Below are 57,671 nucleotides of genomic sequence, written 5' to 3'. Positions count from 1 at the left end.
GCCATTCTGCGTATCAACAACCAACATTTGACCCGGACCAACACGGCCTTTTGCCACAACATCTTGTGGCTTGTAATCGTAAGTACCGATCTCAGATGCTAGGGTAATGAAACCATTTTTGGTAATTACCCAACGCGATGGACGCAAACCGTTACGGTCAAGCATACAGATAGCATGGCGACCATCCGTCATTACCAAACCTGCTGGGCCATCCCATGGTTCCATATGCATAGAGTTATATTCATAAAACGCTCTAAGATCTGGGTCCATGTTCTCAACATTTTGCCATGCCGGTGGAATGATCAGACGTGCTGCACGGAAAATATCCATACCGCCTGTCGCCAAAATTTCCAACATGTTATCCATGGAAGAAGAATCTGATCCTGTTAGGTTAACTAACGGCTGCAACTCTTGTAGTTCTGGAATTAGAGGAGAGCGTAACTTGCTAGCACGCGCCAAAGCCCAATTACGGTTACCTTCGATTGTGTTGATTTCACCATTGTGAGCCAACATACGGAATGGTTGTGCTAGAGGCCATCTAGGCAAGGTATTAGTAGAAAAACGTTGGTGGAAAACACAGATGGCTGTTTGTAACTTCTCATTACCTAAGTCTTTATAGAAAGAAGGCAGGTCCACAGGCATCATGAGACCTTTATAAGACAACACCTTGTCAGATAAAGAACAAACATAGAAGTTTTCATAATGCTTCATAGCAATTTCTGCTTGGCGACGAGCGACAAACAAACGTGTAGCAAAAGTACGAGCGTCCAAGCGGTTACTATCAACAAAAACTTGCTCAATACGAGGCAAGCATTCCACTGCGATTTGGCCAAGACAAGAAGGGTCTACCGGTACTTCACGCCAACCTACTACTTTTAAACCTTGGCCTTCCAGCTCTTTTGCTAATGCATCACGCTGCTCTGTTGCTAGAGTTTCATCTTGGTCAAAAAAGACCATACCAATAGCATATAGGTCTGACAACATAGCATTAAACAGAGCTTTCGCTTCTGCACGTAAAAATGCATCAGGTTTCTGTATCAAAAGACCACAACCGTCACCGGTTTTACCATCGGCGGCGATGCCTCCGCGGTGGGTCATACATGTCAAAGACTGAATGGCTGTTTTAAGCAATTCATGACTGGCATTGCCTTCCATATGAGCAATCAATCCAAATCCACAGTTGTCTTTGAACTCACCAGGACGATAAAGGCCTGTATTCATACACAAACTCCCAAAATAATAACTTCAATAATTAAAAAAACGTGTTGCATGATGCCTGAGCTAATTACAAAGAAGTGTTGCTATCGTCGCTTAAAATCGTTTAAAATAACGCGAACGATAACGATTATCACTCAAAAAACATCATTCAAATAGCTTCACATACTACCTCGCAACAGATAGCCACTCAAATTTGTACGACTAATCAGGACTCTAAATACGTCGTTTTAAAGGTATAAATTAAGGTCAAATGGAAGGAATTAGAGAATTATCTATGGCATGCGTTTTTACAAACAGAAAATTCCACTGTGGATTCATGTTTTTTAGATAATTAAAGTTATTTTTACTAAATTTGCTTCTATGCCTGATAAATACTCAAACTTTATGTTTCTGTATGATTTTTATCAGGTGTTTATTGAAAGCAATAACACAGCAATCAAAAAATTCTTTTCAATTACTGCGCTTTTCTAATGTCGTCTTGTATCCCACGAGCACTTCTTGCCCATGGATTAAGATCACGGAGGTCTTTAGGAAGGTTTTCAGAGGCTGCAATCGCTTCACTTCGATTCTGGTAAGAACCATACACGACAACATACCAATCTTTATTTTGGTGGGTCGACTTAAAATAGCCCAATGCATCCACACTACCCTGATCTCGGATAAAACTTTGCACTGTGCCTTTATTATGCGTCCCCAATAATTGCAGCGTATATCGATTAGGGTTTTGCGATAGCCACCATTGGCTTTTGTCAAAAGCATCTTGCTGTTCGACTGCTGGTGCTACTTCAATAGCTGGGGTAGTTACAGGAGCAACAGGAGCTGGTTCTAACAAAGGCGCTTCTGATCGAATAGGTGCTGTAGGTATTGTAGTAGGTTCTGGTGTTGGTGTGGCTACTGCCGAGGTACTAATAGGTGGCAGCACAGTTCCAGATTGTATTGGAGGTAAAACCAAAGGATCACTTTGACCGATTCGCTTTTGCATGGCATCAATACGAGCAATGGTTTCCTCTGAGGATTGACCTTGCCTAGGGCTCAAAGGAATAACATTAGCGGTTCGATCTGTCGCGGTAGGTGTCTCATCTGACTGACCAGAAAACAAAGCAACAACCAAGATGCCCAGCATGACAATAGATAAAAGTGCCATGTGAACGAGAGGGAAGCCCATTGCTAGGTTGAGTCGCATACCTTTTTTTGCAGGCTTACTCCCTATCCCCATCATAGCTTGAGCTGAAGTATTGATACGCCCCGGGTAACCACCAGATTCTTGATGTATCTTGGCGACCTGTTTATCCGTGAATGGCAGATTAATTTCACCACCAATAGCACGAACACGGTGAAGCAAATAAGCTCTTGTTTGTTCTAATGAATAGGGTGCCAACGTCAGAGCATGACTAAGTTGCTCGTAACGAGAGCTTTGATAAGCATCTAAATTCCGCGCAAGAGAATATTCACTGAATAGCACGACATGGGGCACTGTTTGGCTGTCTGTCGCTAACGACATCATGTCCAACAACATACTCACAGCATCTGTATTGAGCTCCTGAGCATTATCAATTAATACCAGAGCGGCTTGTCCCTGCTCATCCAATTCATGGGAAAATTTTAACAAAGGACCAAAAGTCGCTTCATTAGGGGGTTGTGAGAAATGGCCAGCAAAGCCTGCATATATTGCTTGTAACAGCTGACCCGCTGTCATCAACATGGTGCCTTTTACATGACTCACCACAGTAGTTTCATCTTGATGGCGAGAGAACTCCATCAAGAATCGGCTTTTACCGCTTCCCTGAGGACCTTGAACAACAGAAAGCAAATTGCTGTAACGACTTAAATGTTCAAGTAAAGCCAGCTGCTGGTTACCTTCTTCTGAAGCAAAGTAAACCGACACATCTTTTGAGCCAAAAGGGTCCCTCAGCGCTGCTTTTGAGGGCTGATCAAGGGCATCCTCTAGGTCAAACTGGAACTCTGGCTTAGGCATAATAGTCCTTCAACAAGGTCACAAAAGATTAACTCGAGCTAACACTTTTGCTAGCTTCAAGGGCATCAAGAATACAGTCATTAAAGCTTTCCATTGGAAAGTCTGAGGTCACTATCGCATCACCTAAAGAATCTAACAAGACTAACCTCAGGTTACCGTCCAGTACTTTTTTATCCAGCGCCATACGCTCAATAAAACTATCCAAAGTCATATTAACAGGTGGTAATACAGGTAGGTTGGCCGCTTCAAACAGATTGATAGAGCGTTCTACATCTTGATCCGTCAGATTTCCCATACGCCAAGATAAATCAACGGCTAAAACACTACCTGCAGCGACAGCTTCACCATGCAACCAATTTCCGTAACCCATTTCTGTCTCGATGGCATGACCAAATGTATGACCTAGATTTAAAATAGCTCGGATGCCGCCTTCTCTTTCATCTTGGGCAACGACGTTCGCTTTAGCAACACAAGAACGATAAATGGCGTCACTAATTTTGTCATTATCAAGTGACATAAGGTCAGGCATTTCCTGCTCTAACCAATCAAAGAAAGGCGCATCACAAATTAAACCATACTTAATCACTTCAGCCATGCCTGCAGACAACTCTCGCGAAGGCAGACTAGACAATGTTTCTGTATCAATTATGACCGCTTGAGGCTGGTAAAACGCCCCTATCATGTTTTTGCCTAATGGGTGATTAACGCCAGTTTTTCCACCAACAGAGGAGTCCACCTGTGACAATAGAGTGGTAGGTACTTGAATGAAGGGCACGCCGCGCTGATAAGTAGCAGCAGCATAACCCGCCATATCACCAACTACACCACCACCTAATGCGATAATGGTCGTTGTTCTGTTATGTTTAGCTTCCAATAACGCCGTCATAATGGAGCCGTAAGTTTCCAGTGTTTTATACACCTCTCCATCCGGCAAAATGCATGTGTCCACTTTATAGTCTACGGATAACATGGCAACCATAGCGTCAAGGTACAAAGGTGCAATGGTATCGTTAGTAACAATCATGACCTGTTTGCCATGTATCGCATCATCAAATAATTCTTTGTTTTGGCGAATGCCATTACCAATATAAATAGGGTAGCTACGATCACCCAAATCAACAGTTAACGTACGCATTAGGATATAGAAGTCTCCGTATTTAAATGACGTTTTATTGCGTCTAAAACTTTATTCGCAACCGATTTAGGATGACGCGCATCCGTCTCGACAACAAGCGTTGCAACTTCTCGGTATAAAGGGTCTCGTACTTCAAACAATTTACGCAAGGTGGCTTTTGGGTCACCTGTCTGCAATAGAGGGCGATGTGAGCTTTTTGATGTTCTGTAAAGCTGTTGAGATACAGAAGCATATAAATAGACAACGACAGAGCCATCATTCAGGATGCTTCTATTTTCATCTCGCATCACTATGCCGCCACCTGTCGCCAGTACGCAATTCTCTTTGTCTGATTGCACTAACGAAGAGAGTGCTTGAGTCTCACGTTTGCGGAAACCGTCCTCGCCTTCTCTTTCAAAAATCCAGGGGATATCTGCACCAGCATTATCTTCTATAACCTTATCCAGATCATAAAATTCTTTACCCATGGCTTGAGAAAGCAAACGGCCAATTGTCGTTTTTCCTGCGCCCATCGGGCCTACTAAAATAATATTGGGAGCTTTTTTCATTGTCTTCAATTAAGTTGATATAAAATAGATTTAGACTTATGCCTAATTATCTACCATTTGTAGCAGCTTTGGAGTAATAAATACAAGTAATTCAACCTTTTCTTGTTGTTCTGTACGCCTTTTAAACAAGCTGCCTAGTAATGGAATATCACTAAAGAAAGGAACATGGCTCTCAGACTCAAAAGTCTCTTCTCTAAAAATGCCACCTAACACTAAAGTGTCTTCATTCTTAACCAGCACCTGCGTGTTTAGCCTATTCGTCTCTAAACTGGGCACACCATTGACCAACTCGCCAACCGAGTCTTGATGGATACTTAACGATAGCAAAATATTCCCCCCATCTTTCACGAAAGGTGTTACCTCTAATACCAGAGCAGCTTGACGAAATTCGACACTGACAGTGTCATCACTGACGGTTTGGTATGGGATTTCTGTACCAGATTCAATTTTGGCAGTTTGCCCTTCTGACGTGACGATCCTTGGTTTAGAAATAATATTGGCAAAGCCTTCACTCTCCATTAGGTCTAGAGTCAAGCTCAATAAACCAGAACCGCCAAACACAGAGGAAGTTAAGCTTGACGTGGGAACTAATGCACCTAGATCCACGGCACCACCCAACGAAGATCTAACGCCATCCGATAGCGTCATTTGCCAATCTACTCCTAACTGGGATTGCACGCTTCGGCTTACTTGCGCAATTTGTGCGCTGATTTCTATTTGCTTTAATGGCGTGTCGAGCCAAGACAAGGTGCCTTGAATAAGCTTAGTGTCATCACAAGATATTGCGACAATAGAATTAGTCCTATCATCAACAACAAAAGAGAGATCAGGTTGTAATGTTTGTATATGCTTACCAACTGTTTCTGCCTTGGCATGCTTAAGAGTCCAATAATAATGTGGACATGAGCGTTTCTGCTCAACCTGTTCGACTAAATCTACTCGTTGAGGCATAAGTATTGCCACCCGCCCTTGCCACTCAAGATGAATATCTGGCTGCTGGGCAACGGCTTCAATCACCTCCTCCCAACTGGCATCCTTAATCGTTAAAGTTAAAACATTCTGAATTTCGGGGCTAATGATCAGGCTTTCACCCATTTCTGATGCCAACCAAGGAAGTACCTCTTGAATGGGCCGCGCCTCAACGTACACATCCATTGACCAACTAGGGCGCACTACCGAAGACAGTAAAACAAACAATAAAAGAGATGACCTACGCCTTCTCACTGATCTATTCATTTATCGCCTCCAGAACTTTGCCTATTAATCACTCGCTTCTGTCCATTCTTAGCAAGAATAGTGACTCTTTCTTCTGAAACCGAATGAACCTTGACGCCCAAGGAAGGCAACCAGTCTCCCTCTTTCACCCAATAACCATCATTTTGGTTCTGTAATAAAGCAGATACTTTTTTATCTACTCTGATAACCGAAACCAAACGCCATGGTGTATTTAGTGAAGAAGCGGAAGTCATTCGCACAGGCAGCCAATCGTAATATGGATGAGTTTTTTTAGGTGACCGAACATGAAACTCCAACTCTCCAAACCAGCCTTCCAAGCTCATGTACTGCCATTGCAATGAGGCTAAACTGACAGAAACCTCTTGCTGTATTGAATCCAACAATGCCTGCCACTCTTCTAAAGAAGCTTGCCCTTTAATAATGAAGCTCTTAGAGGGCGAAGACCTATCATCTGCAGAAAAGATCAACCAGCTAGGTTGATTGTATTGATAATTTTTTATGAGTTGAGACTGTCGAACAATGTCGTTCCATTCTTTTGCTTCACGGTATTTCTTATTTTCGTTCCGCTCTAGAGTTTGCTGTGATTGAAAAACCAGAACAACCCAGATACCTATCTGTAGAAGAAGACACAACAATACAATGATAGGAGTAACCTCAAAAAAGCGCTTAACATCAATCTTGATGATTTGAGATAGAGACATCCCATACCTCCGCTTTATTAATCGAATGAGAGAATATCTCTAACGAGGCTCTTGCTTCTTTATTATGAGGGGAAAGGTCAATACGCCAATCTGGATGCTGTTCTTGCCAATTCTTTTGCAGAGTAACTAGGTCATTTTCAGGAACCATGAGCTGCAGCATTGCGTCATTCCCATTGACCTTAATGACAAGGGGAAAAGCGGATGTAGACAAACCTTGGAACAAAGTTAAAGAAGTTGAAAGGAAGCGATTTTCTAGACTAGAACTCATCCAATCTGACGCTTTATGATGAAGGGTATGGCTCTCGAGCAAGGCGTCATCTGATAACTCAGTGAGCGCTTGCCAGTAGACATAACCTCCCAAATGAACAAAAGCACTGGATAGCAATAAGGTCAGCCATAGTGTTTTTGTTTTCTGGCGCTCTTTTTTACCAAACTGGTAATGAGACAAGCTCTTTTTGACTAACCAAGTCCAAGATTTCTCTCTCGCTTTTAAAGCTTGCCATTGCCCATATGTCATCAACAAACAGGCTTTATAGTGACTCAAAAAGGGGGATAGAAGGGATTGTGCTAACTCAGCGGAACAAGCAACAACCCTTAGCTCAAAACTATGCTGAGTCACTTTTTGATATTGAAAACCAAACCATACCGTTTCAGGAGCAGAAAATGTTACTTCGACGGCATGACTTAGTGAGGCCAAAGGCAATAACTTTGATGGTATAGGTTCATCTGAAAAATGACTTGAAACGGACAACCAACTATCAGGAACCAACACAAGCAAACGGGTATCTTTACCTGTACGAGGAGCTATCAATGAATCCTTTATGCTTTCTAATTCGTTCGCACAAGGAAGAACGTCAGACACATAGTTCAAACGACTAAGATTGTTATCAATCTCAAAAGGGCGGCAGTATTCGCAACCTTGCTGCGAGTAAATAGCCGCCAAGTAGGGCATAAACATAAGCTTAATCCTTCATCCATGAAATAATAAGCTAAATAGGTAAATGGCCGCTTCATACGGCCTCTATTAACAAGGATAATACACAAGATACAAAGTTAGCCGCCACACGCTAAATATCTTAGGTATAATCTTTTCTTTTTTGTATATATCGGTATCGGATTCACATGGCAAAGACATTCAAAATATTAGTATTTCTAGGACTGTTGGGTATTTTTTCTGCAATGGCAATCACCTATGGAATCTATCATCATGTTAAAGATAGCATCCCCACCGTGGATGAACTAAAAGATATTGAGCTTAGAATACCGCTACGCATATACACCTCTGACGAGAAACTCATTGGTGAGTATGGCGAGCAACGCCGAACACCTATCCGCTATGAAGATATTCCTAAAGCACTTGAACACGCCATATTAGCTGCAGAAGACAGCAATTTTTACCACCACCCCGGCGTCGATATAATGGGCTTAGGCCGCGCTGTTTTTCAACTAGTCACGACCGGACAAAAGCAAGGTGGTGGTAGTACTATTACCATGCAGGTTGCTCGAAACTACTTCCTTTCTTTCGAACAAACCTTCACTCGAAAATTTACCGAAATATTCATCTCTTTAAAAATGGAAAGAGAGCTCAGTAAACATGAAATTCTTGAGTTGTATTTCAATAAAATCTACCTAGGCAAACGCGCTTATGGCTTTGAAGCCGCTGCGCAAGTTTACTACGGCAAAACCCTTGCTGAGCTCGATCTAGCACAACTAGCCATGCTCGCAGGCTTACCGAAAGCACCTTCTCGCTTTAACCCTGTTGTTAACCCATCTCGTGCCGTTATACGCCGTAACTGGATACTTCAACGCATGTTATCCCTTGGTATGGTTGATAAAGAGGACTATCAGCTTGCCGTGGAAGCGCCAGTTACAGCAACAAATCATGGCGTTACTCCTGACATAGAAGCCAACTATGTCGCAGAAATGGTCCGTTCAGAGTTGTATGAAACGTTTGGTGATGACTTGTATAACACGGGCATGTCAGTTTACACCACAATACATTCAGGCCACCAAGAAGTTGCCAACGCTGCGATACTAGATAACGTATTAAATTACGACATGAGGCATGGTTACCGAGGCTCCCTCGAAACTCGCCCAGATCTTATTGAGGCGCCGCTTGAAGAACAAACAGCCGTTTTAAAAGAGATCAGTGGATTTAAAGACTGGCAAACCGCTTTAGTCATCAAAACAGATGATACGAGCGCTGATATACGTTTAGAAAATGGTGAACAAGCAACTCTAGTCTGGGATGCGTTAAAGTGGGCAAGACCTTACATTGATGAAAACTCTCGCGGAGAAGCTCCAAAAATCACTAGCGACATTCTCGTTCCTGGCGACATTATTCGTGTTCGCCCAAATACTGAGCTTGGTTGGTTATTAACTCAAAAGCCTAAAGTACAAAGCGCTCTAATCTCTCTGAACAGCAGTAATGGTGCTATTGAATCTCTTGTCGGTGGATTTAACTACTTTGAAAACAAGTTTAACCGCATAACTCAATCTAAGCGCCAACCCGGATCTAACTTCAAACCTTTTATCTATGCCAGCGCATTAAATGAAGGTTTTTCAGCGGCCAGCATTATCAATGATGCCCCTGTGGTATTTAACGACCCTAATTTATCTTCTGCTTGGCGCCCAACCAATGACGGCGGCAAGTTCTACGGCCCTACGCGATTACGACAGGCACTGTATCGCTCGCAAAACGTCGTTTCGGTTCGCTTATTAGACGGCTTAGGTGTACGCCCTACACTCAACTTCTTGCGCCGCTTTGGGTTTGATCCAGCAGAACTACCGAATAACCTTTCCTTATCCCTAGGTAGTGCCAATTTATCGCCTTTACAAATCGCCACTGGTTATGCGGTCTTTTCTAATGGCGGTTACCAAGTACAACCTTACTTAATTGATAAGGTAATTGATCGCGACCAAAACATCTTGTTTGAGGCCAGCCCCGTCACCGTATGTGAAAACTGCACTGTATTAGACAAGACTTCTGAAAGTGAAATTCAGATGGGACTATTTGAAACACCAAAAGGCATTCTGAGCTTACCTATTGCACCGAGAGTACTTGACCCAGAAGTCACCTATATCATTTATGACATTATGAGAGACGTAATAAAACGTGGTACAGGTCGACGCGCCCTCGTTTTAAAACGTGATGACATAGCAGGTAAAACCGGAACAACAAATGATGGCAGAGATGCTTGGTTCACTGGCTTTAACGGTAACACAGTGACCTCTGTATGGAGCGGCTTTGATAACTCTTCTCCTCTAGGTGCTGGAGAATGGGGTGGCTCTATGTCACTTCCGCCTTGGATAGACTATATGCGCTATGCCTTGCAAGGTAGTGATCCTGCCTATGTAGATAAACCGTCATCGCTTGTCACTGTGCGTATTGATCCAGAAACTGGTGAAAGAGCAGCACCGGGGCAGTCTAACGCCATTTTCGAGGTATTCAGAAAAGCCAATGTTCCTGCTCAGCGAATAGTCACAGAGCAAACGCCTAACATAGAACTGGACAGTTCGACGACTGAGGAAGAAGAGCAACAAGATAGTGCCCTAGAGAATCTATTTTGAAACGCTAAGCTGTATTAATCAGACATAATAAAAAGGCGATCCCAATGGGTATCGCCTTTTTTAGATTTAATTATCGACTCAACTAACCACCAAAGTGATCTAGATTCTCAAGCGGATAAAACTCAGGGTATGGAAGTTTGGCTACGCCCGAATCCACAGCTGCACGAGCAACGGCTGCAGAAACTACGTTCAACAAGCGAGAGTCCATTGGCTTAGGTAAAATATATTCTTTACCAAAGCTTAATGCAGCGCCTCCGTAGGCCTCTATTACATCGGCAGGAGCAGCCTCTTTCGCAAGATCTTTCAATGCATGCACTGCCGCAACTTTCATCTCTTCATTGATTTTCGTTGCACGTACATCTAGCGCACCACGGAAAATGAATGGGAAGCCCAACACATTATTAACCTGATTAGGGTAATCAGAACGGCCCGTTGCCATAATCAAATCATCACGAGTTTGATGAGCTAATTCTGGGCTAATTTCTGGGTCAGGGTTTGAACAAGCAAACACAACAGGCTTAGGCGCCATTTTACCTAGCTGTTCCGCTGAGAATAAATTCGGACCAGATACACCGATAAAGACATCCGCACCTTCGATAGCGTCATCTAAGGTACGCTTATCAGTATCGATGGCAAACATGGCTTTAAATTGGTTCAGGTCTTCGCGACCAGAGTGGATAACCCCTTTACGATCAAGAACGAAAATATTTTCACGCTGGGCGCCACAAGCAATGATTAGCTTCATACAAGCAGTTGCTGCTGCGCCTGCACCTAAACATACAATCTTAGCGGTTGTGATGTCTTTACCTTGAATTTCTAAGGCATTCAATAAACCTGCAGCTGTAACAATTGCCGTACCGTGTTGATCATCATGAAAAACTGGGATAGAACAGCGCTCAATTAACTGACGTTCAATTTCAAAACACTCTGGTGCTTTAATATCTTCTAAGTTAATGCCGCCATATGTGTTGGCAATACGCGCAACCGTATCAATGAAAGCTTGTGGACTTTCTGACTCTACTTCCACGTCAACTGAGTTGATGCCTGCAAAACGCTTAAACAATAAGCCTTTACCTTCCATCACTGGTTTACTTGCCAACGGCCCTAGATTACCTAAACCAAGAATGGCAGAACCATCAGAAATAACTGCAACCAGATTACCTTTACCCGTATAACGATAAGCCGCTTCAGGGTCCTTATCGATTTCACGACATGGCTCAGCGACACCTGGGCTATATGCCAAAGCAAGGTCTCGTGCTGTTGCTGTCTCAGTAGTAATAGAAATGCTTAGTTTGCCTGGAACTGGAAATTCATGGTAATCCAGTGCAGCTTGCTTAATATCTTCTGCCATTTTGAAAGCTTCCGTCTATTTGGTGTGGTGTGTCATTTTTATAATTCGGTTAGGCTCATTAAATAAGCGACAACAAAGAGAACCTTAATGCTTATTCGGTAACAACAGCCCATTTACGTCAAATGAGAATAATCTATCTACCCGTCACTTTAAAGCATAAAGCCGTAGTAATATTTTATTTATGTAAAAGTTGTAAATCATTTGGATGTTTCACTGACAAATACCAACTTTTATAATCTGGGTTTCGGCTCTTTCGAAAATGCTGCCAGCCTCGCGCTTCAACCGTTTTCCCTTCTAAATAATAAACCTTCTGTGCTGGCCAATATTCCGATAACTTAAAGGGAATATTTATCACCAAATCACGCTCCGTCTCCAACCACCAGCCACCTCGATTACGGGTCACTGATGTGATAGTAAAAGTAGATATAGTGAAGCCGCCTTTAGGCTGCCACTCAGGGACTTTGTCCCAAACGCCTTTTTTGGCCTGACGTGCTTGCCTTTCTGCATATTGAAAACACGTTTGGTACTTTAAGTTTGGCGGTATCGCGACTCGGTAACCTAAACCTAATGACAACAACTGACTGGAGATAGACACACCATTTTGATCAAACAAGTAATATAGGTGTCTACCATATCGATCACGGGAATCTCTTGCGGGCTGATAAAGAACCGCATCACCCGCTAATGACTCTAACGCTTTTGTTGCTGCGACGGCATAGGCATCATGCTGTCCATTCTGATGGTCTAGCTCTGGCGTATTAATACCAACCAAACGAACCTTTCTACCATCACTTAGATGCAGCGTATCACCATCAATAACGGTTTTAACTCGGCTTTGCTCAAATTCACCTTGAGCTTTACAAGCCTCGTGACTATAAACCCCACCCGACAAAAACAAAAAAAGCGCCACACTAAGTTGGCGCTTTTTTAAAAATTCCATATTCATGCCACTAAATTATTTAGTAGAACGACGAGCTCCGAAACGCTTGTTGAAGCGATCTACTCGGCCACCAGTGTCCATCATTTTTTGTTGACCAGTGTAGAATGGGTGACACTTACTGCATACATCGATGTGAACGTCTTTACCCATAGTAGAGTTAAGAGTCAAAGTGTTGCCACAAGTACATGTCGCGTTACAAGTAGTGTAATTTGGGTGGATATCAGCTTTCATTATATTTACCTTTAAGTTTGGTGTGCCGCCACTTGATCGGTGATGTTGCTAAAGCCGAAGCCTCGTCAAGTACCGCACGTTTCTTTGTACAGACATTGTACAGTGGATCCAAGAACCGCGTATTCTAGGGATCTATAGCAAAATCAGCAACCTTTTTATGCGGGATTTACTATAAAATTGCCGCTCGCACCTCTCTCGACTCTGACGTACACTTAAATATCAATTAGATAAGCAAAATTTTTTCTTTATTAAACAAGGTCTAATCTCGCCTATGCCAGAGGAATTATTAACACCTTACTCATTTATTAAGGTCGCATTACCTGTGCCTATGCGTACTTTATTTGATTATAAAGTACCTAAGGCCATTGCCTTACGCCATGAGTTAAAACCCGGCATGCGAGTAAAAGTACCCTTTGGTAAAAGTAGCCGCCTTGGGGTTATCGTCGCTTTAAGTAATGACTCTGATTGGGATGCCAATCAAGTTAAGCCTCTCACATCGCTAAAAGATGAACAGCCTGTTATTACACCTGAACTCATGGCGCTCTGTGAATGGGCTGCCCGCTATTATCACCACCCTATTGGCGATGTATTTTTTCATGCGTTACCTGTGCTTTTACGCAAAGGGGAAAATGCAGAATTCCGTACTGAAAACTGGTGGTTAACAACAGAACAAGGGCAGCATTGTGACCCTGAGTTACTCAATAGAGCCCCTCGCCAAAAAGACTTTTTAATTGCCGTACAACAGCATCCCAACGGATTGAGCCAACATGCGGTATCTGTGCTAGACCTCACACCAGCGGCTGGCAAAAGCTTAGAAGATAAAGGCTTATTACGAAAAGAAGCTAGATCCTTTAATAAAGCAGGGGAGCGTCACGCCCACCAAACTCAAGTACCGCCTTCTTTGAACCAAGAGCAAGCCTTAGCACTAGAAGAACTCATGGATTCTCGCCATCACTTTAATGTCGCATTATTAGATGGCATCACAGGCAGCGGTAAAACCGAGGTTTTTCTAAGATTAATCGAACAAAAGATACAGGAAGGAAAGCAAACTCTCGTGATGGTCCCCGAGATTGGGCTCACTCCTCAAACTCTGAAACGCTTTGAGATTCGCCTCAACACCGATATCATTTTAATGCACTCAAACATGAGTGATAGAGAACGCTTAGATGCTTGGCTACTGGCCGCTAGTGGTCACGCTAAAATCATCATAGGTACCCGCTCCGCCGCTTTTATTCCCGCACCAGACCTTGGTTTGATCGTGATTGATGAAGAGCATGATAACTCCTATAAGCAGCATGAAGGCTTTCGTTATCACGCCAGAGACCTTGCCGTAAAACGCGCCCAAAACTTAGACATTCCAGTGCTGCTGGCTTCCGCCACGCCTTCCTATGAAAGCCTCTCCAACGCGTTGCAAAAACGCTTTGCTTGGCTCAAATTGCGCAATCGTGCTGGCGACGCTTTTATTCCAAAAATGGAACGAGTAGACCTGAGAGGGAAATCCCTTATTCATGGTTTTAGCGAGCAAGCCTTAGCCAGCATGAAGCTCTGCTTAGAACGAAAGGAGCAGGTACTCGTCTTCCTGAATCGTAGGGGCTATGCACCGACCTTGATGTGTCACCAGTGTGGTTGGATTGCCGCTTGTGACCATTGTGACGTTAACCTTACCGTCCATAAGCGCTCCAATAAATTACACTGTCACCATTGTGATGCCCAAAAGTTTCTTGTCCACACCTGCCCCGAATGCGAATCAGAAGAACTCTTTACCGTAGGTGAAGGTACAGAACAAATTGAGACTCAACTTCATACTTTATTCAAAGAGACTCCGATTCTTAGAATTGATAGGGACAGTACTCAGCGTAAATCGGCAATGGAAAAGCTGACACAAAAGATTCTTGAACATGATCAGGCCATTCTGATCGGTACTCAAATGTTAGCCAAAGGGCACCATTTCCCTAACGTCACCCTTGTGGTGATTATGGATGCTGACGCTGGCTTATTCTCTTCGGACTTTAGAGGTATGGAGCGCACTGCACAGCTCATCACTCAAGTGGCTGGGCGTGCTGGTCGCGCGAAAAAGCCGGGGCATGTTCTATTACAAACCTATCATCCTGAGCACGCTGCCATTGAATGTCTATCAAACCTAGGCTACGAACATTTTGCGATAAATGGTTTAGCTGAGCGTAAGTCCCTATCCTTACCGCCCTTTTTCCATCAAGTGATCATTCGTGCAGAATCGGCCAATGAACAAGAAGCCATGCAATTATTAACAGCGATGAGAAATGACCTTGAACCTTATCTCGCCCAAGAGGTCTATCTGGTTGGCCCCTATGCTGCCATCATAGTGAGAAAGGCTGGACAACATAGAGCCTTGATATCCATTAAGTCTGCCCAACGTGGGCTATTACACCAAGCGACTCAAATGATGACGCAATGGCTAGAGCAAGCAACGAAGCAACATAAAATTCGTTTCGCAATTGATGTTGATCCACTGGAAACTTATTAGCTGAGCAAGCATAATGTGCGCACGTTTCGCACCCTCAATAAAAAGCCCAAATATATGTTTAACCCTATTCAAATTGCCAGTAAGAACAGTCGCCCCAGAAAAGGAGCAACTCGAAGATCGGCACCAGCGCCAAAACGCAAGACACCATGGTGGTTATGGCTGCTTGTTCCCGCTATTTTAGGCCTCTTTATTTATGGGCTAATGCAATTAAATAAGGTGACTCCCCCAGCCAACAGCCTGCCTGTTGAAAAGAAAAAAGAACAACCTAAACCTGAGCCTAAAAAAGCCAAGGTTGTACCTGTAGAAAAGAAAGACACGTTCGAGTTTTATCAAATTTTACAAGACAGTGAAGTGGATACTAGTCATGTGGATGCGTATCAATCGACTCCCCGTGGCGAACAGGACTTTTACTATATGCTACAAGCCGCTTCTTTCCGCAGTGCTGAAGATGCAGACCGTATGCGAGCCAAGCTGATTTTGTCTGGTCTTGTGGAAACCAGCATCAGGAAAACCATTGGTAAAAATGGTGCACCTTGGTACCGCGTCGTACTTGGCCCTTATGAATCTCGCTCAAAAATGAACCGCACTGAGGACAAACTAGTCTCCATGGATATTTCTTCCTACTCCTATCGAGTTGATAAAGAAGAGCAAACGCCTTAATCCATAATTACGGGTATGAGTTTTCTGCCCGTATTCTCTTCCCAACTTGAAATTTTTATGGCTGTCCCCATTTCGTTAGTATCGAAACTGGAGTTAACACCATGACAACTATTCTAACTGTACGTAAAGGTAACCAAGTCGTTGTTGGCGGCGACGGTCAAGTCTCTCTTGGCAACACTGTGATGAAAGGCAATGCACGTAAAGTACGTCGCCTATACCGCGGTGAAGTGATTGCAGGATTTGCTGGTGGAACAGCCGATGCCTTCACTTTATTTGAGCGCTTCGAAGGCCAATTAGAAAAACACCAAGGTCACCTAGTCCGTGCGGCCGTTGATCTAGCAAAAGATTGGCGCTCTGATCGTGCACTTCGCAAGTTAGAAGCCATGCTAATCGTTGCCAATGAAGAAAGTACCCTCATCATTACCGGTACAGGCGATGTGGTAGAGCCTCAGCATGGCGCCTTAGCTATTGGTTCAGGTGGCAACTTCGCCGAAGCCGCTGCACGTGCCCTGATCGATAACACAGAATTATCTGCCCTAGAAATTGTAGAGAAAAGCCTAAGCATTGCTGCCGATATCTGTGTATTCACCAATCACAGCTTAACGATTGAAGAAATCACTATAGACCCTAAGCTGGAAGACAAGTCGACAACATAAGCGACTAAGCCCCAACTAATTGCAATACTTAGCTAAATGCATAAAGAGATAAAAAATATGAGCAATATGACCCCAAGAGAGACGGTTAACGCCCTAGATAATCATATTATTGGCCAAGACAAAGCCAAAAGAGCCGTATCCATCGCACTGCGTAACCGCTGGCGCCGAATGCAACTGCCGGAAGAGATGCGCGGTGAAATCACTCCAAAAAATATCTTAATGATTGGACCAACAGGGGTAGGTAAAACCGAAATCGCCCGCCGCCTAGCGAAACTTGCCAACGCACCTTTCATCAAAATCGAAGCAACCAAATTTACCGAAGTGGGTTATGTGGGTCGTGATGTTGAATCCATCATTCGTGATTTGGTCGAAATGGCCATCAAAATGCTCCGTGAACAAGAAACAGAAAAGCTTGGCCATAAAGCAGAAGATGCGGCGGAAGATCGTATTTTAGATGCCCTTCTCCCCCCTGCTCGTGGCGGTGACCCTGAACTAGAAGAAAGCAGCACGCGCCAAACTTTCCGTAAAAAATTGCGCGAAGGTAAATTGGACGACAAAGAAATTGACATTGAGGTGGCCGACTCTCCTGTCGGCGTGGAAATCATGACACCGCCTGGCATGGAAGAAATGACCAGCCAGCTGCAAAACATGTTTTCTAGTTTCGGCCAAGATAAAACCAAGAAGCGCAAGCTGAAAGTGAAAGACGCTTTTCGCAAAATTCGTGATGAAGAAGCAGCAAAGCTGGTCAATGAAGAAGAGCTAAAAGCCCGCGCTTTACAAGCAGTTGAGCAAAACGGCATAGTCTTCTTAGATGAGATAGATAAAGTAGCCAAAAGCTCTGACCGCTCGGGTGGTGAAGTGTCCCGTGAAGGCGTACAGCGTGACCTACTGCCTCTTGTTGAAGGCTGTACGGTAAGTACTAAGTACGGCATGATTAAAACCGATCATATTTTGTTTATTGCCTCTGGTGCTTTCCATTTATCTAAACCCTCTGACCTTATTCCAGAGCTACAGGGCCGTTTACCAATTCGCGTTGAGTTAGACGCTTTGACCGTGAACGACTTCGAACGCATTTTGGTTGAACCAAATGCTTCTCTAACCAAGCAATATATTGCCTTGGCGAAAACGGAGAATATCGATCTAGAGTTCACCAAAGAAGGCATACACCGCATTGCTGAAGTAGCATTTCAAGTCAATGAACGCACTGAAAACATTGGAGCGCGTCGCTTACATACTGTTCTTGAACGCCTTTTGGAAGAAGTGTCTTATTCTGCCAGTGACATGCCAGATGGTCAGCTTGTTGAAGTGACCGCCGCTTATGTTGATGAGCAATTAGGTGAAATCGTTAAGAACGAAGACTTAAGCCAATACATTTTGTAATTCGCTAAGCAATATTGATCTAAAAGGTAACCGTCATGACAACACCAGCATCAACCAAAGTGCATTATCACAAGCAGTCTCGTGAGTTGGCGTTAGCGTTTAGTGACGGTCAGTCTTTTCGATTAAGCGCGGAATATCTACGAGTACACTCTCCTTCTGCTGAAGTGCGTGGACATGGTATGCAAATGCCTATTTTGCAATATGGAAAGAAAGACGTTGCTATCAATAACATTGAAGGCGCTGGCAATTACGCGTTAAAAATCACCTTTGATGACGGCCATGACTCTGGACTCTTTTCTTGGGACTACCTGTACAACATAGGAAAAAACCAAGCTGAACTCTGGCAGATGTATCTAGATCGCCTTGAAAAAGAAGGCAGGACGCGAGAAACTGCCACTATTCAAATCCACCAGCTTTAAGCTCTTCTTTCTTATGTGGAAAGCCCGAGCTAGGAAATAACATGAGTTCACTTAGCCTATCTGCCATCAGCATTATTGAAAAAGCCATCAACTTAGCTCTCGATCAGGATGCGCCCTCACAGGATCGCCTAGCGAAATTGACAGGTCAGCAAGTCTTTCTTTATATCGAAGATTTCTCTTTCATTTTACAAATTCACATCCTCGAAAAAGGTGTCATGCTATTCAAACCGGAGAGTTTAGATGAAGTCGATTTAGACCCTAAACTGGACACCTTAGTACAAGGTCCAAGTTCTGCTTTTCGAAAATTATTAGAAGGCGATGGTTTCTTTGATGGTGATTTACGTATTCAAGGTAACGCGCAAGCTTTAATGACATTACATAAAGTGATGGAAGGCTTTGAGTTCGATTGGGAAGGCTTGCTAGCGGATCACATTGGCGATTTACCTGCCTCAGCGGTAGCACGTTTATTGCGCATGAAATGGTCTTGGAGCAAAGAGTTTGCAACCGCAACTCGTATCCAACTGGTTCACCATTTACAAACAGATAGCCAGCTGCTACCTAGCAAAATAGAAGTCAACGCCCATCTAGAAAACCTTGAAGCATTTGGCACCCAGCTTGATCGCTTTGAAGCAAGACTCAAAAGGCTAGCAAGTAAATAAAGCTCTTCTTTTCTCCACAGATGCGAGCCATTCCTACTTAGATCTAGTCATTAAGACTCCATATAAATCATACTATAGTATCTTTAAGGGTGACATTTATCCCTCAGTTAAGATAATATCGAAATATTACTTAAAGGAAGAAATGGACTTTCAGCACCTTTTTATACTAATTATTGAGCATTTATAGACGTTTTGTGAATTTATGAAGTCCAATCTGCAACTTGTAAACCTTCAAGCTTTATCTGCCGATTAAACCTCCTACAAAACACATTACCTAATGCTCTTATAATGTATATAGGTGCTATCCAAATGGTTCTGAAGTTCAGACCGATTTGAAATCAGAAAATTAAATGAATCCTAATAATAACTATTTGATTGAGTACTCTTATGTTTAAAAATTTGAAATTAGGTTTGAAAATAGGTCTTGGATTTTTAGTCGTTTTACTATTACTTGCTATTGTACTATTCATGAGTATTTTATCTCTAAAACACTCAGAAAATGGTAACGACCAATACATATCATTGGTTAGCGATACCAACCTATCAAATCAACTTCAAGTCGATATGTTTAAGATAAGTGCCACTGTTAAAAACTTTCTTATTGATAAAGGTGAAGAGGATCTACAAGAGTATAAAGCTTCTCTCACAAACATATCAGACACATTAGACCAAGCTAAAGCTCAAATAACGGCCACTGAAAGGGCTACTCTTATCAGTGAAATAGATAACTCAATAAATAAATATGATCAGGGCTTTTCGAATATTACAAAATTAATCAATGCCCGCGACAATATTAACAGTCAAGAACTCATTCCCCTTGGGGATAATATGGGAAAACTTATCTCTAGTATTGTACAAAGAGTAGCCGATACTGAAGCAGCTTATTATGCAAGTTACGTACAAGAGCAAATGTATGTGGGCCGCTTATTTGTAATGAGATTTCTTGAATCTAACAGTGAAGCCGACTTTAACCAAGCCATTGAAAACATGGAAGACATATTAGGCGAAGGTATAGAAGAACTAGAAGAAAACCTTGAAGACGAAGGTGTCATTACATTATTAGATGAGTTTAAACAGGTCCATCAGAAATACATTAAAAGCTTCAATACAATTAATGAGCTAATTAAAGAAAAGAATCAAGTTATTGAAAATACGTTGGATATAGTTGAAAAGCAGATCGCTAAGAATATCGAAGACGTAAATTCAGCAATAGCCAAAGAGCAAAATTCATTAGGAATTGAAGTTAAAGAACGAATCGAAAGTAGCATTGAATTAATTCTATTACTCTCTATTGCAGCAATGCTTATTGGTACCGCTTCTGCGTATTTACTAACCGTTTCAATTACTAAGCCAATACACCAAGCCGTCGCCCTATCAAACCAGTTGTCCGAAGGTAACCTTTCTATAGAAGTTGGCGCCACTGGCAAAGATGAAACAGGGCTGTTATTAAGCTCTATTCAAAAGACTGCTAGTAACCTACGAAGTATGATTGCAACTATTTCAGGTGCCAGTAACGAGCTAGCTTCCGCCTCTGAAAAACTTGCAACGGTCACGAAGAAAACTGCTGATGGGATTGTGCAACAGGAAGCCCAGACAGAATTAGTAGCCAATGCAATGAACGAAATGGCACTAACCGTTCAGGATGTAGCAGATAGTGCACTAAGTGCAGAAGGGGCGGCAGCGGAAGCAGACAATGAAGCCAACTCAGGCAGTAAAGTCGTGGACCATACGATATCAGGCATTAACCTTTTAAATGAAAATGTAAATGAGTCCTCAGATAAACTCGCTAATGTTGAAAAAGAGGTCTTAAATATTAGTAATATTCTAGACGTTATTCGAGGTATTGCAGAACAAACAAATTTATTAGCACTCAATGCCGCGATTGAAGCCGCCCGTGCAGGTGAGTATGGCAGAGGGTTCTCTGTTGTTGCAGATGAAGTCCGCTCTCTTGCAAGCAGAACTCAAGAGTCCACTCAAGAAATACAAAGCATTATAGAGAAGCTCCAAGCAGGCACCAAAAGTACTGTGGATGTTATGAGTAGAGGCCGAGAACAAGCTGAGCAATGTGTTTCACAGGCAAATGATACCAGCACCGCATTACACACTATCACGAAAGTAATTAGTGTAATCAATGACATGAATAAACAGATTTCAAGCGCTGCGGAACAACAAAATACTGTCGCGTTAAATATTAATGAAAACGTACTAAATGTTAAAAAAATTGCACAAGAGAATGCCGCTGCTTCAGAAGAAACGAAGCAAGCCAGTACGGAAATAGCCAAATTAGCAACGCAGCTTAAAGACCTTACTGTTAAGTTTAAGGTATAACTGTATTTCTAATACAATGAGTAACACATAAACCAGAATTATAGAGCAATTGACTGGAGGAAAAATAAAAATGATAAAGCCATTACTAATAGCAACAGGTCTATTGGCTTCTAGCCTAGCGTTTTCAGCTACAAATTATGTTGTAGACCCTCAACTTACAGACTATCGAAGCAATAAAGGGAAAAGCCCAGTTTGGCTTTCTCACGAGGACTCAAATGGTGGTCTAGGTGACGTAGGGAGTTCAGGAGATACCGCTTTTGATGCAAAAGGCAGTGCTCGAATTCGTTTTAAAAGTAGTGTTCCAACTCATGACTTTTCATCTAAACCAGGCTTAACTCAAGTTATTTCAGGCCTACCTGCTAACACAGATATGTCTTACTCACTGTACTACTGCGATAAAAAAGGTGCTGAGTCCCCAAGTACTCTTTACTTTGGTGTTCGTGAAGTTGTAGAAGGCGCACCACTTACTGGTAATGTTATCGCTGAAAGTCGTGTACATACCAGAGATCTAGGTGATGCACCAATGGGAGAAGTAAAAGATTGCTTCCGCCAAGTAAGCCTTGACTTTAATTCTGGCGCATCAGGAAATGTTGAAATCTTCAGTCTAATGGAAGTCTATATTGGCGATGGAGAACCTAATATGACCAAAGATATGGAAGTTCGCATTGATGAATTTTCAGTGACAGCTAAGTAATTAGCTCCAACCCTACATATAAAAAGCCCCTAATAAACTCGAGTTATTAGGGGCTTTTTATACCCTGAACAATAATGAAGAAAGTAATCACATTCTTTCAAGGTAGAATTATTCAATTACTAGAAACTGCCCCATCATACCTAGATCCTCATGCTCCATAATATGGCAATGATACATATAAGGCACACTGTCACTAGCGTAGTCTGTAAACTTCATAATCACACGTACCGTTTCACCAACATCGACAAGAACCGTATCCTTCCAGCCTGATTCACCTAACTCAGCCGCTTTACCGTCCCTATCTAACAATAAAAACTGTACATCATGGATATGGAAAGGGTGCGATTGCCCCGTTAAATTCGTTACTTCCCAGATCTCTATATCACCTAATTTTACTACTTCATTGGCGTAATCCATTTTCATTAGGCTGCCATTAATGGGTACTCCTCGACCTCGAAGTTCAGGGCTACTCATATCCGTGTGATGGTCATGTGTTAATGATGGGATGGTACGGCCATTACTACTGCTAGGAGCAGAAACCCCTCCCCCCAAATTCATTATCCGCGTTTTCGCCACATCTGCTGTTGACCAACGCTCAATGGTATTAAGTTTATTAGGTAAAGGTGGAGAGAGCTTATCTGTCGCCTGTGGGCGAATCTTAAGGATGTCAAAGTGTGAATTACCTACTCCGCCCCATACAGACCCTGTGATCGTCAACAGGTCACTTTCCGGATAGCTTTTCAATAACACTTCTTTAGCGTCGCTCAAGTCAACAACAATTTCTGCTCGCTCACCCGGTGATAAACGTACTCTTTTGGTTTCAACTGGCGACTCTAGCAAACCACCATCCGTTGCTATTTGATGGAAAGAGCGATCATCAGAAAACCCAAAATAATAGATTCTTGCATTAGATCCATTTAATAGTCGTAAACGCACTTTTCTGGCAGGGAGATCTATTACAGGATTATAAGTCCCATTCACTAATATATTCTTTCCATAAAAAGCACCTGATGTCATTTCATATAACAAGGCACCATCATTATCAAAAATCCTATCCTGTATAGCCAAGGGAATATCATCAACACCATACTCATTAGGCAGTTCCAATGAAGAGCTATTTTCATCGTCAATTAAGAAGAAACCTGCTAAGCCGTTATAAGCTTGAGTCGCCGTACGACCGTGTGTATGGGGGTGATACCACATGGTAGAAGCTTCGTTCATGATAGGGTAATGGGCTTGCCATGATTCACCAGGCTGGATTGTCTGGTGAGGAGTACCATCCATTTCAGGGGGAACATGCATACCATGCCAATGGACTGTTGTTACCTCCTTTAGCTGATTGCTGATATTAAAATGAACATAGTCCCCTTTTGACACACGAACCGTCGGCCCTAAGTAGTCACCATTAAAGCCAAACGTGGCGGATTCTTGATTTGGCAAAAAGGTTTTTCGCCCCTCTTGAACAACTAATTCAAAATGCTTTCCTTGGTCATCTTCGGTATAGCTGAGTAAAGGGGGGACAAATACTGGGTTGGTAAAGCTTAAGTTACCATTCATGATATAAACGTAATTTGCATAATATTGGCCAGACAACAGTAAAGCCAGTAATACAAAAATTGATAAACACACTTTTTTAACAAGAGCTCGACTAAAAAAAGAGCTTAAAGCCTTCACATTATCTTCCTCATAGTAGTAACCAACACAAAGTCAGTAAATTTACATATAAAACTATTGAGAGAATCTAATTAGAAGTCCTTATAGAAAACATATTTTTTACACAGCTTTACGAAATTAGCTTGTACTGACATCAGTTGATTCAAACTTCTTCCACGCCAGCATTAGCCAGATACCACAACAAATAGCGCCAATCGCCGAAATACTCACTACCATAGCGCTTATCACCAAGTTGGATACTTGTGGTAGGTCAGTAGCAAATAAGTAGCCCATCAATGTATAAGCTGTTGTCCATAAAAAAGCACCTATTACAGAAGAAGAGGAGAAAACAGGCCAACTCATCCTTACAGCACCACTAACATAGGCGATGTAAGGACCGACAGGACTAAAGATGGTTCGACTTAATACAATCGCTAATGCACCGTGTTTATCTAACATACGTTCACTTTTAACAATCAATAATGATAGCCTGTTAATTTTTTGCATTCTTACTAATAGCGAAGGGCCAGCCCATCGAGCCACATTAAACGAAAGCTGATCACCAAGAGAGAAAGCGAAAAAGGTCACAGCAAAAACTTGCCAAATATTCAGATCCTCTGCAGCCGCTAAGCTACCAGATGTCAGCACTAATATAGCCGAAGGCAGCGGTATGCCTAGGCATGCGATCATGACCACGATAAAAATCAAATACAGACCATACTCTGGCACGAGTGCAAGAACATATTCAGTCATGTTTCATCCTTATTCTGCATTTCTTGGCTTTGTCGATAATTCGATGCAGCTAAACGAACTCTTTCTGTCAGCATTTCTAAGGATATTCCTTGTGAAGAAGCAATCTTTCCCATTCTTACCCTAGAATCTAGCTTCTCTGGTAGACCTAAAGCCTGAAGAACAACAGGTCTAGGAAGCTCATACGAAAGCTCAACGTATTTAGGAGTCATCCAGCCTTTTAGCTCATCATCCTGATGATCTGGATCATTAAAATAAATGGCATCGGCTAGAAAGGTGAAGCCAAACCATAGTGATATAATAAAGAAAGTAAAAAAGCCCGAAATAGGCAGCCAATTAGCTAAGGCAAAGCGCCTTAACTTGGGAGTGTTTACTTTATCAATAATATTTTTAATTATTTTCAAGTCCATATCTTTTAATTCGCACTACTCTCATTTTTCTTCTACTTAAACGATCAAAATAACAGCTTTCACAATACCTAACCCTTTACTTTACTAACATAAACTCCAAATATTGTGATCAAAGAGCCGATAATCTGAACAATTGTCATAGTCTCACTAAATAGAAAATAACTTTCTACAGCGGCTAAGGGCGGAGCGAGTAATAACAGAATCGACACCTTGGCTGCCGCCATTTTCCTTACTAAGAATATCATTAAGAACATACCGCCACATGACAATACCACGATCCCCCAAAGCAAAAGTAAGAAGGTTTCTAGCTGTAATTCAAGCAGGCTTTCTCCGAGAAAAAAAGCAAAGCCCATGGTCACAAAACAAGCAGACAGGTTTTGTATCACCATAGCACTCATGATATCAGACGAGTGAATAGACATTTTTTGGTAAGTCACACCAAAAGATAATGCCAATACCGACAAACAACCTAGGGTTAAGGTAAGGATAGTTAAACCACCAAACACCATATCAAAGTGCAAAGCAGGGCTAATCACCATCACTAGCCCCACAAACCCCACCAACATTCCTACAGCACCAACCAATGTTGTTTTCTCTTTGAGCAACAAGAAAGCCAAGAGAGTCACTAATACAGGTTGTAAGGCGCCGATCAAAGCCATAATTCCCGCAGGTAGTCCTTTCACTAGCGCGACATAAGACAACCCCATGTAAATGCTGTTCATAAATACCCCAGCTAATATGTGCTTGGGCATTTCAGCTAGTTTTGGATAAGAGCGTTTTTGGAAATATACGATGACAGCAAAAATTACAGCCGCGAAGAAAAAACGAATACCAAGATAGATATTCGGGTCAATTAAGCCAACAATAAACTTGCCAGTAATAAAACCTGTGGACCAGATCAACACCAGCAGTACAGACAAAAATACCATTCAAAATCCCTTTCCATGCAATCCGTTTTCTGGGGCAAGTTTAACTAAAAAGTATCACGTATCTCTTCCGAGTTGAGGCCTAAGCCTATTAGAAAGTGCAGTTTGGTAAAGGCAGCTTCGTAGGTCATATCTCTACCTGAAATAACACCAGCATTCACTAAAGCAGAACCCACTGCATAAGTACCTGCCGTTACACTTCCTGCACCGCATTGGCTAACATTCACAATAACCACGCCCTGATCTGTCGCAGTTTTAAGCAAAGTTAAGATAGCCTGATTTTGATCTGGTGCATGACCAGCACCATAACTCCACAATACGGCACCCTTAATTGTTGGGTTTAATAGGCCTTGCCAATGCTCTGCCTGAACTCCAGGAAAGACAGGTAATATGGTGACAGTGCCTTCGTCCATATCAGGTATTTGAACATGACTTTCTGCCACTGGAGCTGGTGCACTACCTACCTTGTCGCGCCATTGCCAATCTATGCCTAAAGTACCTTTTTCTGGATAGTTAGGAGAATAAAAAGCCTGCCAGTCGCTGGTATGGGCTTTGTGAGCTCTATCACCATCTATTAGGCGACCAGCAAAAAACAAGAAAACACCAGAAACATGTTCACAGGCTGAAATAGCCCCCAGAACATTATTCATAGCATCAGAACGAGCTTTATACAGAGGTACTTGAGAACCAGTAATAACAATAGGCTTATCCGCATTTAAGAACATATGAGATAAGGCAGCCGCTGAATAAGCCATGGTATCTGTACCATGGAGGACCACAAAGCCATCAAATTCTTGCCACTTTTTCTCAATATCATGGGCGATCATGACCCAATCTTTTGGTGTTGCATTAGAAGAGTCAATTAAGTTTTCATAACTTTCGATGACAAAGTCATGCTTTAACTCTTTAGCCAGATCTAACTGTTCAGCCAATTGCTGAGCAAAAGCACTATCTGGCACTAGCCCTACTTCTGAAGGCACCATACCAATCGTTCCACCAGTATAGGCTATGTATATTTTCACTAAACCATCCCTCGTTCTATGATTCATTTATATTAAACGGTAATAAAAAAGGCGCTTATCTGATGAGAAGCGCCTTTCGTTTTAATAACGGCTTGTAATCAAGGCTGCAGTACTCATTACATACGCTCTAGAGTTTCGATACCCAATAAGGATAAACCTAATTTCATGCTAGAAGCGGTATTAACCGCTAACTGAAGACGGCTATTTTTCACTTCTTCTTCAGCATTCAAAATAGGGCACGCTTCGTAGAAGGTCATAAATGTCCCTGCTAAATCGTACAAGTAAGCACATAAAAAATGCGGCATACCATCATTGGCTACTTGCTGAATAGCCTCTTCAAATTGGCAAAGTTTTACAGCTAATGCACGCTCTTGTGGCTCTAGAAGATTAATGTCTGTGGTTAATGCACTAACATCCATTCCTGAACGTTTCACTATGCTGGCAACACGGGAATAAGCGTATAGCAAGTAAGGTGCTGTGTTACCTTCAAAGCTCAACATGGTGTCCCAGTTGAACACATAATCACTAGTACGGTTCTTAGAAAGATCAGCGTATTTCACCGAAGCAATACCAACGACTCGGCCAATGTTACGCAGCTCTTCTTCTTCCATTTCTGGATTCTTCGCTGCTACTAGCTGATAAGCACGCTCTTTTGCCTCGTCTAATAACTCAGATAATTTCGCCACACCGCCGGAGCGTGTTTTGAATGGCTTACCGTCACTGCCCATCACAGTACCGAAAGGCATGTGTTCTAGCTGAGTGCTCTCTTTCACGAAGCCCGCTTTGCGAGAAAGCGTGAAGATTTGTTGGAAGTGCAATGCCTGACGCGCATCAACAAAATACAATACGCGATCTGCACTCAATGTATGCTGACGGAAACGTACCGCCGCTAAATCGGTCGTTGCGTACAAGAAACCACCGCCAGTCTTTTGCACAATAACAGGGGTAATCTCACCTTCTTTATTGGCAAACTCTTCCATGAAGACACACTGGGCACCATTAGACTCTTGCAATAAGCCTTGCTCTTGCAGCTCGTTCACAACGTTTTGTAGGTCATCATTGTAAGCGCTTTCTGGCATAACATGCTGACGCTCTAAAGAAACACCCAGCTCTTGGTAGGTTTCTTCACAATGGGTTAAAGATACGTTAATAAACTCATCCCATAGTGCTAAACATTCTTCATCTCCTGACTGTAAGGAAACCACCAATTCACGGGCGCGAGCTGCAAATGCTTCATCTTCATCAAAACAGGTTTTTGCAGAGCGGTAGAAAACTTCTAGGTCAGATAGCACCATGCTCACTTCAGTCGATTCGGCACGTAAGCGTTCCATATACGCCAACAACATACCAAATTGTGTTCCCCAATCACCCACATGGTTTTGACGAACGACCATATGCCCTAAGAACTCTAAAGTACGAACAACCGCATCACCGATCACGGTTGAACGTAAATGACCCACGTGCATTTCTTTGGCAAGGTTCGGGGAAGAGTAATCCACCACAACCGTCTCGGGTGCGTTAACTTCTTTGATATCAAGACGATCATCCTGACGAAACTGAGCAAGTTGTTGGCTCAGCCAGTCAGACTTCAAAAAGATGTTAATAAAACCAGGGCCTGCAATTTCGACCTTATCTGCAAGATCCGACAAATCCAACTTCTCTAACGTTGCCTGAGCAAAGTCACGGGGTTTCATTTTTAGCGCTTTAGCTGCGCCCATAATGCCATTGGCTTGGTAGTCACCAAATTGCACTTTAGCTGATTGACGAACAATCGCTGGGGCAGATTCTGCCGCACCAGCTGCAACCATAGCGGCTTGAATACGTTGATTTAAAAGAGTTTGAATATTCACAAAAAGAAGACCTTTAAATTATGTATGTACCATTCTCAATGGTGGTACATCAAAATCACACAACCCTCTGATCAGGTAACCAATCAGAGGGTTGATGTTAAAAAAATTATGACGTCAATAATAACCGATTTTAACGTCTTTAGCGAAAGAACAACTGGCAAGCTTGATTGTTGTTTTCGTCCTGATATGGATAACCCAAATCATCGAGATATTGTGTCACATCCGTTTCTTCACCTACCGCTTGCAGACCAACCAGAACTCGGCCATAAGCATCGCCATGGTTACGGTAATGGAACATGGAAATATTCCATTGGCCGCCTAGAGCGTTAAGGAACTTCAACAAAGCACCAGGACGTTCAGGGAATTCAAAGCTGTATAGCAACTCACCTTTATCACTACGCAGGTGACCGCCTATCATATGACGCACATGAACTTTGGCGGTTTCATCTTCCGTTAAGTCGACAATGGCATATTCTTTTAAGTCTTCTAACAGCTCTTCAAGGCTATGGGGGCTTCCACCTAAGCCAACACCCACAAAAATCACCGCTTCGTTGTCATCACTATATCGATAGTTAAACTCCGTAATGCTGCGACCTTCTAAGGCTTGGCAGAAGTGTCTAAAGCTACCCGGTGTTTCTGGAATTTTCACAGCAATGATGGCTTCGCGTTTTTCACCCAACTCTGCACGCTCGGAAACATGGCGTAAGCGGTCAAAGTTAACGTTAGCACCACTGTTTATTGCCACTAAAGTTTGTCCAGACACACCTTCGCGCTCAACATACTTTTTCAAACCCGCTAATGCACATGCACCGGCTGGTTCTGTAATAGCTCGAGTGTCATCGTAAACATCTTTGATCGCAGCACACATTTCATCCGTGGTGACAGTAATCACTTCATCCACTGTGTCTTTCGCAATGGCGAAGGTTTTTTCACCGATTTCAGCTACTGCCACCCCTTCCGCAAAAATACCCACTTGAGCTAAACGCGTTGGTTCGCCTTTTTCTAGGGCGACTTTTAGACACGCCGCATCTTCTGGCTCTACACCAATCACTTTAATGTCAGGACGTAAGTACTTCACATAAGCAGCAACACCAGCAATGAGGCCACCCCCGCCAACAGGAACAAAAATCGCATCGATATCCCCTTCATGCTGACGAAGAATTTCCATACCTATGGTGCCCTGACCAGCAATCGTGTCTAGGTCATCAAATGGGTGTACATAAACTTGACCCGTCTCGGCCATAATTTCGCGAGACTTGGCCGATGCTTCATCAAAAGCATCACCAAATAAAACAACCTCTGCTCCGTGGTTGCGTACTGCACTCACTTTTACTTCTGGTGTGGTCGCAGGCATCACAATAGTCGCTTGTATGCCCATTTTTTTAGCCGCTAGCGCGAGGCCTTGAGCATGATTCCCCGCCGAAGCCGCAATCACGCCTTTCGCTCTTTCTTCAGCTGTAAGCTGATTAATTTTGTTGTATGCCCCACGAATTTTGAACGAGAAAACAGGCTGTAAATCTTCTCGCTTCAAAATAATCTCATTGTCTAATCGTTTGGATAATTGATTAGCACGAGACAGTGGTGTTTCTACTGCAACGTCATAAACACGCGCTTGTAGAATTTTTTTTATGATGGTGTGAGGCATTAGAGTTCCTAAACATATTTAAACGAGTAAAAAAGCGGCTTTAGACAATCTCTAAAACAGTCTTTACTCAAAAAAAACAGAAGATGAAATATACTCTTTCACCCCTCTACAAGCAAAGTGGATTACAACAAAAAAGCGTTTAAAACCCTATAAATATCGCGATTTCCCATTATAGATAGGGTAACAATAGGCGAACGAAACATTTATAATGCCAGCACCCTAACCACAGCTAAGGTTATCTCTGCCAAACCCTAGCCCATAACTCTTAATCGTAGGCGATAAAATAATGACCCAAGATGAACTTAAACAAGCCGTTGCTGAAGCTGCAGTGGATTACATACTTCCGATGCTAGAAGAAAAGACTATTGTCGGTGTTGGTACAGGCTCAACAGCCAACTTGTTTATTGATGAATTGGCAAAGCATAAAATTAAATTTGATGGCACAGTGGCAAGCTCTGAAGCATCCGCTGAACGTTTAAAAAAGCACGGCATTCCTGTTTATGATTTGAATAGTGTTGATGGTATTCGCGTCTATGTAGACGGTGCGGACGAATCAAATGATCACCTACACCTAATCAAGGGCGGCGGAGCAGCATTAACTCGTGAGAAAATTGTTGCTGCTTGTAGCGATGAATTTGTTTGTATCGCGGACGAATCTAAATTAGTAAAAGTACTAGGTGATTTCCCTCTTCCTGTCGAAATCATCCCTATGGCTCGCGGTCACGTTGCTCGAGAGTTAGTCAAGCTTGGTGGAGACCCGGTATACCGCGAAGGTGTGGTAACGGATAACGGCAATCATATATTGGATGTCTATAACCTCAGTATTCTTGATCCTATCGCTCTAGAGAAAAGCATTAATGCTATCGTAGGTGTCGTTACTAACGGTTTATTTGCAGATCGCCCCGCTGATGTATTACTACTTGCGACCAAAGACGGCGTTAAAACACTCAAAAACAACTAAAGTGAGACCTAGCCAGTAAAGCACTCAGATAGAAAGTGCTTACTGGCTGACACTGACTCTTTTGAGTGGCATACTTTCATTCATCATACAAAAACAAAGGAAATGCCTGACTATGCAGAATCTTACTGATGTTTTAGCATCGAGCTCGACTCCTGAAACTTTACAAAGCGTTCTAACGGTGACAACGGACACCTGTATCGCCATCTCTGATGCGCTTAAACAAGGTTCACTTGCCGGCATTCTAGGCATGGCAGGCAATGAGAACGTACAAGGTGAAGAGCAGAAGAAGCTTGATGTCATTTCCAATGATATGCTCAAAGACGCCTTATCAGCATGCCCAGCAGTACGCGCCATTGCATCAGAAGAAGAAGACTACATAGTGCCTGCCAATACATCAGGTGAATACTTTATCGCTTTCGACCCTCTGGACGGTTCCTCTAATATTGATATCAATGCCATGGTGGGTACCATCTTCTCTATTTATCGTCAGACTGGTGACAGCCCTGCCGTTGAAGAAGACTTCCTTATTCCAGGTAAAGAGCAAGTAGCTGCAGGTTATGTCCTGTATGGTCCTTCTACTATGTTAGTTTTAACCACAGGGGAAGGTGTAAATATGTTCACTTATGACCCAACGAAAAAAGTCTTCACGCTGACCCATGAACAAGTGAAAGTAAGCCAAGAGACACAAGAGTTTGCCATTAACATGTCTAATCAGCGTTTCTGGTCAGACAATATGCAAAACTATGTGAATGATTTAGTTCAAGGCTCTGAAGGCCCCCGTGAAAAGAACTTTAACATGCGCTGGGTTGCCGCAATGGTTGGCGATGTACACCGCATTTTATGTCGTGGCGGCATCTTCATTTACCCATGGGATAACAAAGATCCATCTAAAGCTGGCAAATTGCGTTTGATGTATGAAGCAAACCCAATGGCTATGCTGCTTGAGCAAGCAGGCGGCAAAGCACATACCCACACGCAACGTATACTCGATATTCAGCCAGAAGCGATCCACCAACGCGTCGCTGTTATTTTAGGTGCAGCAAACGAAGTGGATAAGTGCCTAAGTTATTAACAGGCTTAGAAAATAAAACTACTTTCAGCAAAAGGCCTCAATATGAGGCCTTTTTATTATTCACTATTTGATTGCCGCGAGTTTTACTTAACAGGAATCATTTCAGTTATACTGACGACTTGACTTAATTAAGTGGAACGCATGTGATTTCTAAACATAAGAAGACGCAAGGTAAACGCACCAACAAGCTAGAACTTCATCCTCGTAATCCGCATAACAAGCGTTACGACTTTGATTTGCTGGCCGATTCATGTCCTGATCTTGCTAACTACATCAAGCTTAATCAATATGGCAATAATTCCATTGATTTCTCTAACCCTGATGCAGTCAAAGCGCTTAATAGAGCCTTACTGAACCATTTCTATGGTGTCGCTTTTTGGGATATCCCAAGCGGCTTTCTTTGCCCTCCTATTCCCGGTCGTGCCGATTACATTCACTATTTGGCTGATCTACTGGCTGACAGTAATGGAGGTAATATTCCCCGCGGTAAAGGCATTAAGGTGTTAGATATTGGCGTTGGTGCAAATTGTGTCTACCCCATTATTGGGCATCAAGAATATAGTTGGCAGTTTGTCGGTTCTGATGTGAACCCTGTTGCCATAGCCACATGCGACACCATAATAAAATCTAACAGCAGTTTAAAAGGCGCCATCGAAACTCGCCTACAAACTAATCAAAACAAAGTATTTGATGGTATCTGGAAAGAAAAAGACCGCTTCGACATTACCTTATGTAACCCCCCTTTCCATACTAGTGAAGCCGCCATGCAGAGTGAATCATCCCGTAAATGGCGTGGTGTGAAAGCTAAACAGAATCAATCCTCCCCTCCCAAATTAAATTTCGGTGGCTCAGCTGCTGAACTATGGTGTGAAGGAGGTGAAACTGGGTTCATCTGCCGTATGGTGAAAGAAAGTGAACAGTATGCAAACCAATGCTTCTGGTTTACTTCTTTGGTTTCTAGACAAGAAAATTTAGACAAAATTTATAAAGCATTAAAGGATATTGGCGCTAAGCAAGTAAAAACAGTCTCCATGGCTCAAGGTCAAAAAATCAGTCGCTTTGTTGCATGGAGTTTTCTAGATGATAGCCAGATAGATTACTGGAAGGGTTATTATTGGCAGAGTTAGGATAAGGTACAAACAAACCCACTGGCTTCAGCGTGTGGATAACGCTTTATGATTTGAGGCGAGTTTCGCCGTTCAACATTAAACACTTTGGCAAGAAGCGTAATTAAAGAATAAAAAGAGTTTAGACCACGCTCTTTACCTCTTTCAGAAAACTCAGAAGGCTTATGCGCACCTTCCCTAGCTATAAAATGTTTTTTATTGCGATATTTTGTTCATTATCGTAAACAACTCATCTAATATGATTTAAACAGTGTGATGGATTCATAAAATTTTACCTAATGGCATTTTTTGCCTTTTTATGAAACACGATAGATTAAGTTTGGATTAATTATAGAGGTTTAATAGTGTTTAAAAGTTTTCAAACACGATTGATAGTTTTCGTCTTAGCATTATTGGCCTTAATTCAACTCGGAACGGCATTCGCTGTTCTATCTTCCCTTAAAAAAGAAAATTACCGCCAAGGGATTGCTGCCATTGATGTATCTCGGAATGTGTTTGATCTATTTCTAGCCTCTCGGGCTGAGCAGCTTATTCAAGGAGTGGAGATTCTCGCCTCTGACTTCGGTTTTAGGCAGGCCGTTGCTACCAGAGAAACGCAAACACTCCGTTCTGCTCTCGAAAATAATAGTACTCGAATTCATGCCGACTTTTCGCTACTAGTCACTCCAACAGGTGAGATAATAACCGCCACCCGAGACTTTGAACTAGACGAAACTACCGCAAATCTACTACAAGCGGCACGTCGCTCAGGCAACGCTTCCATCAGTACAAAAACATCCTATGGACCAAATGCTTATCAATTAGTACTAGTGCCAGTCAAAGCACCTAATGTGGTAGCTTGGGTAGGCATGGCTTTTGTGCTCGATAAGGCACTCGCAGAAGAAATCAAAAGCGTTGCAGGCTTGGATATCAGTTTCATTTACAACACCACAAATACAGAGGAGTTTAGTGGCCAATCGACTTTACCCGAAGCGGATAAGAATTTACTGCTAAAAAGCTTAGGGGATATTGCCACTATTCTTAAAACACCTGTTTTCTCTGACAACGAAGAATACTTATCTTTAGGCGTCGACCTTAAGTTGCCTAACCATTGGGGAGTCATCAACTTACCTTATGGCCCTTGGCTTGAAAGTTATAAAGACACGCGAAACCAACTATTACTCGTCTTTTCTGGCACTTTAACACTGGCTATTTTATTGGGGTTAATCTTTGCAAGGAACATGACTAAGCCTATTAATCGATTAGTCAATTATGCCAGCCAAATAGGTCAAAGCATCAATAAGTCGAAATTAGAAGCCCCTAAGATGACAGGGGAATTTGGTGTTCTTTCGAAAACCATGGAACAGATGAAAACGGCTATTATCAGCCGAGAAAAAGAACTAACTTATCGAGCCTCCCATGACACCTTAACGGGCTTGTATAACCAGAGTGCTGTAGAACTACACTTAGCTGAAGTATTACCCAAAACACAAGGCGGTATGATACTCGTCAACATTAGGCACTTTAAAAACCTCAATAATATGCTCGGTGTAGATATTGGCAATTTGTTGCTTTCTAAGGTAGCTGAGAGGCTCAGCAACTGGAGCCAAGATGTTCATATGTTGGCGCGATTAAATTCTGATAAATTCTTACTCATCCTTGAACAAGACATTTCACTTCAAGATTGCGAAAGCATTAAATCTCTATTCAATCCAGAATTTGAAACAGAAAGTGCTTCGGGGGTCTCATCTTGCATGCGACTTGATGTCAGTATCGCGGTATTACCTTTTGTACATGCCACCAATAACGTTAATACGGCTCTGAGAAGACTAGATATCATTTCAGACAAGGCAAGAGCAGAAACAGGCTTATGCGAGTTTTATGAACAGGGACAAGATGAAGACCATCAACGCCAGCTCACTATTATTCGAGACTTAAGTGAGGCCTTAGCAAGCAATCAGCTGTTTGTGGTTTATCAACCAAAAGTCGGCCTAAAAAATAAAGACTGCCACGAAGCAGAAGCCCTTATTCGTTGGATACATCCAGACCTTGGTTTCCTACCTCCCGATGAGTTTATTACCCTATTAGAGCACGCTGGTAACATACAAGAACTCACCAAATGGATATTAAACTCGGTATTAGAGCAACTCAGTCAATGGTGGGCTCAGGGCCATCAGATACGGGTCGCGATTAACTTGTCTACTCATGACTTACTGGATGATGAGCTACCAAAAATGGTGGAACAAGCTTTAGAAGCTAACAACTTACCCCCTCAAGCACTGGCACTAGAAGTAACGGAAAGTGCGGTGATGAAAGACAGAGAGAAAGTGATCGCTATCTTACAATCACTTCGCGAAATGGGCGTTCATCTTGCCATCGATGACTTTGGTACAGGGCAGTCCTCTCTTGCCTATCTGCATGATTTGCCTGTCAACGAAGTAAAAATTGACCGCGCTTTTATCCAGTTTATGGATACCAACAAATGCGACGAATTTATTGCCAAAGCATCCATCGACCTTTCCCATGCATTAGGCTTCCAAGTGACCGCTGAAGGCGCTGAAAATACCGCTGGTGTGAGTTTACTTGAGAAATATAAATGTGAGAAAGTACAAGGATATGTCTTCTCTAAGCCTTTGGTAGCCGATGAGTTTTTCCAGTGGCGTGAAGATTTTCACAATACGGCTCATAGTACTGAAGATTAATAGGTTCAAAATACAGCAATGCTTCTATTCATCAGACTTTTATTACTTTCATTATTGGTGGTCTGCGTTACCTTTTTTGGCTTTATTTTATGTTTACTCACTCTATGGTCAAAAAACCGCGTTTACTATATTGCTAAGGTCTTTTCTGCTGTCGCCCCTTGCTTTGGTTTACAGGTAGAAAGCAGAATAGCACCTGCGGCTGCCCACAGCCCCCAAGCTGTCTATATTGCCAACCATCAAAATAACTTTGATCTATTTACAATAGCAAAGGTGCTACCTAAGAGAATGGTGGCGATTGGCAAATCCACTTTACTATTCATTCCCTTTTTCGGCCTACTCTATTGGGCCAGCGGCAATATTATTATTAACCGTAATAACTCGAAAAAAGCCATCGCTACTATTGATCAAGTTGTGGCTAGTATGAAGAAAAATCAAACCTCGATTCTTATGTTCCCTGAAGGTACGCGCAGCCGTGGCAGAGGTTGGTTACCCTTTAAACGCGGCGCCTTTCATGCTGCTGTGCAAGCAGGTGTGCCGATTGTGCCCATTGTCTGTAGCAGCACCCACCAGCAAGTAAACTTGAACCGTTGGAACAATGGAAAGGTGATTGTAGAAATGTTGGAGCCAATCGATACATCATCATTTGATGATCACAATATCTCTGAATTACTGTCCTATTGCGAAGAACAAATGCACGCCACACAGGCACGCCTAGATAAAGAACTGGGTAAATAGAAACGTTTTTAATCTGCGTTAAGCACTCGTAAAGCAACACCAGCTGCCGAAGTACGGTTTTCGACCCCTAGCTTTGGAAATATTTGCTCTAGGTGTTTGTTCACGGTTCTAGGGCTCATTTCTAGGATCTCTGCAATTTCACGGTTGGTTTTACCATTGGCAATCCAGTGTAAAACTTCTGATTCTCTATCTGTTAAATTCAGCTCAATTTTCAATAAGCTAGGACCCGTTGGTTTATTACCATCTTCCAGCTTAAGCAAAATTTCCTTTTGCTCAGTCGGCCCCATCATTTTAACCGCTAACGGATACTCTAAGCCTTCAAGCTTTAGGCTATTACCTGTTTCTGGATCATGGGCCAACCACAGACGAATTTGTTGAGCGAGTTGATGACTTTGCCACTCTTGACTCACCTTTGCCTTAGCGAGCAAAGCGTAGGTTTGTGGGGTTGCCCAAGCAATGTCGCCATTATAAGTGCAGGTCATCAAATGCTGCCCCATATGGTCCAAAGCCGATTGTGCATTATTACTTAGTCGAGCATTCGTCAGGTGCACCTTCATACGCGCAATTAATTCATTGGGTTGGATAGGCTTAGTTAAATAATCTACGCCACCAGCTTCCAAACCTCGCACTATGTCTGTGGTATCACTTAGTCCTGTCATAAAGATCACAGGAATAGAAGACAAACTCGGATCTGACTTTAATTGCTGGCATGTTTCAAAGCCATCCATATTCGGCATGATGGCATCTAACAATATGATATCTGGGCGAATACGCTTTGCGATAGTAAGCGCTTGCTTTCCTTCTAATGCAACGAGAACATCCATATTAGCTGCTTCAAGAGTATCGTGTATCAAACTCAACGCATCTGGTGAATCATCAACCACTAAGACTATGTCGCTTTTATTGGTCGGTTTCATTTTCAAAGTTCCACGCTATTAGTATGTTGTTTGATGTATTGAACAATGCCATCAAACTGAAAGCTCTGATATAAAGTATCTAACTGTAAATAATGCTCTTGGGCTATGACCTCAGTTTGACTGAGCTGCTCTAATATACCATGCACTCCTTTTTTATAACCCATTTCTGCAAACGCCATAAGTTCCCGAATCATTTCATGATCAGGAATAGGGCTAAGAACATCACCCTCTGTTAACCCTTCGTCATGAGGTATAGATGCCTGAGGGAATGCATTACCATCTAACTCTTGATAATCCCACTCAAGATTCAATCGGTTCCCTATTACTTCTAACAACACACTGTTATCCACTGGCTTCACTAGGTATTCATCAAATACAGCTTGTTCTTCAGGCTCTCGCTTGTTCTCTTGAGCATCGGCTGACAACATAATAATAGGTATAGTCGAGCCAGAATCACGTATGACTTTTGCCAAGTCTAAACCACTCATGCCCGGCATAGAGACATCCAGTACAAACAAGTCTGGAGAACAGGAGTTCAGCTGATCTAAACAAGCTTGAGCATTACTGGCTTCCAAAACGGTAAAACCAAGTGGAGCAAGAATATCTGACAGCAGCCCCCTAACAACAGGATCATCATCGACTACCATGAGTGTCCGCTGGTAACCGCTATAGCTGACAATACGCTGGGGCTCGGCTAAAGAAGACTCTCCTTCACTGACCCAAGGTAACATCAGATTTACCCTAAATTCACTGCCCTCACCTTCCTGTGATTTTGCTTGCAGGTCTCCCCCCATTATCTCAGACAACAGTTTCACGATTGTTAGACCTAAACCTGTACCCGGTAAGTTCCCCGTACTGATGTCTCGAACTCGCTCAAAAGGGTCAAAAATGCGTTCTAAATGCTCTTTTTTGATACCGACGCCCGTGTCACGAATCACAAAATCTGCCACTTGGTTGCGGTAATTCACTTCAAACAACACCGATCCTGAAGGCGTGTATTTCACCGCGTTTGACAATAAGTTAATCAGAATCTGTCGTAGGCGTTTTTCATCCGTTACAACATACTGGGGTAATGGCGCATTAATCTGAGTTTTAAATTGAATGCCTTTTGATGTGGCTTGCATTGCGAACATGCTGTTTAGCTGATCGATTAGTTTCGGTAGATCCACCGTATTTCGATACAAATCAAAGCGCCCTGCTTCAATTTTAGAAATATCCAAAAGACCTTCAATCAGATTAGCTAAATACATGCCACTACGATGGATGATTTCTAAGCCATTATGGTGACCCGATGGCGTACTTTCCTTCTCTGAAAGTAATTGTGCATAGCCAATGATAGATTGCAGCGGAGTACGCAGTTCATGACTAATCCCCGTGAGATAACGACTTTTCGCCTCGTTTGCTTGCTCAGCTTGCTCTTTCGCGTCTTGTAGGGCTCGGTCGGTTTCTTGGTGGGCATCTATCTCCCGTACCAGTTTACGTGTTTGTCGATTCGACTCTTTCTGGGCTGAGAATCGACTTTCATGGGCCAACAAAAATAACCAAGATAAGACACCTGACACAATCAGCAAGATAAAAAACAACGCCAGTAATGTATCAGACAGTATCTCAACTTCTCCTGCCGTACTCGGTGCCATTTGTTTATAGATCAACATCATAAGAGCGGCATTGGCGATATTGATGACTGTCAGCAATGAAAGAAAGCGACCAAATCGAGAATTCAATAAGCGAACGATACGTTTCGGTAAAAACAGCTTAAAGAAGTAGTCACTCTGCTGGCTTATGCTGGCCTGTGGTTTACAACTGTCTAGACATCGCGCATCTAAAGAACAGCATAAAGAACAAATAGGCTGCATATACGCAGAACAAAAGCTCATGTCCTCCACTTCAAATGAGTTTTGACAAATTCCACAGGTTAACGTGGTGAAGTTTTTCTGTTTCTGCTGCTCAATTTCAATAAGAGGTAATAACTCTGGGCTTTGACGCGCGATGTAGTATTTACCCTTAGTTGCCCAAGCAATAATAGGCACGAAAATGAAACAGCTACCAAGCGAAATAAAGTGACATAAACTCTTCGCAACTTCGCCAAATACACCGAGATAACTGACCAACCCCAGTGTCGTGGCAATAACCATGGAGCCCGTACCAACGGGGTTAATGTCATAAAGGTGAGCCCGTTTAAACTCTACATAATTAGGGCTTAAACCAAGGGGTTTATTGATCAATAAGTCAGCGGACAAGCTGCCAAGCCAACTCACGGCACTGATCGCAAACACACTCAGTATCGCCCCAAGTGCTTGATAAATTCCCAGCTCCATCAGTAACAGCGCTATGGTCACATTAAACACCAACCACACCACTCGACCGGGGTGGGAGTGAGTTAAACGGGAAAAGAAGTTCGACCAAGCTATGGAGCCTGCGTAAGCATTAGTCAGGTTGATTTTCATCTGGCAAATAAACACAAAAATGGCCGCTAACACCAGAGCCGTAGCAGGCGAAGTGGTCAGAAAAAAGAAGACTCTTTGGTATAAATAGGTCGGGTCGGTTGCCTGTATGTCCGTTGCTCCATCGGATATGGCCAAATAGGCTAAAAAAGACCCTAGGAGCATTTTAATGGCTCCCATAAACACCCAACCGGGGCCTGCTAAAATCAGCCAAAACCACCAGCGCCTGCGGTTTTCTTGGGTCTTTTTCGGCATAAATCTCAGATAATCTACCTGCTCACCTATTTGCGCCATCAAGGCAAAAAGTACGGAGGCTGCTGCGCCAAAGAGTATCCAATCAAACCCAGTATTGGCAGGCAAATGAGCAGGTGTGTATTCAGTCCAGCCCTGAAACTCTTGGTATTCTTGGGTTACTACAACGCCAATGGCAGCGAACTGCAGCACCAGCCATACCCATTGGGTCATATTTTGAAAGCGACTAATCGCACGAATACCGTGTAGCACGATGGGAATCACAAAGAACGCAGATAGCGCATAACCAATCAGTAGAGGTATACCTAATAGCACTTCCATCGCGGAGGCTAAGATAGCCGCTTCTATGGCGAAAAATATAAAGGTAAAAGAAGCATATATGAGTGAAGTAATAGTTGAACCAAGGTAGCCAAAGCCAGCCCCTCGGGTGAGTAGATCTATATCTAAACCGTGCTTCGCGGAGTAATAGGCTATCGGGAATCCAGTTACAAAGAAAAGAGCCAACACAGTGAGAATAGCGGCAATGGCATTGGTAAAACCATAACCTAGGGTAATCACGGCAGCTAAGCCTTCAAGGGCAAGAAAAGCCGCAGCCCCAAGCGCAGTATGACCAATGCGCTCTATGCTCATGGTACGACTTTGCTTCGAGGTATAGCGGAGAGCGTAATCCTCCATGGTTTGGTCAGCTACCCACTTATTATAGTGGCGTCTCACTTTAAAGATTTTTTGGGTAGCCGACATGACAACTCGCTTAGGTTATTCCACTAAAAACATTAACTCACTTTCCATTACACAACCGCTTTCGCCGTCGGTAATTCCTTAGCTTCTAACATGCCTTCAGAAACAATGAACTGGATAATGTCATCCAATCCTTGTGCTTGCTTAAGGTTAGAGAATACAAAAGGACGCTCGCCACGCATCATGCTGGCATCACGGTCCATCACCTCTAATGAAGCGCCTACCAGAGGTGCTAGGTCTGTTTTATTAATAATCAAAAGGTCAGACTTAGTAATACCCGGACCACCCTTGCGTGGAATTTTATCGCCTGCAGAAACGTCAATTACATAGATGGTTAAGTCAGAAAGCTCAGGGCTAAAAGTCGCACTTAAGTTATCACCACCCGACTCAACAAACACCACATCTAGGTCACCGTGACGAGCCAAGAGCTGATCAATAGCGGCAAGGTTCATAGATGCATCTTCACGAATGGCGGTATGGGGGCAACCACCTGTTTCAACACCGACAATACGGTCAGCGTCTAGTGCTTGATGCTCGGTAAGAAACTTAGCGTCTTCTTGGGTGTAAATATCATTGGTCACAACCGCAATGTTGTAATAATCGCGCATTGCCGAACATAGCGAACGTAATAAAGCCGTTTTACCTGATCCAACAGGACCGCCGACACCGACTCGTAATGTTTGTTTTGGCTTACTCATAATCAATTCCTCTATACAGCGAGACAGCTTCTTTTATGAACGAAACAGTCTTGAATATTGTGTTTCATGTTGGGCACTGGCGATGGCTATCATAGGTAAACCAGCCCCTATTCTTTCTTCTTCTATGGTTAACGACAAAGCAATGGCTTGATCGATACAGCCTTGTAATTCACCCAGTAATTCTTGTGACTGGGTTTGCCCTAATGGCACTAATTTGGTCGCTGCGGCGATCTGGTTTTCTAACCAAGACCAAGTAAAACCCAATGCAGCTAGATCAAAATTCATCTTCCAGTGCTTCGTCGCGATCGCAAACAAACATACAAAGCTTGTGTCTTCGTTACGTGCAAAAGGGGTTTCAATACCCAAACTTGCCATTAGGCGAGATAAGGCTTCCCCCATGGCCGTATCATTTAGACGCAACTCTTTCGTTTCTCGACAAGCTAAAACTAGGTCATTAATTTCCAACAGTCTGTCATTATTTTGGGCTTCAACGGCTTCCATGCTAAGCCGCAAAATAGGCAAATCGACTCGTGCGACCGACTCTTGTATCTGTAGCTTTGTCCAGTCAAACACGTCTTGTTTATTTTTCACCCATGCCTTTTCAATGGCGTACTCCATCCCTTGAGAAAAAGCATAGCCTCCTACTGGCAAGCTAACGCTACTGAGCTGCAATAATCGCAATAGAGCGGTATCAGTGGTTGTGATGACCATGACTGTAAGCCCCTGATTCTGGATTGAAAACAGCTGTTTCATGGGTAACAACAAGGCCAAGTAAATGTAGCATCTCTTCCAATACATGATCCGCTTTAATGCGTAACCAGCGGTCACCCACTTGCACTTTCGTATGGCGGTTGCCAAGGTGATAACAGGCTTTAGAAAAGGCTACCCAGTCATCACAGCTGGCATGGGCTACTTCTTCTACAGCACCTTCCACTCGAATGGTTTTGGCGCACTCTGAACGAAGGTACTCCCCAACTAATAAGGGTTTACCGCGCTCAAGGAAGACGCGTATTTCTTCACCGTTTTCGCCTGTTAGCTTTAAACGGCCACGCTCACGCTGCTCATAGGTCAAAGTGACTGTGGTGTAAACCTCATCATGACAATGGGTTCCAAGGCGAGTATAAATATCTAGCATTGCTGTCCTCGCAGATTCTTAAAATAAGTTATATAACTGAGCTAGCGGTAAGGTTTCTGCAGGCTCACAAGTTAATAACTCACCATTCGCGCGCACTTCATAAGTTTGTGGATCTACCGTGATATCTGGCATCCAGTCGTTATGAATCATGTCTTTCTTCGTCAAGCTACGAGTGTTTTTACACTCCACTAAGTCACGCTCTAAACCGAGACTTTCTTTCAAGCCATTATTAAGCGCGGCCTTTGAAACAAAGGTAACGGATGTGGCCGCAGCTGCTTTACCAAAGGAGCCAAACATAGGTCGATAATGCACAGGCTGTGGCGTCGGAATAGAAGCATTCGGGTCACCCATTGGCGCATTGGCTATCATGCCACCTTTGATGATCAAAGAAGGTTTCACTGCAAAGAAAGCAGGATTCCATAATACCAAGTCTGCTAATTTGCCTTCTTCAATGGAGCCGACTTCATGGCTGACACCATGGGTAATCGCAGGGTTTATGGTGTATTTTGCAATATAGCGCTTAGCTCGAAAGTTATCCGCTCCAATAGCTTCATCTTCAGGCAACAAGCCAAATTGTTGCTTCATTTTATGGGCAGTTTGCCATGTTCTGGTAACCACTTCCCCAACACGCCCCATGGCTTGCGAGTCTGACGAGATCATAGAGAACGCACCGCGATCATGGAAAATATCCTCGGCGGCAATGGTTTCTTTACGAATCCGCGAATCCGCAAAGGCCACATCTTCAGCAATATTACTGTCAAGGTGGTGACAGACCATCAGCATGTCTAAATGCTCATCCACTGTGTTGTGGGTGTAAGGTCTGGTAGGGTTGGTTGAAGATGGTAACACGTTCGAAAAGCCTGCAGCACGAATAATGTCTGGCGCGTGACCACCACCAGCACCTTCTGTGTGATAAGTGTGAATTACTCGATCTTTAAAGGCATCTAAGGTGCTGTCTACAAAGCCTGATTCGTTCAAGGTATCTGTATGGATAGCAACCTGAACGTCATAAGCTTCTGCCACAGATAAGCAGCAATCAATGGAAGCGGGAGTTGTGCCCCAGTCTTCATGAAGTTTTAATCCACAAGCACCGGCTTCAAGCTGCTCTTCAAGGGCTTCTGGCAAGCTGGCATTACCCTTTCCTAGAAAACCTAGGTTCATCGGTAAGCTGTCTGTCGCTTGTAACATTTTGCCAAGATACCAAGGACCCGGTGTACAAGTGGTGGCTTTAGTTCCTGTTGCAGGGCCTGTACCACCACCAATCATGGTGGTTACACCCGAAGTAAGTGCTTCCTCTATTTGTTGTGGGCAAATGAAATGTATGTGTGCATCAATGCCCCCTGCAGTTAAGATTGAGCCTTCTCCCGCAATTACTTCGGTTCCAGGTCCAACCACGATATCAACATTATCTTGAACGTCTGGATTACCCGCTTTACCTACCTTGAAAATGCGGCCATTTTTCACGCCCACATCGCCTTTCACTATTCCCCAGTGATCTAGAACCAATGCGTTCGTGATGACTAGATCGACGGCGATATCATTTGTTACTTGGCTTTGTCCCATACCATCACGAATAACCTTACCGCCACCAAACTTTACTTCGTCACCGTATACCGTGAAGTCTTTTTCCACTTGAATCCATAAGTCGGTATCCCCTAAACGAACACGGTCACCCGTTGTTGGTCCAAACATTTGTGCATAGCTTTGTCTGTCCATGCTTGTCTTATCTTGTGTGCTCATTTGGAATCCTCCTTTGCAAGGCTTCCCATCACTTCTGCACGGAAACCATAAACCGTTTTACTGCCTGCATATTCGACTAGTTCAACTTCACGACCTTGACCGGGTTCAAAGCGCACGGCGGTTCCTGAGGCGATATTAAGACGGAAACCTTTCGTCAATTCACGGTCAAAAATGAGAGCTGGATTGACTTCGTAAAAGTGATAGTGAGAGCCAATTTGCACAGGACGATCACCTGTATTTTCGACACGAACCTTAACTCTCTTGCGGCCTGCATTGAGTTCTATCTCACCTTGGGCAACCTGTATTTCACCTGGAATCATGGTTTTTTATCCCCTTTCATTAATCTATTAAGTCGTCAGTTTGAGCCTTAGTTGATCGGGTTATGGACCGTCACAAGCTTGGTGCCATCAGGAAACGTCGCTTCTACTTGCACCTCATGAATAAGGTCAGCGACGCCTTCCATTACCTGTTCTGCGCTCAGTAAAGTTTTACCGTAGCTCATTAACTCAGCGACCGTTTTACCGTCTCGTGCGCCTTCGATGATCTCCATCGTAATATAGGCCATGGCTTCAGGGTAATTCAGCTTTAATCCTCGATTCAGGCGACGCTCAGCTAATAGGGCTGCCGTAAATACCAATAACTTATCTTTTTCTCTTGGAAGTAATTCCATGTCATCACCTCATAAAACGAAATTAGGTCGCCCAAATTCTAGGTGGGCAGGCTTTTTGTCCTGTTAATGCTGGGCGAATGGATAGCCAGCATTGAGTAAATAATTGCTTCATTTGTTCCGAATCGTTATGGAGACTGCGCACTATAATGAAGTCTCCAACTAGGCTAACACCACTTGTTGATACATGATCTCGACAATATGAACGTAATGTTTCAATCAACTCATCCTGTGGAACATCCAGTGCAAAAGGTCCTGCAATCATTAAGCCATTTATCGGCTGATTATTAAGACCTGCTTTTGCCTGTAAGAGTCGCTTGGTTGTGTTATCTACTACTAAACGTTCACGCACTTTAAGACGATTATTCTGGCGAATTTGAAAACCTTGTTCTGCATAGCCCTCTGCAAAATCCTTTTGGTTAGCAGGCAAGCCAAAGCAAGTTATTTCCCAACCAATGAACTTAGCACCATCGGCAAGTTCTACCTTGTTTTCTAATCGGGTATGGGCATTAGGATAAAGAATGGTTTCCTGAGGCAACCATTCCAAAATGCTGTTGTCAGCAACGTTAAGCTGCGTGACCTGATGCTGAAGAGCCTTGTCAGAACGAGCACGATAAACTCGCCCAGCTCCGGGTGTGGTAATAAGTACTTGGGTATTTTCCGCCAGATTAGCCGTAATGGTTAACCTATCACCTGAAACCAAGCCACCTGGAGGGTGAAGCAAATAAATATGTGCAATATCCGCCCCTTCTGGATAGAAGGGCTTTTGCACATAGAGAGGGCCTTTGTGGTCACAGGTTTTTAATACTGTGCCACGGGATGTCTTCAGGAAACCCAAAGTCAAAAAGGCAGGCCATTGAGATGCTTTTTCAGAGTCAACGTGAGAAACATTTACTTCCTGTGAAAAAACACTATTTGATGCAATATTGGTATGTTCGATCATTTATGTCCTAAAGATGGCACTTAAGTTTGGGCCGTATCAAAGCTCACTTATATATTGCTAATCACTATAAAGCGAGATGAAAGACGCCTTATAAAAGCTTCCCTCTTTTACCTAATTAACCATCCCTCAGCTATTTCTTGAATGACTTAATGTAACATTAAAGCCATTTCATCTCTTATAAAAAACTGTAATATTAAAGCCCTATAATGGAGCATAACAAGCAAGTTTGGGCCTTTCTATAAGTCAATTGACCTAGTACACAAAATATTTAGAAAGCTTTTCTATGTGAATGAATAACTTAAGAAACTATGGCGTAAGCTTTGCTTTGAGATTAAAACAACCTAGCCAGACTGTTAGTCACCCCTTAAATTTTGTCAATTAATGAATCATGGAGCCGAAAATGATTGAGAAAACCTACTTAAAAACCAAGCCTGAATGTAAAGTGAAGTTTTCCTTATCTGCGGATACGCTTGCTGGAGCAAAAAAAGTATTTGTTGTTGGAGACTTTAATGACTGGGATACAAGCTCACATCCGCTTCGTAAACAGAAGTCTGGCGCATTTTCCACCTCCATTAATTTTGCGGTTGAAAGCAGCTATCAATTCCGCTATCTGGTGGATGGAAACTGGTTAAATGACGATATGGCTGACGGCTACGCACAGAGCCCAATGAGCGGTGATTCAAACTGTGTATTAAACACTTAATACACATTATCTACCCATAGTTCAGATATAAAAAAACCAAGCAATTTAGCTTGGTTTTTTTATATCTGGAGCTGACTCTATTTAATTTTGAAGCGCTCTATTTGAACACTCAATTCATCAGATAAGGCTGAAATACTTTCACCAGATTGATAAATCTTCTGAATCGACTGCTCATTTTCTGAGGACATGGTAGCAACCGTTTCCAGTCTGTCACTAATATCATGAGCAACACCGGATTGCTGCTCTGAGACAGTGGATACTTGTACAGCAATATCGGAAACGCGTTTTACGTTATCAACGGCTTCATTTAATTTATCAACGGTTTCTTGTGACTTGCTAGCCACCTGTTGAGCATTCTGCACACTGGCATGAATAACACCTTGAGCTTCTTGAGATCCAGTTTGCAAAGCACTAATAATTTGTGCAATTTGCTGAGTCTCATGCTGAGTTCTTTGAGCTAGGCCACGCACTTCATCGGCTACAACAGCAAAACCTCGACCCGTTTCACCAGCTCGTGCAGCTTCAATCGCCGCGTTCAATGCTAGCAAGTTAGTTTGATCCGAAATTCCCTGAATGGTCTCTACAACTGCGTTAATGTCTTCTGTGCGTTGCGCTAAGTTATCTACAGAAACTTGAGAACGCTTCAGTTCATCTGCCACAGCATTGATATCCTGAGCTGCACGGGAAACAATTTCTAAACTCTGTTCCAAGTTCCCATCAGCCACTTCTGATGCTGAAGCAGCTTCTTGAATATTATTCGCCACTTCCTTGAAAGACACCGCCATTTCACTCATCGACGAAGAAATCTGAGTTGTATTGGCATGCTGCTCTTGAATATTTTGACTCGTTTCTTCTGTGATGGCCGCCAGCCCCTCAGAGGTTGAACTTTGAGTATGAATAGTCTGACGTATTTGACTGACTAAGCCACTCAAATTTGATGTCATTTTAGACATAGCACCATAGATCGAAGCAGGGTCGGCAGATGCATTAAACTCATGGGTCAAATCCCCCCCTGCAACTTGAGCCACAATTTCTTGGATTTCTTTTGGTTCGCCGCCCAGAGGCTTAGTAATCATTTTAACTACGGCCAAAGCAATCGCTATCACAGCGACCAAAATAATAAGAGTAATAACTGTGATGGTATCCAATAAGACTTTAGTACTTGATAATGCCTCGTCAATGGACACATCGATAATAAGCACCCAACCTAAGTCAGCTACTTCTAAAGGAGTATAAGCGGAAATCACTTCATCACCTTTATAGTTATCTAAAATCTCGTAACCTGTATTACCTTTTTGTGCTTCCTCTATAGAATGAGCATCAACTCTGCCTTTATCAGGGTACTGAAAAGAAGCTTTTACAGAGTGGTTTTCAGGGTCTAGATACGACTTAGATCGCATTAAATTATCTTTACCTACAAGATAAGCTTCACCGTACTCACCTAAACCTTCACGCTTACTCATTAGTTCATTAAGTACTTCAATCGGGAACTGAGCAATAAGCACGCCTAATACCTTATTATTTTCACCGTAAATTGGCGCTGAGATAAAGCCAGCAGGTGCATTATAAGATGGGATATACAAAGAAAAATCGGTAAAAGCACTACCACCTTTTGATACAGTCAAACCTTTACGGTAAGAAGCTGCTAACCCAGAATTACTGTAAGGGCCGTCGGCCAATGAGGTTGCATAATCAAGTTCTTTGAAGACACTGTAAACCACATCACCTTCTGGGTTTACTAGGAATACATCGTAAAAATCAAATTTTTGTTGAACATCCGTTAGGTATGAGTGCGCTTTTTTATGCACTACATCATATTCAAGCCCATATTCAGAGTAAGGTAATTCACCTTTACTACCGACTGGCTTAGGGTTATTCGTTATGTAGGCATATTGTAGAATTGCAGCAGTATCCGATAGGGGGGTTGTCAAAGCGGACATAGAAGGAACACTCAAGCTACCACTACTTTCTTTCAGAGCTGGCTCAAATTCGTTGCTATAGAAACGAGTTAAATCGTTTCGAATAGTGTCCATACTCGGTAATTTAGTTGTTTCGTTCTTAGAGACTTTTTTAAAAGCCGCATCAAAATCTTCTAAGCTGTGTCTCACTATCGGACTTTTTGCCAACAAGCTAACAACATCTTCCAAACCATGAAGGTATTCTTGAACAAGGGCTTTTTTACTTTGCTCTAATGAGGAAACTTTCTCGAATGCACTTTCTTTCAAAGAACTAGTGGAAAAAGTTAGTGAGATAGCAGTAACGATTAAAGCAGGAATAAGCCCCACTAAAATCAAAATCAGTAACACCTGTTTCTTAAATGTCATACAGAATACTCTCTCAATAGTTGTCGGATCGATATACTTTATTTACTTCCCAGTATCCCTACCTAGATAACTATTGAAAGCAAAATCAGGGACACAAAAAAATACACAATATACTTTGTCCCATGCGTTCTCTAGCTTCGCTTTGTGTCTTTTTGTTTAAGGCTTAATATATTCACTATTCCACAAACTTTATAAGGCTTAAACTCTAGCTTACACAATTCTTCCTTTTTCCTTATATAACAAATTATCCCTTCTGTCACATTTAACGTCGGAACCAACGCCAAAAATACAATACTTTTATCAAGGCCGATGCCACATACGTCATAGCACAAGCGATCAAAATACGTTTTATGACAGGCAACTCACTGTGCGATACATAATTACCTTCGGCCAAAATAGGCAAAGCTTTATTAAAACTGGCATCCCACTCTTCTGGCAACATTGCTAACTGAATCAGAACCGCCACAAAAGCAGAGATAACAACCAACATAGCATGTAATTGTGCAGTATACGGAATATGCATCAAGACACTAATTAACGGCCAGCCAATTAACATACAGCCAGTTATTCGCTGCAGTACTCTAGCCAAAGGGAGGTAGCGGGTACTTAATCGAGAAATAGGCTCTTTCTTTTCATGGGCAATGGCGTGCCCTACTTCATGGGCAGACACAGCGACCGCAGTTAAAGAGCGTCCATCGAACACGCTTGGACTTAAGCGAACTGCGTGAGCGATAAAATCAAAATGATCCTGCCCCTCAACGGTTCGTTCAATGGTCACGTTTTTCAATTCAAACCGCTTTGCGAGATGTTCAGCTAATTGACCACCGGTGCCAGCTAAATCTTTGCGTTCTTGTGAATATCGCTTCAGAGTCCACCTAACCCATATATTTGGCCCAACGATTAAAACCAACGCCATAATGATGACGATTACCCACAACATACATTCACCTACACTTGATTCCCTATAAAATTAATACCGCTCTTCTTTGTCATCACATACACTGTATCGAAACGTATTTATAAGAGCTATATATGAATAACCCGCTTATTGGACCCATTCTCGAGATTCTGAAGCAACACCCGAACGGAGTAAGTGAGTTTGATATATTAAAAGAGTTAAAAGGCGCTCTACCTGAGTTTTGCTCTTTAGCGGACGAGCCCAATCTTTGTTTATTCCGTCAGCACTTTTTTATAATGAATGCGTTATATCAATTGCATATTAATTTGTGGCAAGAAGAGAGCCTACATCTCAGTATTTCTTCAACACATATTGAACTCATCAGCTCCAAACAAGTCAATTTATCTAGCAGTAACGATATTAGTATCAGTGTTGACGAAAAGCTTGCGGCATACTATTTGGACTGGAGTGAGTATGAGAAAACAGACTCTGAAGAAGTCTCCCGATTAATAGATAGCTTTTATAAAGCCTTGCATGTAAATGACCATAAGGAATCTGCACTCAAAACGCTACAATTGAGCTCTGCTAACCCAAGCCAAACGGACATAAAAAAACAATACCGTAAACTTGCTCAACTGCACCACCCAGACCGAGGTGGGGATCAGGCCACTTTTATTAATTTAAGACAGGCATATGAAACACTAAAAATGGCTTTGTGACCTCTAAAAACAAAGACAATAAAAAGAGTCTCTAAGAATATTTATGATAATAAGCATTAAACAATTCACTTCTTCTTTTGATGTAAGTCGCTCTAGATTAGCGACTTACATTTGTCTTATAACGCTATTTATTAATGGTTGTAGTACCAATGAAATTGATCACTCTAATGATTTCAAAAATAATGGCAGAGATGCTAATGCACTAAAGCGCGACGCACTTTATTTAGCAGAAAGCCTTCCTCCTGGGCTCCCCTACCCAGATGCCACTTTTCAATTTGGCCTAGAGCAGCAAGCAAACTATTTAAATAAAATTAGCGAGCAAACCTTTGCATTAGAACAACTCACAACGAGTGTCTCTGATTTAAAAGTTGTAACAACAGAAATTCAGCACTGGTTAGAAAATCCTAAACATTCTCCAAACCTAATCGCTCATCAAATCAAAGGGCAAGATCAAAGGGGCAACGTGCAGATCACAGGCTATTATGTTCCTATCATTTCCGCACGCCACCTACCTGACAGCCAATATCGTTTTCCTCTTTATCGTAAACCGACAATTCGCAATGAGGATGGTACTTTCCCTTCACGAGAAGATATTGATTTTAAAGGTGCTCTTACAGGACAAGGTTTAGAGCTTGCTTACACTGACAGTTTAATTGATAACTTCTTTCTGCATGTACAAGGGTCGGGTGTTATCGAATATGAAGACGGAGAGCAAAAGTTACTCTCTTGGGGCGGAGTAAACGGGCATGCTTACCGAAGCATTGGCAAAGTATTGATAGAGAAAGGCGAAATAGATAGAAAAGATATTTCCGCACAAAGCATTAAGCAATGGCTAATTGAGCATCCAGAAAGGCAGCAAGAAATTTTATCTGCCAACCCCAGTTACTTATTTTTTAGTGAAGGGCCGAATAAACCGATTGGTGCCGCTAATGTTCCTCTCACCCCTTTATATTCTGCAGCGGTAGACCCCAGCGTTATTCCGCTCGGGTCAATATTGTTAGCACAAGTACCTAAACTCGATGCGAATGGCGACTTAATCGACCATGAGTTTCGCCTTTTACTTGCCCAAGATAAAGGCGGAGCCATTAAAGGTCCGGGGCACATAGATTGGTATCAGGGAATTGGGGAAGACGCTCACTTTCACGCAGGACAGCTAAAACACTTTGGCAAGGTATGGCTGTTACTTCCTAAACAAAGGCAGTAACAGCGCTTTCGGCGAGTAATATCCTTTTATGCGATTTGCTCGCCACGATAACGCTTATGCTTAGCTTCTTTAATTTTTTCTAAATCAACTAGCACTAAACCATCAACGCAATAACCAAAATCGGCATCAACGCCAAAATCTAAAAACCTAACACCGCCTTCTTCGCACAACTCACTGTACTGTTTGAATAAAGTCGGAACATTAGCATCTAGATGGCTCAACTGGGACTTCAATACTTTAAAGTCTTCTTCATAGTTATCACCACAAAATAATTCTGAGCATAATTGACTATGTTCAGATTGCACCTGATAAGGAGTAAACGAACGAGCCAAAGATTCATTATCTGAAAAATACAGCGAATAGAAATAGACGATAAAGTCTTTTGCGATTTGAGGATAGCTGTTACTCAAGCTCACAGGGCCAAACATATAACGAATTTCTGGGTGTCGATTCAAATAAGCACCAATACCGTACCATAAGTAATCTAAACTACGCTTACCCCAGTATTTAGGCTGAATAAAACTACGGCCTAGCTCAATTCCCTGTTCAAAATAAGGTTCCATATCACAAGAATATTGGAAGAGTTCGGCACTGTAGATTTTATTAGGCTTTTCCTCTTTCATATAGCGTGCAACTTCGCCTATACGATAAGCACCTACAATTTCCAAAGCCTCTTCATCCCATAAAACAAGGTGGCGATAATGCTGATCAAAACGGTCTAAGTCTGAAGATTCTCCCGTACCTTCACCCACTTTACGGAATGCAACTTCTCGCAGGCGCCCAATTTCCTTCATGGTGACAGACATGGGGTCGTAATCTAACAAATAAATTTGTTTATTGTCCTTGGTACTCCCAAGGTGCTCAGCGGTTTTTAGCTCTTGCTTTATCAACTGTCTATTCTGAGGGTGATTGATCGTTTTCTCCGTTTTCAATAACGGCTTTCTGCCCTTGGCAATACGATACAAATGACGTTTTACCAGTTTGCTTTTCTCTTTATCGCTCAAAGGTAAAGCGGCAACTTCTTTAATCGGAATAGACTGACCCACTTGCATAGGAATTTTACGATTACGTTGGCGGAACATCTCATTCGCAAGCTGCAAAGTAGAAAGTGGGCGGTAAACAATCGAGCTTGTGTAGAACAGCATAGAATTACGCCCACCAATATGAACAGGTAGTAACGGGCTATTGGTTTTATGGGCAATTTTCAGATAATTCTGATTCCATTTTTGGTCTTTCACGCCACTTGGCGATATACGAGACACCTCCCCAGCAGGGAAGATGATGACAGCCTCCTCATTATGCAAGCAATTCATAATGGCTTTAAGCTGCTGACGGGCTGTTTTTCCGCCAATATTATCCACAGGTAACACTAAGTTTTTCAGTCCATCAAAACCCATCAACATGTCATTAGCGACAATTTTGACATCAGGCCTAATTTCTCCGATCAGCCTTAATAAAGCTAAACCATCTAATGCTCCTAAAGGATGATTAGCGATGATAACCACTCGGCCGCTAGCAGGTATATTACGACGATCCACTTGGCTCACTTGATAACTAAAGTTGAAATGATCTAATACACAATCAATAAATTCGAACCCCACACAGCCGTCGTTTTTTTCCAGGAATTGGTTAACTTCGTTTTCGTGGAATAAGCGCTTTAACAGGCTTAACGTTGGGCGAGTGATAAGTGGGCTTTTTTCGAAAAATTGAGGGGATTTTTGGGCAATCATTTGCTCGACTTGTATCACAGTGAAACCCCACTCAAATTCAATTAGTTAGACCATGAAGAATAGAAAGTGATGATGACAAATCTGCGACAGAAAGATGACAATAATATTACTAGAGAGGAGGCTAACTGAAATACTATTTTAAATACAATCGAAAAAGAGAGAGGTTTGTTACGCCAACCTTATTTTATTCGTAACGCACAAATATTGCTTAAAAAAGAAGGTTGACGGACAAATTGAGAGTAAGGTTTAAATACCTTTTATTGCGCTTTGCTTTTACTGTTTCCAAGAGAGATATGACGAGAGCCTGTAAGCTGTGATTGACCGCTTACACCGGATTCAATCTTATCAATCTGTCCACCACGAGCAAGGAACTCCTGCATTTGCTTTTCAATGGATTCCGAAGTTTCCGTTGCAGCTGGCTGTTTCTTCTTTGTTGCCATTGTAAATAGTCCTTGATATATGAGTGAGTACCCACTATACCAGAATTACCAGCAAGCTATAACTCATCATGGCAAAAAACATCAAACAGAACAATATTCTGTAGCCTAAAGTAATCCTAGGAGCACTTTTCAACAATAAAGGTACAGGTAAGTTATCGGAAACCGATTCATCACATACGACATCAATAATCATTTAGATTACATTCGCTTCTGTATAATAAGCGCCAGAATAGTCCCTATAATTGTCTATATATTGGTAGCTGATAGCTTTATATGGCATGCTAGATCAATATAACTTCAACAACAGAATTCAAGCACCAAATTTTCAATACAATTTCATGGTAGATAGGCTCTTTTTTTCTATGTTCACAAATATTAAATTGCTATTCATTAATAGAAAAAAAATAACCGCCATATATTTTATAGCGTCTCTAGCCTTAAGCTTAATCATTGCTTTTGCAGGGCTTTATTTATATTTAATCGATGATTTAAACACTAAGTCCAAGCTTGCTGAAACGGCTCTTCAAGACAAAATGGATACGGTACATGAAGAATTACAAAGTACCTTATACAACACCCCCCTTTCTTGTTCAGAAGAAAGCATGAAGCATCTACGCGCCAAAACGTTCACATCACCTATTTTTAAGCGATTTGGACTCTTTGACAAAGAATACAAAATTTATTGTACGAACTCTGGCCCTCAAAATATTCAAATATTCTCAAGCATTGAAGAACGGATTAAAGAAAGCCAGAATAATACGACTGTATCACTCATCAGTGGCACATATAACAAACTCGGTTATCAAGCATTCATAGCTTATTATCAGAGTAAAAGTGGTCTTGGCATTAGTGGCCTTGCTTCTCCAACCAGCCTTTCAAGAGAAATAGACTATGTACTACCTCCATACTATTCCTATCGTCTCACCTTAGGTAAGCTTACTCTAGTCTCCAATAGACTACCTGCCAACACGCCATTATTAGGTCGAACACAAGCCTCTCTAGATGATTGGGCGATGACCTTTTCAATTTACCTACCAACAGGCTTTTATTGGCACTCTATCAACAACCTAATACCTTACATTACTATCATTTGGCTGCTCATATTTATTACCCTTTGCCTCACGCATTTAGGCTTTCAAAGGTACCACCAGTCTTTGATATACGGATTAAAAGAAGCGATTGAGACTGGCTCTATAGAAATATATTACCAGCCTCTAGTTTCGCTCAAGGACAAACAGGCTCACGGCTTAGAAGCTCTGATAAGATGGGATTCACCTCATCATGGTCGAGTATCACCACCTACTATTATTGAAACCTCAAGACGTTTCAATTTACTAAATGATCTCACATGGATGGTAATTAAAAAGGTTGGGGACTTCTATCGGGAAAACCCCAATCTGCTGAAAGACATTAGTACTGCGGTGAATATAGATAGATTAACCTTATTAGATAGCTCTTGTACCTCTAAATTAACAGGTATCCTCAAAGAGTACCCTGAACTAAAGGGAAAGCTTTTCTTAGAAGTAACCGAAACTTATGCCTTGACCGATGAAGAATTGCCTCTAATGATTAGCACATTATCTGAAATTAAAAAGTTGGGCATCCGCCTATCTGTAGATGACTTCGGTACTGGATATTCTGGCTTAGATTTCTTAAGACGCTTCCCCTTCGATACTCTAAAAATAGACCGTATATTTATTGCAAACTTACAGGAAGATGCGTTTACCCCTCAGGTTGTCACTTCAGTCGTATCACTGGCCAAAGAGTTAAATATGACAGTTGTAGCAGAAGGTGTTGAGCGCCAAGAACAACTTGATATTATTGAGCCCCTCGGAGTGCAACTCATTCAAGGGTATTACTTCAGCGCTCCACTTCCTGAAAAAAAGGCTCTTAAGTGGATCAAAGAAAGACAAGAGTAAGACCTTAACTCTCTCCAGAAAAATACTCTTACCAAGGTTTTATTATGGCGACATTAGTTTTTAAACTTAAGCACGTACCTGATGAAGAAGCTCACGAAATCAAACAGCTACTAATCGACCACGAAATTAGCTTTTATGAAACAACAGCTGGGCGCTGGCAAGTATCCTTATCTGGCTTATGGGTCAAAGACAAAGCACAAGCTCAGCAAGCCCTAGAGCTGATACAAGAAGATCAAGATGCTAGATCCAAGGAGATGATAGAGCCATCCTTGAAAGATTATCTATGTGGCTACTTAGAACATACAAAACAAAACCCTATAGAATCACTCTTCACTCTAGTTGCCATAGTGTTAGTCATAGGTTTATCTATCTTTCCCTTTGCACTATAAATACTCTTCACTATTAATCTAGTAACGCCCTTAAAGAAAGCTCTCCCTAAGCAACATTTACATCACTCTACTGGTTGCTTCCCTCTGAGTGCGTGCCCTCTAAACACAAAAAAGCCCTGACAGCGGTGCTATCAGGTCTTCTGTTGTTTCTATTTGAGGTTGAGCTGCTCTCACATGCATATCGTCTAAAGAGTCCCACACTGGCACGGTATTTTGATTTTCTCTTAGTCTCTTCCTAACGCTTTCTTCCGAGCACTTTTCTTCCGCACACAAAAAAGCCCTGACAGCATTGCTATCAGGGCTTCCATTATTTAAAGCTTGACGACGACCTACTCTCACATGGGATCCCCCACACTACCATCGGCGATGGCGCTTTTCACTTCTGAGTTCGGGATGGGATCAGGTGGTTCAACGCCTCTATGATCGTCAAGCAATTCGGTTGCGCCGTTATGATGTTCGTACATCACAACACGCCAATTCGTTGCTTGTCTCTCTATTGCTTCTTAGCATCAGATTGCTTGCTAAGCTTCAACAATTCTCTTTTTTGAATAACGTAAATCAAGTATTAAACCAGTAGTCATCATTGCTGATGCTATCGTAATCTGTGTCGTAATCTTTTCAGTAATCTAAGTTTCCTTTTCATACCTAAAAACCACTTTGGTGTTATATGGTCAAGCCTCACGAGCAATTAGTATTGGTTAGCTCAATGCCTCACAGCACTTACACACCCAACCTATCAACGTCGTAGTCTTCAACGGCTCTTTAGGGGACTTAT

The 57,671-nt window shown here is 42.4% G+C and carries 49 protein-coding genes and 2 rRNA genes (1 of these 51 running past the window's edge); 19 read left to right on the top strand and 32 right to left on the bottom strand.

Annotated elements, in window-relative coordinates; translation table 11 throughout:
- The 7 genes from gltB to OFY17_RS14040 all read right to left on the bottom strand — a co-directional run.
- Positions 1 to 1,221: the 5' portion of a glutamate synthase large subunit gene (gltB, locus tag OFY17_RS14070; protein ID WP_263531376.1), read on the bottom strand. Its footprint begins 3,231 nt before the window's first position; 1,221 of the gene's 4,452 nt are visible here — the first part of the coding sequence; its start codon is at positions 1,219 to 1,221; its stop codon lies off the left edge, out of view.
- A gap of 451 nt (positions 1,222 to 1,672) precedes the next feature.
- Positions 1,673 to 3,193: an SPOR domain-containing protein gene (locus tag OFY17_RS14065; RefSeq protein WP_263531375.1), complete on the bottom strand. Its 1,521-nt coding sequence runs from the start codon at positions 3,191 to 3,193 to the stop codon at positions 1,673 to 1,675.
- Positions 3,194 to 3,221: 28 nt separating this feature from the next.
- Complete coding sequence (aroB, locus tag OFY17_RS14060) at positions 3,222 to 4,328, bottom strand: 3-dehydroquinate synthase (protein ID WP_263531374.1); 1,107 nt, start codon at positions 4,326 to 4,328, stop codon at positions 3,222 to 3,224.
- Positions 4,328 to 4,876, bottom strand: coding sequence for a shikimate kinase (locus OFY17_RS14055; RefSeq protein WP_263531373.1), 549 nt, complete (start codon positions 4,874 to 4,876; stop codon positions 4,328 to 4,330). Before OFY17_RS14055 ends, aroB begins: the two co-directional genes overlap by 1 nt.
- Positions 4,877 to 4,918: 42 nt before the next feature.
- Positions 4,919 to 6,112 carry a type II and III secretion system protein gene (locus OFY17_RS14050; protein WP_263531372.1) on the bottom strand — a complete coding sequence of 398 codons (1,194 nt, stop codon included), beginning with the start codon at positions 6,110 to 6,112 and terminating at the stop codon, positions 4,919 to 4,921.
- Positions 6,109 to 6,813 carry a hypothetical protein gene (locus OFY17_RS14045; protein ID WP_263531371.1) on the bottom strand — a complete coding sequence of 235 codons (705 nt, stop codon included), beginning with the start codon at positions 6,811 to 6,813 and terminating at the stop codon, positions 6,109 to 6,111. The genes OFY17_RS14050 and OFY17_RS14045 overlap by 4 nt, the downstream gene beginning before the upstream one ends.
- Positions 6,785 to 7,771, bottom strand: coding sequence for a hypothetical protein (locus tag OFY17_RS14040; protein WP_263531370.1), 987 nt, complete (start codon positions 7,769 to 7,771; stop codon positions 6,785 to 6,787). The genes OFY17_RS14045 and OFY17_RS14040 overlap by 29 nt, the downstream gene beginning before the upstream one ends.
- 164 nt (positions 7,772 to 7,935) lie before the next feature.
- On the opposite strand from OFY17_RS14040, the gene OFY17_RS14035 reads away from it, so the two are divergent.
- A complete protein-coding gene (locus OFY17_RS14035) occupies positions 7,936 to 10,383 on the top strand; it encodes a penicillin-binding protein 1A (RefSeq protein WP_263531369.1) in 2,448 nt (815 codons plus the stop codon).
- Between the two features lie 82 nt (positions 10,384 to 10,465).
- Here OFY17_RS14035 and OFY17_RS14030 read toward each other — a convergent pair whose 3' ends face one another.
- From OFY17_RS14030 to rpmE, 3 genes are all read right to left on the bottom strand, one after another.
- The gene (locus OFY17_RS14030; RefSeq protein ID WP_263531368.1) at positions 10,466 to 11,734 is read right to left on the bottom strand and encodes a malic enzyme-like NAD(P)-binding protein; all 1,269 of its coding nucleotides are present in this window, start codon (positions 11,732 to 11,734) and stop codon (positions 10,466 to 10,468) included.
- A gap of 175 nt (positions 11,735 to 11,909) precedes the next feature.
- Positions 11,910 to 12,674, bottom strand: a complete 765-nt coding sequence (locus tag OFY17_RS14025; protein WP_263531367.1) for a thermonuclease family protein — start codon at positions 12,672 to 12,674, stop codon at positions 11,910 to 11,912.
- 15 nt (positions 12,675 to 12,689) lie between these two features.
- Positions 12,690 to 12,905, bottom strand: coding sequence for a 50S ribosomal protein L31 (gene rpmE / locus OFY17_RS14020; protein WP_263531366.1), 216 nt, complete (start codon positions 12,903 to 12,905; stop codon positions 12,690 to 12,692).
- 271 nt (positions 12,906 to 13,176) lie between these two features.
- On the opposite strand from rpmE, the gene OFY17_RS14015 reads away from it, so the two are divergent.
- From OFY17_RS14015 to OFY17_RS13980, 8 genes are all read left to right on the top strand, one after another.
- Positions 13,177 to 15,408 (top strand): primosomal protein N', encoded by a 2,232-nt coding sequence (locus tag OFY17_RS14015; protein ID WP_263531365.1) that lies wholly within the window; start codon positions 13,177 to 13,179, stop codon positions 15,406 to 15,408.
- Positions 15,409 to 15,462: 54 nt separating this feature from the next.
- The gene (locus tag OFY17_RS14010) at positions 15,463 to 16,068 is read left to right on the top strand and encodes an SPOR domain-containing protein (RefSeq protein ID WP_263531364.1); all 606 of its coding nucleotides are present in this window, start codon (positions 15,463 to 15,465) and stop codon (positions 16,066 to 16,068) included.
- 101 nt (positions 16,069 to 16,169) lie between these two features.
- Positions 16,170 to 16,724 (top strand): ATP-dependent protease subunit HslV, encoded by a 555-nt coding sequence (gene hslV, locus OFY17_RS14005; protein WP_263531363.1) that lies wholly within the window; start codon positions 16,170 to 16,172, stop codon positions 16,722 to 16,724.
- A gap of 57 nt (positions 16,725 to 16,781) precedes the next feature.
- Positions 16,782 to 18,104, top strand: a complete 1,323-nt coding sequence (gene hslU, locus OFY17_RS14000; protein ID WP_263531362.1) for an ATP-dependent protease ATPase subunit HslU — start codon at positions 16,782 to 16,784, stop codon at positions 18,102 to 18,104.
- A 35-nt stretch (positions 18,105 to 18,139) separates the two neighbouring features.
- Positions 18,140 to 18,523 carry a DUF971 domain-containing protein gene (locus tag OFY17_RS13995; RefSeq protein WP_263531361.1) on the top strand — a complete coding sequence of 128 codons (384 nt, stop codon included), beginning with the start codon at positions 18,140 to 18,142 and terminating at the stop codon, positions 18,521 to 18,523.
- 41 nt (positions 18,524 to 18,564) lie between these two features.
- Positions 18,565 to 19,182 carry a ubiquinone biosynthesis accessory factor UbiJ gene (locus tag OFY17_RS13990; RefSeq protein ID WP_263531360.1) on the top strand — a complete coding sequence of 206 codons (618 nt, stop codon included), beginning with the start codon at positions 18,565 to 18,567 and terminating at the stop codon, positions 19,180 to 19,182.
- A gap of 387 nt (positions 19,183 to 19,569) precedes the next feature.
- Positions 19,570 to 21,510 (top strand): methyl-accepting chemotaxis protein, encoded by a 1,941-nt coding sequence (locus OFY17_RS13985; protein ID WP_263531359.1) that lies wholly within the window; start codon positions 19,570 to 19,572, stop codon positions 21,508 to 21,510.
- Positions 21,511 to 21,580: 70 nt separating this feature from the next.
- Positions 21,581 to 22,204, top strand: coding sequence for a hypothetical protein (locus OFY17_RS13980; RefSeq protein WP_263531358.1), 624 nt, complete (start codon positions 21,581 to 21,583; stop codon positions 22,202 to 22,204).
- A 108-nt stretch (positions 22,205 to 22,312) separates the two neighbouring features.
- On the opposite strand, the gene OFY17_RS13975 is transcribed toward OFY17_RS13980, so the two are convergent.
- The 7 genes from OFY17_RS13975 to ilvA all read right to left on the bottom strand — a co-directional run bounded on the left by OFY17_RS13975 (position 22,313) and on the right by ilvA (position 30,460).
- Entirely contained in the window at positions 22,313 to 23,878 is a 1,566-nt protein-coding gene (locus OFY17_RS13975; RefSeq protein WP_263531357.1) for a multicopper oxidase family protein, read from the bottom strand.
- Between the two features lie 117 nt (positions 23,879 to 23,995).
- Positions 23,996 to 24,610 carry a DedA family protein gene (locus OFY17_RS13970; protein WP_263531356.1) on the bottom strand — a complete coding sequence of 205 codons (615 nt, stop codon included), beginning with the start codon at positions 24,608 to 24,610 and terminating at the stop codon, positions 23,996 to 23,998.
- Positions 24,607 to 25,011, bottom strand: coding sequence for a hypothetical protein (locus OFY17_RS13965; RefSeq protein WP_263531355.1), 405 nt, complete (start codon positions 25,009 to 25,011; stop codon positions 24,607 to 24,609). Before OFY17_RS13965 ends, OFY17_RS13970 begins: the two co-directional genes overlap by 4 nt.
- Before the next feature lie 74 nt (positions 25,012 to 25,085).
- Positions 25,086 to 25,946, bottom strand: coding sequence for a DMT family transporter (locus OFY17_RS13960; RefSeq protein ID WP_263531354.1), 861 nt, complete (start codon positions 25,944 to 25,946; stop codon positions 25,086 to 25,088).
- A gap of 44 nt (positions 25,947 to 25,990) precedes the next feature.
- Positions 25,991 to 26,965 carry a type I asparaginase gene (locus OFY17_RS13955; protein WP_263531353.1) on the bottom strand — a complete coding sequence of 325 codons (975 nt, stop codon included), beginning with the start codon at positions 26,963 to 26,965 and terminating at the stop codon, positions 25,991 to 25,993.
- 116 nt (positions 26,966 to 27,081) lie between these two features.
- Positions 27,082 to 28,815 carry an arginine--tRNA ligase gene (argS, locus tag OFY17_RS13950; protein ID WP_263531352.1) on the bottom strand — a complete coding sequence of 578 codons (1,734 nt, stop codon included), beginning with the start codon at positions 28,813 to 28,815 and terminating at the stop codon, positions 27,082 to 27,084.
- A gap of 139 nt (positions 28,816 to 28,954) precedes the next feature.
- Entirely contained in the window at positions 28,955 to 30,460 is a 1,506-nt protein-coding gene (gene ilvA, locus OFY17_RS13945; protein WP_263531351.1) for a threonine ammonia-lyase, biosynthetic, read from the bottom strand.
- Between the two features lie 286 nt (positions 30,461 to 30,746).
- Between ilvA and rpiA the strand changes: the two genes are divergently transcribed.
- The 5 genes from rpiA to OFY17_RS13920 all read left to right on the top strand — a co-directional run bounded on the left by rpiA (position 30,747) and on the right by OFY17_RS13920 (position 37,036).
- The gene (rpiA, locus tag OFY17_RS13940) at positions 30,747 to 31,421 is read left to right on the top strand and encodes a ribose-5-phosphate isomerase RpiA (RefSeq protein WP_263531350.1); all 675 of its coding nucleotides are present in this window, start codon (positions 30,747 to 30,749) and stop codon (positions 31,419 to 31,421) included.
- Positions 31,422 to 31,533: 112 nt separating this feature from the next.
- Positions 31,534 to 32,493 carry a class 1 fructose-bisphosphatase gene (locus OFY17_RS13935; protein ID WP_263531349.1) on the top strand — a complete coding sequence of 320 codons (960 nt, stop codon included), beginning with the start codon at positions 31,534 to 31,536 and terminating at the stop codon, positions 32,491 to 32,493.
- A 143-nt stretch (positions 32,494 to 32,636) separates the two neighbouring features.
- Positions 32,637 to 33,620, top strand: coding sequence for a 23S rRNA (adenine(1618)-N(6))-methyltransferase RlmF (gene rlmF / locus OFY17_RS13930; protein ID WP_263531348.1), 984 nt, complete (start codon positions 32,637 to 32,639; stop codon positions 33,618 to 33,620).
- Positions 33,621 to 33,964: 344 nt separating this feature from the next.
- Entirely contained in the window at positions 33,965 to 36,301 is a 2,337-nt protein-coding gene (locus OFY17_RS13925) for a bifunctional diguanylate cyclase/phosphodiesterase (protein WP_263531347.1), read from the top strand.
- A gap of 18 nt (positions 36,302 to 36,319) precedes the next feature.
- Entirely contained in the window at positions 36,320 to 37,036 is a 717-nt protein-coding gene (locus OFY17_RS13920) for a 1-acylglycerol-3-phosphate O-acyltransferase (RefSeq protein ID WP_263531346.1), read from the top strand.
- A gap of 8 nt (positions 37,037 to 37,044) precedes the next feature.
- Here the strand turns inward: OFY17_RS13920 and OFY17_RS13915 are convergent, their stop codons facing one another.
- Genes OFY17_RS13915 through OFY17_RS13875 form a run of 9 tightly spaced genes read right to left on the bottom strand, consistent with a single transcriptional unit; the run spans position 37,045 to position 46,570 of the window.
- Positions 37,045 to 37,953 carry a response regulator transcription factor gene (locus OFY17_RS13915; protein WP_263531345.1) on the bottom strand — a complete coding sequence of 303 codons (909 nt, stop codon included), beginning with the start codon at positions 37,951 to 37,953 and terminating at the stop codon, positions 37,045 to 37,047.
- 2 nt (positions 37,954 to 37,955) lie between these two features.
- Positions 37,956 to 41,390 (bottom strand): ATP-binding protein, encoded by a 3,435-nt coding sequence (locus tag OFY17_RS13910; RefSeq protein WP_263531344.1) that lies wholly within the window; start codon positions 41,388 to 41,390, stop codon positions 37,956 to 37,958.
- 47 nt (positions 41,391 to 41,437) lie between these two features.
- Positions 41,438 to 42,085 carry an urease accessory protein UreG gene (gene ureG / locus OFY17_RS13905; RefSeq protein ID WP_263531343.1) on the bottom strand — a complete coding sequence of 216 codons (648 nt, stop codon included), beginning with the start codon at positions 42,083 to 42,085 and terminating at the stop codon, positions 41,438 to 41,440.
- Between the two features lie 33 nt (positions 42,086 to 42,118).
- Entirely contained in the window at positions 42,119 to 42,796 is a 678-nt protein-coding gene (locus tag OFY17_RS13900) for an urease accessory protein UreF (RefSeq protein ID WP_263531342.1), read from the bottom strand.
- Entirely contained in the window at positions 42,777 to 43,220 is a 444-nt protein-coding gene (ureE, locus tag OFY17_RS13895; RefSeq protein WP_263531341.1) for an urease accessory protein UreE, read from the bottom strand. Before ureE ends, OFY17_RS13900 begins: the two co-directional genes overlap by 20 nt.
- Before the next feature lie 18 nt (positions 43,221 to 43,238).
- The gene (ureC, locus tag OFY17_RS13890; protein WP_263531340.1) at positions 43,239 to 44,960 is read right to left on the bottom strand and encodes an urease subunit alpha; all 1,722 of its coding nucleotides are present in this window, start codon (positions 44,958 to 44,960) and stop codon (positions 43,239 to 43,241) included.
- Complete coding sequence (locus OFY17_RS13885; RefSeq protein WP_263531339.1) at positions 44,957 to 45,280, bottom strand: urease subunit beta; 324 nt, start codon at positions 45,278 to 45,280, stop codon at positions 44,957 to 44,959. The genes ureC and OFY17_RS13885 overlap by 4 nt, the downstream gene beginning before the upstream one ends.
- Positions 45,281 to 45,327: 47 nt before the next feature.
- Positions 45,328 to 45,630, bottom strand: coding sequence for an urease subunit gamma (locus OFY17_RS13880; RefSeq protein ID WP_263531338.1), 303 nt, complete (start codon positions 45,628 to 45,630; stop codon positions 45,328 to 45,330).
- A 22-nt stretch (positions 45,631 to 45,652) separates the two neighbouring features.
- A complete protein-coding gene (locus OFY17_RS13875; RefSeq protein WP_263531337.1) occupies positions 45,653 to 46,570 on the bottom strand; it encodes an urease accessory protein UreD in 918 nt (305 codons plus the stop codon).
- A gap of 400 nt (positions 46,571 to 46,970) precedes the next feature.
- Here OFY17_RS13875 and OFY17_RS13870 point away from each other — a divergent pair, with 400 nt between their 5' ends.
- Positions 46,971 to 47,273, top strand: coding sequence for an isoamylase early set domain-containing protein (locus OFY17_RS13870; protein ID WP_263531336.1), 303 nt, complete (start codon positions 46,971 to 46,973; stop codon positions 47,271 to 47,273).
- A 77-nt stretch (positions 47,274 to 47,350) separates the two neighbouring features.
- Here the strand turns inward: OFY17_RS13870 and OFY17_RS13865 are convergent, their stop codons facing one another.
- On the bottom strand, positions 47,351 to 49,597 hold the full coding sequence (locus OFY17_RS13865) for a methyl-accepting chemotaxis protein (protein WP_263531335.1): 2,247 nt from the start codon (positions 49,595 to 49,597) through the stop codon (positions 47,351 to 47,353).
- Between the two features lie 262 nt (positions 49,598 to 49,859).
- On the bottom strand, positions 49,860 to 50,537 hold the full coding sequence (locus tag OFY17_RS13860) for a zinc metallopeptidase (protein ID WP_263531334.1): 678 nt from the start codon (positions 50,535 to 50,537) through the stop codon (positions 49,860 to 49,862).
- 92 nt (positions 50,538 to 50,629) lie between these two features.
- Here OFY17_RS13860 and OFY17_RS13855 point away from each other — a divergent pair, with 92 nt between their 5' ends.
- Together OFY17_RS13855 and mltA are read left to right on the top strand one after the other, a co-directional pair.
- Positions 50,630 to 51,214: a DNA-J related domain-containing protein gene (locus tag OFY17_RS13855; RefSeq protein WP_263531333.1), complete on the top strand. Its 585-nt coding sequence runs from the start codon at positions 50,630 to 50,632 to the stop codon at positions 51,212 to 51,214.
- Between the two features lie 43 nt (positions 51,215 to 51,257).
- Positions 51,258 to 52,418, top strand: a complete 1,161-nt coding sequence (mltA, locus tag OFY17_RS13850; protein ID WP_263531332.1) for a murein transglycosylase A — start codon at positions 51,258 to 51,260, stop codon at positions 52,416 to 52,418.
- A 26-nt stretch (positions 52,419 to 52,444) separates the two neighbouring features.
- Here the strand turns inward: mltA and OFY17_RS13845 are convergent, their stop codons facing one another.
- A complete protein-coding gene (locus tag OFY17_RS13845; protein WP_263531331.1) occupies positions 52,445 to 54,166 on the bottom strand; it encodes a lysophospholipid acyltransferase family protein in 1,722 nt (573 codons plus the stop codon).
- A 239-nt stretch (positions 54,167 to 54,405) separates the two neighbouring features.
- Positions 54,406 to 54,588 (bottom strand): hypothetical protein, encoded by a 183-nt coding sequence (locus OFY17_RS13840; protein WP_263531330.1) that lies wholly within the window; start codon positions 54,586 to 54,588, stop codon positions 54,406 to 54,408.
- A 362-nt stretch (positions 54,589 to 54,950) separates the two neighbouring features.
- On the opposite strand from OFY17_RS13840, the gene OFY17_RS13835 reads away from it, so the two are divergent.
- Together OFY17_RS13835 and OFY17_RS13830 are read left to right on the top strand one after the other, a co-directional pair.
- On the top strand, positions 54,951 to 56,507 hold the full coding sequence (locus OFY17_RS13835; protein ID WP_263531329.1) for an EAL domain-containing protein: 1,557 nt from the start codon (positions 54,951 to 54,953) through the stop codon (positions 56,505 to 56,507).
- Between the two features lie 44 nt (positions 56,508 to 56,551).
- Positions 56,552 to 56,896, top strand: coding sequence for a DUF6164 family protein (locus tag OFY17_RS13830; protein WP_263531328.1), 345 nt, complete (start codon positions 56,552 to 56,554; stop codon positions 56,894 to 56,896).
- A gap of 316 nt (positions 56,897 to 57,212) precedes the next feature.
- Here the strand turns inward: OFY17_RS13830 and rrf are convergent.
- Positions 57,213 to 57,327: ribosomal RNA gene (gene rrf, locus OFY17_RS13825) — 5S ribosomal RNA — on the bottom strand.
- A 236-nt stretch (positions 57,328 to 57,563) separates the two neighbouring features.
- Positions 57,564 to 57,671 (bottom strand): 23S ribosomal RNA (locus OFY17_RS13820); the annotation flags it as partial.

The organism is Marinomonas sargassi (assembly GCF_025716875.1).
GTDB classification, from domain to species: domain Bacteria; phylum Pseudomonadota; class Gammaproteobacteria; order Pseudomonadales; family Marinomonadaceae; genus Marinomonas; species Marinomonas sargassi.
Note: the sequence above shows the minus strand (reverse complement) of the source record. Positions and strands in the feature narration are given on the sequence as shown.

Excerpts from the sequence above, each read along its gene's own strand:
- OFY17_RS14065 (WP_263531375.1), bottom strand. The coding sequence starts at position 3,193 with ATGCCTAAGCCAGAGTTCCAGTTTGACCTAGAGGATGCCCTTGATCAG.
- aroB (WP_263531374.1), bottom strand. The coding sequence starts at position 4,328 with ATGCGTACGTTAACTGTTGATTTGGGTGATCGTAGCTACCCTATTTAT.
- OFY17_RS14055 (WP_263531373.1), bottom strand. The coding sequence starts at position 4,876 with ATGAAAAAAGCTCCCAATATTATTTTAGTAGGCCCGATGGGCGCAGGA.
- OFY17_RS14050 (WP_263531372.1), bottom strand. The coding sequence starts at position 6,112 with ATGAATAGATCAGTGAGAAGGCGTAGGTCATCTCTTTTATTGTTTGTT.
- OFY17_RS14045 (WP_263531371.1), bottom strand. The coding sequence starts at position 6,813 with ATGTCTCTATCTCAAATCATCAAGATTGATGTTAAGCGCTTTTTTGAG.
- OFY17_RS14040 (WP_263531370.1), bottom strand. The coding sequence starts at position 7,771 with ATGTTTATGCCCTACTTGGCGGCTATTTACTCGCAGCAAGGTTGCGAA.
- OFY17_RS14035 (WP_263531369.1), top strand. The coding sequence starts at position 7,936 with ATGGCAAAGACATTCAAAATATTAGTATTTCTAGGACTGTTGGGTATT.
- OFY17_RS14030 (WP_263531368.1), bottom strand. The coding sequence starts at position 11,734 with ATGGCAGAAGATATTAAGCAAGCTGCACTGGATTACCATGAATTTCCA.
- OFY17_RS14025 (WP_263531367.1), bottom strand. The coding sequence starts at position 12,674 with ATGGAATTTTTAAAAAAGCGCCAACTTAGTGTGGCGCTTTTTTTGTTT.
- rpmE (WP_263531366.1), bottom strand. The coding sequence starts at position 12,905 with ATGAAAGCTGATATCCACCCAAATTACACTACTTGTAACGCGACATGT.
- OFY17_RS14015 (WP_263531365.1), top strand. The coding sequence starts at position 13,177 with ATGCCAGAGGAATTATTAACACCTTACTCATTTATTAAGGTCGCATTA.
- OFY17_RS14010 (WP_263531364.1), top strand. The coding sequence starts at position 15,463 with ATGTTTAACCCTATTCAAATTGCCAGTAAGAACAGTCGCCCCAGAAAA.
- hslV (WP_263531363.1), top strand. The coding sequence starts at position 16,170 with ATGACAACTATTCTAACTGTACGTAAAGGTAACCAAGTCGTTGTTGGC.
- hslU (WP_263531362.1), top strand. The coding sequence starts at position 16,782 with ATGAGCAATATGACCCCAAGAGAGACGGTTAACGCCCTAGATAATCAT.
- OFY17_RS13995 (WP_263531361.1), top strand. The coding sequence starts at position 18,140 with ATGACAACACCAGCATCAACCAAAGTGCATTATCACAAGCAGTCTCGT.
- OFY17_RS13990 (WP_263531360.1), top strand. The coding sequence starts at position 18,565 with ATGAGTTCACTTAGCCTATCTGCCATCAGCATTATTGAAAAAGCCATC.
- OFY17_RS13985 (WP_263531359.1), top strand. The coding sequence starts at position 19,570 with ATGTTTAAAAATTTGAAATTAGGTTTGAAAATAGGTCTTGGATTTTTA.
- OFY17_RS13980 (WP_263531358.1), top strand. The coding sequence starts at position 21,581 with ATGATAAAGCCATTACTAATAGCAACAGGTCTATTGGCTTCTAGCCTA.
- OFY17_RS13970 (WP_263531356.1), bottom strand. The coding sequence starts at position 24,610 with ATGACTGAATATGTTCTTGCACTCGTGCCAGAGTATGGTCTGTATTTG.
- OFY17_RS13960 (WP_263531354.1), bottom strand. The coding sequence starts at position 25,946 with ATGGTATTTTTGTCTGTACTGCTGGTGTTGATCTGGTCCACAGGTTTT.
- ilvA (WP_263531351.1), bottom strand. The coding sequence starts at position 30,460 with ATGCCTCACACCATCATAAAAAAAATTCTACAAGCGCGTGTTTATGAC.
- rpiA (WP_263531350.1), top strand. The coding sequence starts at position 30,747 with ATGACCCAAGATGAACTTAAACAAGCCGTTGCTGAAGCTGCAGTGGAT.
- OFY17_RS13935 (WP_263531349.1), top strand. The coding sequence starts at position 31,534 with ATGCAGAATCTTACTGATGTTTTAGCATCGAGCTCGACTCCTGAAACT.
- OFY17_RS13920 (WP_263531346.1), top strand. The coding sequence starts at position 36,320 with ATGCTTCTATTCATCAGACTTTTATTACTTTCATTATTGGTGGTCTGC.
- OFY17_RS13915 (WP_263531345.1), bottom strand. The coding sequence starts at position 37,953 with ATGAAACCGACCAATAAAAGCGACATAGTCTTAGTGGTTGATGATTCA.
- OFY17_RS13910 (WP_263531344.1), bottom strand. The coding sequence starts at position 41,390 with ATGTCGGCTACCCAAAAAATCTTTAAAGTGAGACGCCACTATAATAAG.
- ureG (WP_263531343.1), bottom strand. The coding sequence starts at position 42,085 with ATGAGTAAGCCAAAACAAACATTACGAGTCGGTGTCGGCGGTCCTGTT.
- OFY17_RS13900 (WP_263531342.1), bottom strand. The coding sequence starts at position 42,796 with ATGGTCATCACAACCACTGATACCGCTCTATTGCGATTATTGCAGCTC.
- ureE (WP_263531341.1), bottom strand. The coding sequence starts at position 43,220 with ATGCTAGATATTTATACTCGCCTTGGAACCCATTGTCATGATGAGGTT.
- ureC (WP_263531340.1), bottom strand. The coding sequence starts at position 44,960 with ATGAGCACACAAGATAAGACAAGCATGGACAGACAAAGCTATGCACAA.
- OFY17_RS13885 (WP_263531339.1), bottom strand. The coding sequence starts at position 45,280 with ATGATTCCAGGTGAAATACAGGTTGCCCAAGGTGAGATAGAACTCAAT.
- OFY17_RS13880 (WP_263531338.1), bottom strand. The coding sequence starts at position 45,630 with ATGGAATTACTTCCAAGAGAAAAAGATAAGTTATTGGTATTTACGGCA.
- OFY17_RS13875 (WP_263531337.1), bottom strand. The coding sequence starts at position 46,570 with ATGATCGAACATACCAATATTGCATCAAATAGTGTTTTTTCACAGGAA.
- OFY17_RS13870 (WP_263531336.1), top strand. The coding sequence starts at position 46,971 with ATGATTGAGAAAACCTACTTAAAAACCAAGCCTGAATGTAAAGTGAAG.
- OFY17_RS13865 (WP_263531335.1), bottom strand. The coding sequence starts at position 49,597 with ATGACATTTAAGAAACAGGTGTTACTGATTTTGATTTTAGTGGGGCTT.
- OFY17_RS13860 (WP_263531334.1), bottom strand. The coding sequence starts at position 50,537 with ATGTTGTGGGTAATCGTCATCATTATGGCGTTGGTTTTAATCGTTGGG.
- OFY17_RS13855 (WP_263531333.1), top strand. The coding sequence starts at position 50,630 with ATGAATAACCCGCTTATTGGACCCATTCTCGAGATTCTGAAGCAACAC.
- mltA (WP_263531332.1), top strand. The coding sequence starts at position 51,258 with ATGATAATAAGCATTAAACAATTCACTTCTTCTTTTGATGTAAGTCGC.
- OFY17_RS13840 (WP_263531330.1), bottom strand. The coding sequence starts at position 54,588 with ATGGCAACAAAGAAGAAACAGCCAGCTGCAACGGAAACTTCGGAATCC.
- OFY17_RS13835 (WP_263531329.1), top strand. The coding sequence starts at position 54,951 with ATGTTCACAAATATTAAATTGCTATTCATTAATAGAAAAAAAATAACC.
- OFY17_RS13830 (WP_263531328.1), top strand. The coding sequence starts at position 56,552 with ATGGCGACATTAGTTTTTAAACTTAAGCACGTACCTGATGAAGAAGCT.